The 44,779-nt window shown below is 42.0% G+C and carries 44 protein-coding genes and 1 pseudogene; 26 read left to right on the top strand and 19 right to left on the bottom strand.

Annotated elements, in window-relative coordinates; all coding sequences use genetic code 11:
• Window positions 1–139 precede the first annotated feature (139 nt).
• Window positions 140–1,033: a Rossmann-like and DUF2520 domain-containing protein gene (locus H3U82_RS10380; RefSeq protein WP_198210428.1), complete on the bottom strand. Its 894-nt coding sequence runs from the start codon at window positions 1,031–1,033 to the stop codon at window positions 140–142.
• A gap of 133 nt (window positions 1,034–1,166) precedes the next feature.
• Here H3U82_RS10380 and minC point away from each other — a divergent pair, with 133 nt between their 5' ends.
• The 5 genes from minC (at window position 1,167) to dtd (ending at window position 4,580) form a co-directional block, all read left to right on the top strand.
• A complete protein-coding gene (gene minC, locus H3U82_RS10375) occupies window positions 1,167–1,898 on the top strand; it encodes a septum site-determining protein MinC (protein ID WP_078474460.1) in 732 nt (243 codons plus the stop codon).
• Window positions 1,899–1,959: 61 nt separating this feature from the next.
• On the top strand, window positions 1,960–2,775 hold the full coding sequence (minD, locus tag H3U82_RS10370; protein ID WP_025329960.1) for a septum site-determining protein MinD: 816 nt from the start codon (window positions 1,960–1,962) through the stop codon (window positions 2,773–2,775).
• 3 nt (window positions 2,776–2,778) lie between these two features.
• Complete coding sequence (gene minE, locus H3U82_RS10365; RefSeq protein ID WP_025329959.1) at window positions 2,779–3,045, top strand: cell division topological specificity factor MinE; 267 nt, start codon at window positions 2,779–2,781, stop codon at window positions 3,043–3,045.
• Window positions 3,045–3,971 (top strand): hydrogen peroxide-inducible genes activator, encoded by a 927-nt coding sequence (locus tag H3U82_RS10360; RefSeq protein WP_084547468.1) that lies wholly within the window; start codon window positions 3,045–3,047, stop codon window positions 3,969–3,971. The genes minE and H3U82_RS10360 overlap by 1 nt, the downstream gene beginning before the upstream one ends.
• Window positions 3,972–4,145: 174 nt before the next feature.
• Window positions 4,146–4,580: a D-aminoacyl-tRNA deacylase gene (gene dtd, locus H3U82_RS10355; protein ID WP_096766315.1), complete on the top strand. Its 435-nt coding sequence runs from the start codon at window positions 4,146–4,148 to the stop codon at window positions 4,578–4,580.
• A 37-nt stretch (window positions 4,581–4,617) separates the two neighbouring features.
• Here the strand turns inward: dtd and H3U82_RS10350 are convergent, their stop codons facing one another.
• Window positions 4,618–5,262 carry a hypothetical protein gene (locus H3U82_RS10350; RefSeq protein ID WP_198210426.1) on the bottom strand — a complete coding sequence of 215 codons (645 nt, stop codon included), beginning with the start codon at window positions 5,260–5,262 and terminating at the stop codon, window positions 4,618–4,620.
• Window positions 5,263–5,694: 432 nt separating this feature from the next.
• On the opposite strand from H3U82_RS10350, the gene H3U82_RS10345 reads away from it, so the two are divergent.
• Together H3U82_RS10345 and H3U82_RS10340 are read left to right on the top strand one after the other, a co-directional pair.
• A complete protein-coding gene (locus H3U82_RS10345) occupies window positions 5,695–6,177 on the top strand; it encodes a CHAP domain-containing protein (protein ID WP_198210442.1) in 483 nt (160 codons plus the stop codon).
• 125 nt (window positions 6,178–6,302) lie between these two features.
• A complete protein-coding gene (locus H3U82_RS10340) occupies window positions 6,303–6,650 on the top strand; it encodes a hypothetical protein (protein ID WP_198208077.1) in 348 nt (115 codons plus the stop codon).
• A 49-nt stretch (window positions 6,651–6,699) separates the two neighbouring features.
• On the opposite strand, the gene H3U82_RS10335 is transcribed toward H3U82_RS10340, so the two are convergent.
• The 3 genes from H3U82_RS10335 to H3U82_RS10325 form a co-directional block, all read right to left on the bottom strand.
• Window positions 6,700–7,263, bottom strand: coding sequence for a DNA-3-methyladenine glycosylase I (locus H3U82_RS10335; protein WP_084562171.1), 564 nt, complete (start codon window positions 7,261–7,263; stop codon window positions 6,700–6,702).
• 52 nt (window positions 7,264–7,315) lie between these two features.
• Window positions 7,316–7,882, bottom strand: coding sequence for a TMEM165/GDT1 family protein (locus tag H3U82_RS10330; protein ID WP_198210433.1), 567 nt, complete (start codon window positions 7,880–7,882; stop codon window positions 7,316–7,318).
• A gap of 320 nt (window positions 7,883–8,202) precedes the next feature.
• Window positions 8,203–9,657, bottom strand: a complete 1,455-nt coding sequence (locus tag H3U82_RS10325; protein ID WP_084564367.1) for an anion permease — start codon at window positions 9,655–9,657, stop codon at window positions 8,203–8,205.
• Between the two features lie 398 nt (window positions 9,658–10,055).
• Here H3U82_RS10325 and dnaK point away from each other — a divergent pair, with 398 nt between their 5' ends.
• The 4 genes from dnaK to H3U82_RS10305 all read left to right on the top strand — a co-directional run bounded on the left by dnaK (window position 10,056) and on the right by H3U82_RS10305 (window position 16,237).
• Complete coding sequence (dnaK, locus tag H3U82_RS10320; protein ID WP_025329951.1) at window positions 10,056–11,990, top strand: molecular chaperone DnaK; 1,935 nt, start codon at window positions 10,056–10,058, stop codon at window positions 11,988–11,990.
• A 280-nt stretch (window positions 11,991–12,270) separates the two neighbouring features.
• A complete protein-coding gene (locus H3U82_RS10315) occupies window positions 12,271–12,438 on the top strand; it encodes a hypothetical protein (RefSeq protein WP_172349970.1) in 168 nt (55 codons plus the stop codon).
• A gap of 171 nt (window positions 12,439–12,609) precedes the next feature.
• Entirely contained in the window at window positions 12,610–13,779 is a 1,170-nt protein-coding gene (locus H3U82_RS10310; protein WP_037393198.1) for an alpha-hydroxy acid oxidase, read from the top strand.
• Between the two features lie 178 nt (window positions 13,780–13,957).
• On the top strand, window positions 13,958–16,237 hold the full coding sequence (locus H3U82_RS10305; protein ID WP_198210424.1) for a Tex family protein: 2,280 nt from the start codon (window positions 13,958–13,960) through the stop codon (window positions 16,235–16,237).
• A gap of 66 nt (window positions 16,238–16,303) precedes the next feature.
• On the opposite strand, the gene H3U82_RS10300 is transcribed toward H3U82_RS10305, so the two are convergent.
• Together H3U82_RS10300 and tet(B) are read right to left on the bottom strand one after the other, a co-directional pair.
• Complete coding sequence (locus H3U82_RS10300) at window positions 16,304–16,741, bottom strand: hypothetical protein (protein WP_198210422.1); 438 nt, start codon at window positions 16,739–16,741, stop codon at window positions 16,304–16,306.
• A 121-nt stretch (window positions 16,742–16,862) separates the two neighbouring features.
• Window positions 16,863–18,071, bottom strand: a complete 1,209-nt coding sequence (gene tet(B), locus H3U82_RS10295) for a tetracycline efflux MFS transporter Tet(B) (protein WP_198210419.1) — start codon at window positions 18,069–18,071, stop codon at window positions 16,863–16,865.
• A gap of 81 nt (window positions 18,072–18,152) precedes the next feature.
• Between tet(B) and tetR(B) the strand changes: the two genes are divergently transcribed.
• Window positions 18,153–18,776 carry a tetracycline resistance transcriptional repressor TetR(B) gene (gene tetR(B) / locus H3U82_RS10290; protein WP_000088605.1) on the top strand — a complete coding sequence of 208 codons (624 nt, stop codon included), beginning with the start codon at window positions 18,153–18,155 and terminating at the stop codon, window positions 18,774–18,776.
• Here the strand turns inward: tetR(B) and H3U82_RS10285 are convergent.
• Window positions 18,754–18,840, bottom strand: a pseudogene (locus H3U82_RS10285) (transcriptional regulator); the annotation flags it as partial. The gene tetR(B) and the pseudogene H3U82_RS10285 overlap by 23 nt on opposite strands.
• The gene (gene budA / locus H3U82_RS10280) at window positions 18,809–19,516 is read right to left on the bottom strand and encodes an acetolactate decarboxylase (protein WP_198210417.1); all 708 of its coding nucleotides are present in this window, start codon (window positions 19,514–19,516) and stop codon (window positions 18,809–18,811) included. The gene budA and the pseudogene H3U82_RS10285, both read right to left, overlap by 32 nt.
• A 358-nt stretch (window positions 19,517–19,874) precedes the next feature.
• Here budA and H3U82_RS10275 point away from each other — a divergent pair, with 358 nt between their 5' ends.
• The 5 genes from H3U82_RS10275 (at window position 19,875) to H3U82_RS10255 (ending at window position 22,972) form a co-directional block, all read left to right on the top strand.
• On the top strand, window positions 19,875–20,198 hold the full coding sequence (locus H3U82_RS10275; protein WP_025329946.1) for a YnfA family protein: 324 nt from the start codon (window positions 19,875–19,877) through the stop codon (window positions 20,196–20,198).
• A gap of 111 nt (window positions 20,199–20,309) precedes the next feature.
• Window positions 20,310–21,470 (top strand): MFS transporter, encoded by a 1,161-nt coding sequence (locus tag H3U82_RS10270; protein WP_198210415.1) that lies wholly within the window; start codon window positions 20,310–20,312, stop codon window positions 21,468–21,470.
• Between the two features lie 17 nt (window positions 21,471–21,487).
• Window positions 21,488–21,694, top strand: coding sequence for a hypothetical protein (locus tag H3U82_RS10265; protein WP_025329944.1), 207 nt, complete (start codon window positions 21,488–21,490; stop codon window positions 21,692–21,694).
• A 27-nt stretch (window positions 21,695–21,721) separates the two neighbouring features.
• Complete coding sequence (locus H3U82_RS10260) at window positions 21,722–22,315, top strand: uracil-DNA glycosylase family protein (RefSeq protein ID WP_084562176.1); 594 nt, start codon at window positions 21,722–21,724, stop codon at window positions 22,313–22,315.
• Window positions 22,316–22,342: 27 nt separating this feature from the next.
• Window positions 22,343–22,972: an NAD(P)-dependent oxidoreductase gene (locus tag H3U82_RS10255; RefSeq protein WP_198210413.1), complete on the top strand. Its 630-nt coding sequence runs from the start codon at window positions 22,343–22,345 to the stop codon at window positions 22,970–22,972.
• 60 nt (window positions 22,973–23,032) lie between these two features.
• On the opposite strand, the gene H3U82_RS10250 is transcribed toward H3U82_RS10255, so the two are convergent.
• The 6 genes from H3U82_RS10250 to metK all read right to left on the bottom strand — a co-directional run bounded on the left by H3U82_RS10250 (window position 23,033) and on the right by metK (window position 31,010).
• Window positions 23,033–23,917 (bottom strand): lipid A biosynthesis lauroyl acyltransferase, encoded by an 885-nt coding sequence (locus tag H3U82_RS10250; protein WP_084564347.1) that lies wholly within the window; start codon window positions 23,915–23,917, stop codon window positions 23,033–23,035.
• A gap of 207 nt (window positions 23,918–24,124) precedes the next feature.
• Window positions 24,125–25,654, bottom strand: coding sequence for a DHA2 family efflux MFS transporter permease subunit (locus H3U82_RS10245; protein WP_025329940.1), 1,530 nt, complete (start codon window positions 25,652–25,654; stop codon window positions 24,125–24,127).
• A 208-nt stretch (window positions 25,655–25,862) separates the two neighbouring features.
• Window positions 25,863–27,059, bottom strand: a complete 1,197-nt coding sequence (locus tag H3U82_RS10240; RefSeq protein WP_025329939.1) for an efflux RND transporter periplasmic adaptor subunit — start codon at window positions 27,057–27,059, stop codon at window positions 25,863–25,865.
• Between the two features lie 38 nt (window positions 27,060–27,097).
• Window positions 27,098–28,543, bottom strand: a complete 1,446-nt coding sequence (locus H3U82_RS10235) for an efflux transporter outer membrane subunit (protein ID WP_100126186.1) — start codon at window positions 28,541–28,543, stop codon at window positions 27,098–27,100.
• 18 nt (window positions 28,544–28,561) lie between these two features.
• Window positions 28,562–29,056: a MarR family transcriptional regulator gene (locus H3U82_RS10230; RefSeq protein WP_078474474.1), complete on the bottom strand. Its 495-nt coding sequence runs from the start codon at window positions 29,054–29,056 to the stop codon at window positions 28,562–28,564.
• A 784-nt stretch (window positions 29,057–29,840) separates the two neighbouring features.
• Window positions 29,841–31,010: a methionine adenosyltransferase gene (metK, locus tag H3U82_RS10225; RefSeq protein WP_198210430.1), complete on the bottom strand. Its 1,170-nt coding sequence runs from the start codon at window positions 31,008–31,010 to the stop codon at window positions 29,841–29,843.
• 109 nt (window positions 31,011–31,119) lie between these two features.
• Between metK and H3U82_RS10220 the strand changes: the two genes are divergently transcribed.
• Window positions 31,120–31,998, top strand: coding sequence for a lysophospholipid acyltransferase family protein (locus tag H3U82_RS10220; protein ID WP_198210411.1), 879 nt, complete (start codon window positions 31,120–31,122; stop codon window positions 31,996–31,998).
• An 805-nt stretch (window positions 31,999–32,803) separates the two neighbouring features.
• Here the strand turns inward: H3U82_RS10220 and H3U82_RS10215 are convergent.
• From H3U82_RS10215 to dinG, 4 genes are all read right to left on the bottom strand, one after another.
• A complete protein-coding gene (locus tag H3U82_RS10215) occupies window positions 32,804–33,361 on the bottom strand; it encodes a hypothetical protein (RefSeq protein WP_198210410.1) in 558 nt (185 codons plus the stop codon).
• Between the two features lie 730 nt (window positions 33,362–34,091).
• Window positions 34,092–34,484, bottom strand: coding sequence for a 30S ribosomal protein S9 (gene rpsI / locus H3U82_RS10210; protein ID WP_025329932.1), 393 nt, complete (start codon window positions 34,482–34,484; stop codon window positions 34,092–34,094).
• A 9-nt stretch (window positions 34,485–34,493) separates the two neighbouring features.
• Window positions 34,494–34,922 carry a 50S ribosomal protein L13 gene (gene rplM / locus H3U82_RS10205; protein ID WP_025329931.1) on the bottom strand — a complete coding sequence of 143 codons (429 nt, stop codon included), beginning with the start codon at window positions 34,920–34,922 and terminating at the stop codon, window positions 34,494–34,496.
• A 143-nt stretch (window positions 34,923–35,065) separates the two neighbouring features.
• On the bottom strand, window positions 35,066–37,198 hold the full coding sequence (dinG, locus tag H3U82_RS10200) for an ATP-dependent DNA helicase DinG (protein WP_198210409.1): 2,133 nt from the start codon (window positions 37,196–37,198) through the stop codon (window positions 35,066–35,068).
• A 133-nt stretch (window positions 37,199–37,331) separates the two neighbouring features.
• On the opposite strand from dinG, the gene H3U82_RS10195 reads away from it, so the two are divergent.
• The 8 genes from H3U82_RS10195 to trmL all read left to right on the top strand — a co-directional run bounded on the left by H3U82_RS10195 (window position 37,332) and on the right by trmL (window position 44,704).
• Window positions 37,332–38,162: a MetQ/NlpA family ABC transporter substrate-binding protein gene (locus H3U82_RS10195; protein ID WP_198210408.1), complete on the top strand. Its 831-nt coding sequence runs from the start codon at window positions 37,332–37,334 to the stop codon at window positions 38,160–38,162.
• Between the two features lie 283 nt (window positions 38,163–38,445).
• On the top strand, window positions 38,446–39,045 hold the full coding sequence (locus tag H3U82_RS10190; protein ID WP_078474481.1) for a CDP-alcohol phosphatidyltransferase family protein: 600 nt from the start codon (window positions 38,446–38,448) through the stop codon (window positions 39,043–39,045).
• Window position 39,046: 1 nt separating this feature from the next.
• The gene (locus H3U82_RS10185; RefSeq protein WP_078474483.1) at window positions 39,047–39,961 is read left to right on the top strand and encodes a phosphatidate cytidylyltransferase; all 915 of its coding nucleotides are present in this window, start codon (window positions 39,047–39,049) and stop codon (window positions 39,959–39,961) included.
• Between the two features lie 3 nt (window positions 39,962–39,964).
• Window positions 39,965–40,609 carry a 1-acyl-sn-glycerol-3-phosphate acyltransferase gene (locus H3U82_RS10180; RefSeq protein WP_037393225.1) on the top strand — a complete coding sequence of 215 codons (645 nt, stop codon included), beginning with the start codon at window positions 39,965–39,967 and terminating at the stop codon, window positions 40,607–40,609.
• On the top strand, window positions 40,602–42,362 hold the full coding sequence (locus H3U82_RS10175) for a bifunctional alpha/beta hydrolase/class I SAM-dependent methyltransferase (protein ID WP_110413834.1): 1,761 nt from the start codon (window positions 40,602–40,604) through the stop codon (window positions 42,360–42,362). Before H3U82_RS10180 ends, H3U82_RS10175 begins: the two co-directional genes overlap by 8 nt.
• On the top strand, window positions 42,359–43,681 hold the full coding sequence (locus H3U82_RS10170) for a phosphatase PAP2/dual specificity phosphatase family protein (RefSeq protein WP_198210407.1): 1,323 nt from the start codon (window positions 42,359–42,361) through the stop codon (window positions 43,679–43,681). The genes H3U82_RS10175 and H3U82_RS10170 overlap by 4 nt, the downstream gene beginning before the upstream one ends.
• Window positions 43,627–44,034 (top strand): hypothetical protein, encoded by a 408-nt coding sequence (locus H3U82_RS10165; protein ID WP_084550377.1) that lies wholly within the window; start codon window positions 43,627–43,629, stop codon window positions 44,032–44,034. Before H3U82_RS10170 ends, H3U82_RS10165 begins: the two co-directional genes overlap by 55 nt.
• A gap of 193 nt (window positions 44,035–44,227) precedes the next feature.
• The gene (gene trmL / locus H3U82_RS10160; protein ID WP_198210406.1) at window positions 44,228–44,704 is read left to right on the top strand and encodes a tRNA (uridine(34)/cytosine(34)/5-carboxymethylaminomethyluridine(34)-2'-O)-methyltransferase TrmL; all 477 of its coding nucleotides are present in this window, start codon (window positions 44,228–44,230) and stop codon (window positions 44,702–44,704) included.
• The last annotated feature ends 75 nt before the right edge of the window (window positions 44,705–44,779 follow it).

The raw sequence follows: 44,779 nt of genomic DNA, 5'->3' as shown, positions 1-44,779 counted from the left end.
GCCTCCACAAATCCCCTGTCAACTCCTGCCTGCATTTATTTTTGACTTTCTCTTCACTCAACTGTTTTTCCTGTGTTTATTTTTGATCCATTATTTTTGATTACATCAAATTTGTATTCTTTAGCTGTGTATGTACTTTCTAATTTTCTTGCGAATTGATTATTTGCAAAATCTGTTGCTGTTTTTCTGCACTCAATGTGGTTAAGTGTAAGGTTTGCTCTGCCAATGTTTTATATAATGTTTGTTCTGATTGTTTTAATGATTGCCAGTGGCGGGCAATGGTATTGCTGTCGCCACGTTTAATGGGGCCGGTTAAGGCTTTGCCTGGAGACATCATCTGTAATTGATTGAGATTTTGCTGCATTAGTTGATTTACTAGAGTTTCTGCTAATTCTTGCGACAAAGACAGTGAAGCCAATATATTTCTTGCGAAAGCATTTAATGTTACTAAAAAATTTGCACTGATGGAGAGAGCTGCGTGATAACGGCTTTTCTGAGCAGAATCAATATTAAAGTAGGATAAGTTTGCTGCCTGTGCCAATTTATATAATAAAGGTAATGCTTCTGCATCGCCTTCTATTGCACATAGATGCCCCGGTAAAGTATTGATGGCCGTTTCTATCGAAGCAAAGGCAAATACCGGATGTAATGAACCTACTAATAATTTTTGTTGATTGTGAGGTATTAATATATTGCTATTTAATGCACCACTAAAATGAAGTATCAATGTGTCAGCCTTTAGCCAGTCAATTTGATGTATTTTCCTACTAATTTCTTCAATGAACTGATCGCTAACACCTATGACTATAATATCCGCTAGTGGTAATGTTTCTAGCTGTTTGTGTACTTGGATGTGCGGTATGTGATTTTTAAGATACTCTGCAGCTGAAAAATTACGATTCCAGACTGCTTGAATATTAATCAGTTTACTTTGATGCCAGATTATGGCTAATGTTGAGGCAACCTTACCTGCACCAACAATGTTTACGCTTGGCCTGTGTGCTTTTTTCAGGCAAATGGAGCTAGTTGTCATTATTAATTTTTCTAACTAAAAGACGATTATTTTACCTGAGGCTTCGTGTTGCAATTGAAGCCTTTTAACCAAAACGGTACACTTCAATACTTACTCTATATTCTAACCATAATTTACTTGGGCAAACACGTTAATGAATGCTGCTTTTAATGTGAAATCTGCGCGTCTGGACACGCTGTCAGTACAATTACTGACAGATGATCTGACTTTGATTAACCAGGAACTAAAGCAACGGGCAGAACGTTTTGGTAATTTACGCAATATGCCTTTTACTCTGGATCTGCAAAATCTTTCCAATCAGGCAAATGTGAATTTAGCGAAGCTGATTGCGCTGTTTGCACGATATAATTTGCGCATTATTGCTATCCGCCATACCGATTTATCCTGGTCCAATCTGGCTAAACAGCATAATATTGCTTTCAGCATTCTTCCAGAGGAACAGGCCAGTGCACGCGTCAAAGCTGTAACTGAGGCGCAAATACCACAAATTACTGAAAAAGAAAAATTTACTTCATCTGTTGCTGCCTTACCGACGCTGGTAATAGATCGCACTATTCGAACCGGTCAGCAGGTTTATGCAGAAAAATCTGATTTAATTGTTCTGGGACTGGTAAGTGAAGGGGCGGAAATTATTGCGGATGGCAATATTCATATCTATGGCCCTTTACGCGGCCGAGCTTTGGCTGGTGCTGCCGGAAATAAGGATACTCGCATTTTTGCACAGTCTATGCAGGCCGAACTGGTGTCGGTAGCAGGAATTTATCGCATTTTTGATCAACAATTACCAGCACATCTGTATCGTCACCCTGTACAGATTTTCCTGCAGAATGACCGGCTGGTGCTTAGTGCGATTCAGGCACATTAATTTTATGACTGATTTTTGAGTGTATTGACAGATTCATTTATATAACAAAAGGATTTTGATTGTGGCAAAGATTATTGTGGTGACGTCAGGTAAAGGTGGTGTTGGTAAGACCACAACCAGTGCCAGTATTTCAACAGGTCTGGCTTTAGCAGGCCATAAAACTGCGGTAATTGATTTTGATGTGGGCTTACGTAATCTGGATTTGATTATGGGTTGCGAACGCCGTGTAGTTTATGATCTGATTAATGTTATTCAGGATGAAGCTACCCTGAATCAGGCATTAATTAAAGATAAACATTGTGAAAATCTTTATGTATTACCTGCCTCTCAGACCCGGGATAAAGATGCACTTACCCGCGATGGTGTAGAAAAGGTTTTAAAAGATCTGACTGAGAAGATGGGCTTTGAATATGTAGTCTGCGATTCACCTGCTGGTATTGAACAAGGTGCATTAATGGCCTTATATTTTGCCGATGAAGCCATCGTCACTACTAATCCGGAAATTTCCAGTGTACGTGACTCTGACCGTATTCTGGGTATTTTATCCAGCAAATCTCGCCGTGCCGAAACTAATGGGATACCGGTAAAAGAGCATTTACTGATTACCCGTTATTCACCCGAGCGTGTAGAAAAAGGTGAAATGCTGTCTGTACAGGATATTCAGGATATTTTGCGCATTCCATTAATTGGTGTTATTCCTGAATCACAAAATGTATTACAGGCATCTAATTCTGGTACGCCGGTTATTTTGCAGGAAAATTCAGTTGTTGCTGAAGCTTATAAAGATGTTGTCGCTCGTTTGCTGGGTGAGGATCGTCCAATCCGTTTTCTGGATACTGAGAAAAAAGGTTTTCTCAAGCGACTGTTTGGAGGATAAGACATGTCTATAATAGATTTTCTTTTTGGTAAGAAGCAACAATCCGCAAAAACGGCTCGCGATCGTTTACAAATTATTATTGCGCAGGAACGAGCTACTCATACACCGGACTATTTACCTACACTACAAAAAGAGTTACTGGAAGTGTTATCAAAATATGTTCATGTTTCTTTAAATGATATTCATATTTCTCAGGAAAAGAAAAACGGTATGGATGTATTGGCATTGAATATTACTTTACCTGAAACAGGAAAGAAAAAGGCCAGTTAATGACGCTGACTGAATTGCGCTATATTGTGGCTGTAGCTCAGGAAAAACATTTTGGACGTGCTGCCCAGCGATGTTTTGTAAGTCAGCCTACTTTATCCATTGCAATTAAGAAGCTGGAAGAGGAGCTTGGGCTGGCATTATTTGATCGCAGCAGTAATGAGGTAATGACAACTGATGCTGGCCAGCGAATTGTGGTACAGGCTCGCCGTGTTCTTGAAGAAGCTGATCGTATTAAGCTAATGGCAAATCAAGAACAGAGTGAGCTGGAAGGAATATTTAAACTTGGTCTGATTTTTACCATTGCACCATATCTGCTGCCAAAGCTGATTTTATCTTTGCGAGAGATGGCTCCTGAAATGCCATTACAGCTGGATGAAAACTATACAGATGTATTAAAAGAATCACTTAAGCGTGGTGATCTGGATGCTATTGTAGTAGCAGAACCATTTGTTGAAACCGGGCTGGAAACTATTCCGCTTTATGATGAGCCTTTTTTTGTTATTGTTCCAAAAGGCCATGCTTTCGAGCAATTGGACGAGGTTACACCAAAACAACTGGGTGAAGAACGGGTATTATTGCTCACCGAAGGCAACTGTATGCGTGATAATGTACTGGCTAGCTGTCAGGAATTGGCTTCACGTCAGAAAATTCAGGGACTGTCTAATAGTATTCAGGGAAGTTCTATCAATACGATCAGACATATGGTGGCCAGTGGTCTGGGTATTAGTGTCATGCCAGCTACAGCTTTAACAGAGAATGATCATCTGTTGTTCAGTATTATTCCTTTTACTAGTCCGACACCAGAACGGCGCGTGGTTTTGGCCTCCAGACGCAATTTTGTCCGCCCTAAAGCCTTGCGCATGATTAAATCTGCTATTTTGGCTTCGCAGTTAACTGGGGTAAAATTTATTCATGATGCTGATTAAGTTTTAGAGCAATCAAAAAACGCCTGTACTCTATAACAGGCGTTTTTTGATGCACAAAATTTTCTGATTTAAGTTATATATGATTACAGATTATTTAATCATATGAAAATTGATTAAATAATCTGTAATCTATAAATGAATTTAAATTCAAACAGATTCGAAACAGGATTTTCTATGATTGCATTAATACAACGTGTGAAAGAAGCCAGCGTCTGTGTAAACTCTGAAATAGTCGGACAAATAGATCAGGGATTACTGGTGTTATTAGGTGTGGAAGAAGGAGATGATTTACAAAAAGCTGAACGTCTCTGTGACAAAGTACTTGGTTATCGGATTTTTAGTGATCAAGATAATAAAATGAATTTGAACGTTAAGCAGGCTAATGGTCAGTTACTGGTTGTTTCGCAATTTACGCTTGCTGCCGACACTAAAAAAGGGATGCGCCCTAGTTTTACCAAAGGTGCAGCACCAGAAAAAGCCAATAATTTGTATAATTATTTTGTTGAATTATGCCAGAAACAAATTGTGACTAAAACCGGTATCTTTGCCGCAAATATGCAGGTTTCCCTGATTAATGACGGACCGGTAACATTCTGGCTGCAAGTTTGAGTACTTATATTTTATTCAATAGCAAACAAATTGATTTTTAGTATCGGCTTAGTTCTTGCTTTAATACGCGGATATTGGCTTGCCGGTCTGTTATATTTTGTTGCCAGCGCTGAATTTGTGCTGTTGCTCCTTGCTTTTGTGCCTGACGCAACTTTTGCTGGGCTATTGTCAATGCATTCTGTTCACTGGCAATATCACGTTGAACCAGTTGTTTTGGTGTCAGTTTGGGTATAGTGATTATTTTAGCCGGTACTGTAACCATATTATTTTTGTTTCTAATCATAGTCACAGTTTCAGGTTTCGGGGGCTGTTGTCGCAGTGAAATACCTATTTTGGGAGAAGCCGGTGTTTTCATTAAGTCACTGTCTTGTCCAAATTCAGCGCTGTACCAAAGACGCTGCAATTGCTCCAAACCCGGAGCATTCTGATTTTCCAGAGAATATTTTTTTAGATTATCATCATCTGCGGGTGGATACTTTGCAATCTGACACTGAACATCTAAAGGTTTGGTTGTATAGCTGACATGATTATTTGCCAGCGGACAAGCATACCAGACCACAGATTTAGGCTCACTGGCTGTGGATACAGCTGCTGTTGTGTCTTCAGCCCAAACCACATCCATATCACTGAAAAACAATAAACAGATAATGAAATAAAAGCTAAATCTGAACTTGTTTTGCATAACAATTACTCGTTACGTCCACATTTAAATACATACACAATGTAGTTTTATAGCACAATTTGCTGATTTGGATAATTAACCAGTGACTGAAATCTTTACAAAATATAATTGTAAGGCAAATTATCTGGTGTACGGGTATTTTTATATTATTGTAATATATATACAGAGTTTACGTTATTTAATTTATTCTCCTGATGTTTTTGATAATTCCAAAGATTGTACTTAACTACATAAATAAAAATCATAAAATTAATTCATCCTTCTTAAATTTACTTTTAATTATTAATTAACATAATGATAAAATATTAAATAATAGGAAAACAAAATGTTACTTAAATCTAAAAAAGTTTTCTTCCCAATAATTATTGTATTAATATTATTAGGATTCAGTTTTTATTATGTATATGAAGATCTCTTTGTCGATGAGAGAAAATAGGTACGGTTGTCGATGAATATAATGGTGTTAAGGTTTACTACAATGGAAAAATCAGCCATGTAAGTGAAAGAAATATAGCACCAGATGGCTATAATTTAGGATTAAAGTATCAATGTGTCGAATTTATTAAGCGCTACTATTATGAACGCTTTAATCATAAAATGCCTGACAGTTACGGGCATGCCAAACAATTTTTTGATGATTCGATACCAGATGGAAATCTTAATCCTAAACGTAATTTACTTCAGTTCCATAACGGCTCCCCTACAAAACCTCAAGTTGACGATATTATTGTCTTAGGCTGGTCTAAATATGGCCACGTAGCCATTATCAGTAAAGTTACTGACAATGATATTGAGATCGTTCAGCAAAATCCTGGTCCTACTGCCAGTAGTCGTGCCACTTTTCCGTTAATTTATAAAGATGGATTATGGAAAATAGATTCTTTTCGTGTTTTAGGTTATTTACGTAAACGTTAAAAGCAAATTACATGATGAATCACAGAAATAGTTGTTAATTCTCATACGGTTTTAATGGATTAACTTCTTGCTTTATGGTAGTTTATATTATTGATTAATTGAGAATAGTTCGGAGTTTAATAATTATGAGTACCAATTCCATTTTGAATGGTTTCGCTTTGGGCAATATGATTGCTAATAGCGAGAGTTTTGGATTCAGCAATGGTTATAAAAAAGCACAAATGGAGTTTAGACATCAATCATCCCAAATATATCAAAATGGTTATACTCAGGGTTATACTCAAGGTTGTCTTGAATTAAAGAGACAACTACTGCCAGTTATTGAACAACAACAGTCAACTATTGCGAAACTACAATCAACTATTGCGAAACTACAGTCAATTATTGCACAACAAAAAAACATAATTGAGTGTCAAAAAAAATATTCAGAGTTATTGGAATTTAAATACTGCGAACAGAAAAAACAAAAATAACATTTTTTATTTTTATAGCTTAAAAAAAATGGATCTTTTAATAGTTATTTTAATGCTGGGCACAAAAACAGTTTGTTAAATGATCATTTACCAGTCCCATTGATTGCATAAACGCATAGCACGTAGTCGGACCTACAAAGCTAAAACCACGCTTTTTTAAAGCTTTGGACATAGCGCGACTAATTTCTGTCTGTGTTGGCACCTCTGATAAATGTTTATAGTGATTTATAATCGGTTGATCATTAACAAATGACCAGATAAAACTGGCAAAATCTTCCCCATGTTGCTGCATAGATAGATATGCATGGGCATTATTAATAATTGCTTTGAGTTTGGCCGGATGGCGAATAAGCCCGGAATTCTGTAATAGTGGTTCAATATCGGTAATTGTAATAATTTGATGCGGATTAAAATCATAGAAACAACGCCGGTATTCATCGCGTTTTTTTAATACGGTAATCCATGATAAGCCCGCCTGCTGACCTTCCAGACAAATCTTTTCAAACAGTTTTTGCCCGTCTCTCTGTATTTTTCCCCATTCAAAATCATGATAATGTTCATACAATGGGTCGGCGTTGACCCATTCACACCGTTGTTTCAACTGTTTTTGCATAATATTTGAATCCGCTTAATGTTATAATTTTTGCATAGTTATCTGATAACTTTTAATATAACCATGTCTGAATCAGGGTGATAATACCTAAAAGACAGAACAGAATGCAGGCTCCTATACGGATACGGTTTAAGGGTAAACGCTGCATCAGCCAGTTTCCGAAAAATATTACCGGAACATTAGCTAATAACAAACCTACTGTACTACCCAGAACTACTGAAAACAAATCACGGTATTGAGCTGCCAGCAAAATAGTAGCAATTTGGGTTTTATCACCCACTTCTGCCAGAAAAAATAATACTGCGGTGGCCACGAACGGACCATAACGCATAAAGCGAGTATCTACACCATCATCTTTATCCGGCTTTAACAGCCATAAACCCACTATCAGAAAACTGAAGCCTACAACCCAGCCCATTAACTGCGGTGTAAAAAAACGTGCTACTTCTACGCCAAACCATGCAGAAACAATATGATTAAGTAAGGTGGCACAAAGTATACCGGCAATGATGGAATATTTGCGCGAAAACCGGGTTGCTAGAAATAAAGTCAGTAATTGAGTTTTGTCACCAATTTCAGCAAGCGCAACTGGAATGACAGAAGAAAGAAAAGCATGAATCATTTTCAGAATACCGTTGGCGGGCAAAAGACAAAAGACACAATAAAACCCCCGCCGTAATGGTTTTATGTGTCTCAAGTCTCGTTAGTCCGCCAACAGGCAAGGACGTTACGACCATACAGTAAAAACTGTAAATATGTTGACCGTAACCACAGGCTTGAAGAAACCACCTGTGCAACTACTCCCTTAAGGCAGGGCATCTTAACCCATTCTATACAAACGCAACAAGTGAAATTCTTTAAAAATTCATTGAATTTGATTTCAGACAACAAAACAGGCTGCCATGCTTTATGGCAGCCTGCAATAATAGATTAATCAGATTAATAAAAACCCAGAACTTTCCACCAAACACCACCGATAAACACAAATATAATCAGTTCGACTACACTCATGATGAAACCGACTTTCCACCATTCGCCTAAAGTAACATAGCCTGAACCGAATATCACAGGTGAAGTACCAGTAGCATAATGCGTTAATGTCATCATGATGCTGGAAGCTGCAGCCATCATCAGTGCAAACAGCATCGGAGGTGCGCCAAGCGCCAGACCGGCAGAATAGAAGGCAGCAAACATGGCTGTAATGTGAGCAGTAGTACTTGCAAACATATAGTGTGCATACATATAAGCCAGTAATAATAAGGCACAAGCACCCATCCAGCCCATACCCAGTCCGCCTATGCTGCTTTCCAGCACCCCAGAGAACCATTTAATCAATCCGAGTTTATTCAGGAAAGTAGCCATCATGACTAATGCAGCAAACCAGGTAATGGTATCCCATGCACTTTTTTCTTTCAGAATATCATCCCAGCTTAATACACCGGTTAACAATAACAATGACAAACCAATGAATGCAGTAGTGGTCGCGTCTATAATGTATGCATCACCAAACAGCATGGCCGGCACACCTGCCCATAAAATCAGCAATACTGCAAAAATACCCAGCATGATTTTTTCATCACGTGTCATCGGCCCCTGCTCTTTCAGACGCTCTTGAGCAAAAGCAACGGCATTGGGTGTTTGCTTGATTTCAGGCGGATACAACCAGTAAATAATCAGCGGCATCAGGAACATTGCTATCAGACCCGGTATTAACATTGCCAAAGCCCATGTACCCCATGTCAGATTAATATTTTTATTGGTTACATCGGCAATTAGCCTCACAATTAACGGGTTAGGAGCGGTAGCAGTAATAAACATGATTGAGCTGATGGGATTGGCATGATAATTTACCAGAGCCAGAAATTTACCCATACGTTTTTCTGTGCCCTTTTCAGGATCAGAATCATAGCTGGATGCAATAGACTTCATGATTGGGTGAATAATGCCACCGCCACGAGCAGTATTACTCGGTGTAACCGGAGCCAGTATTAATTCCACTACGGCCAGACTATAGGCAACACCTAGCGTACGTTTACCCCATAACCTAATGAACAGATAGCCCACACGTGCACCAAGACCGGTTTTTAATAAACCGCGCGAAATCATAATTGCCACACCAATCAACCAGATCAGCGGATTACCAAAACTGCTTAAGGCATCACCCATAGCCTTACTGGGATCATTATTGGTTACACCGGTTAAGGCAACCAGCATAATGGCAATAATAGATAGTGCACCAATTGGCATTGCTTTGCCGATAATGGCAGCAATAACTCCGACAAACATGGCCAGTAAATGCCATGCCTGAGGTGAAACCCCCTCTGGAACCGGTATGAACCAGATAATCAGAGCGATTATCAGCGCAATAGCCGCGGGAATGGGTTTAAACCCAATTTTTACAGGCATACAACATACTCCTAAATCATAAAGATACAGACTACAGCCAGACAGAAATCACTAACCTGAATGTGATTGTATACTTTTATAGCAAAATACCGTCTGATATAAAGCAAAAAAGTATCAGACGGTATTAACGAAAGTCAGATGATTATACTGTTTAAGCCTGAATGAATATAACATACAGCTGTGTAAGTAAACGCTATTGATGTTAAAGCAGATTTTCCGGATGCGATTAAATAGATAAATTTTGCAAAACTATGCTTGAAATCGTGCCGGGCATACCCATTTACGATTCATTAGCAATAGTATGGCGGTGGTAATTAACCACCCTGTTTGCAGCCGTAATATAGCGGCGCAAAGTACGAAATTAAATAATTAGGAGATTATTAATTATGGCAAAAGTAATCGGTATTGACTTAGGTACCACCAACTCCTGTGTTGCCATTTCCGAAGGTGGCCAGACTAAAGTAATTGAAAATGCAGAAGGTGCACGTACTACGCCTTCAATTGTTGCTTATCTGGACGATAACGAAATTCTGGTAGGTGCACCAGCTAAACGTCAGGCTGTTACTAATCCGAAAAATACTATTTATGCTGTAAAACGTCTGATCGGCCGCAAATTTGATGATGCTGAAGTACAGCGCGATATTAAATCTATGCCTTTTCAGATTGTTAAAGCAAATAATAACGACGCATGGGTAGAAGCACATGGTGAAAAATTATCACCTCCGCAAGTATCTGCCGAAGTATTGCGTAAAATGAAAAAAGCAGCTGAAGATTATCTGGGTGAAAAAGTAACTGAAGCTGTTATTACTGTGCCGGCTTATTTTAATGACAGTCAGCGTCAGGCTACTAAAGACGCCGGTCGTATTGCCGGTCTGGATGTAAAACGTATTATCAATGAACCAACTGCCGCAGCTCTGGCTTTCGGTATGGATAAAGGCGAAAAAGGCGACCGCAAGATTGCCGTATACGACCTTGGCGGTGGTACATTTGATATTTCTATTATTGAAATCGCTGAAGTTGATGGTGACAAACAGTTTGAAGTACTGGCTACCAATGGTGATACATTCCTGGGCGGTGAAGACTTCGACCAGCGTTTGATTAACTACATCATTGATGAATTCAAAAAAGATCAGGGTATCGATCTGAAAAATGATGTAATGGCTCTGCAACGTCTGAAAGAAGCTGCTGAAAAAGCGAAAATCGAACTTTCCAGTGGTCAGCAGACAGAAATCAATCTGCCTTACATCACCATGGACGCTTCCGGCCCGAAACATCTGGCGATGAAAATTACCCGTGCCAAATTTGAAAGTCTGGTAGAAGATCTGATCACCCGCTCTATCGAACCTTGCCGCACTGCAATTAAAGATGCCGGTCTGAGCGTAAATGATATTAATGATGTTATTTTGGTAGGCGGTCAAAGCCGTATGCCAAAAGTACAGGAAGCTGTTAAAGATTTCTTCGGTAAAGAACCGCGCCGTGATGTTAATCCTGACGAAGCTGTTGCTGTAGGTGCTGCTATTCAGGGTGCTGTACTGGCCGGTGACCGTAACGACGTGCTGTTACTCGATGTAACACCTTTGTCTCTGGGTATTGAAACCATGGGCGGTGTGATGACTAAACTAATCAACAAAAACACCACCATTCCGACTAAAGCAACTCAGACATTCTCTACAGCTGAAGATAATCAAAGTGCGGTAACCATCCATGTATTACAGGGTGAACGTGAACGTGCTTCTGCTAATAAGAGTCTGGGACAATTTAATCTGGGTGATATTCCTCCTGCACCCCGTGGTGTGCCTCAGGTAGAAGTTACTTTTGATATCGACGCCAATGGTATTTTGCATGTATCTGCAAAAGACAAAGGTACTGGCAAAGAAGCCAACATCACCATTCAGGCTTCTTCCGGTCTGAGCGAAGAAGAAATCGAACGCATGGTAAAAGATGCTGAAGCTAATGCTGAGGAAGATCGCAAATTATCCGAACTGGTAAGCAGTCGCAATCAGGCTGAAGCTTTGATTCATTCAGTACAGAAATCTTTGACTGAATATGGCGACAAACTGGATGCTGCTGAAAAAGAAAAAATTGAAGCAGCCATCAAGGAAGCTGAAGAAGCTGTTAAAGGTGAAGATAAAGCTGCAATTGATGCTAAAGCCGAGGCTTTAGGTACAGCCAGCCAGAAACTGGGCGAAATGATGTATGCTCAGGCACAGGCCGAAGGTCAGCAAGCTGGTGCCCAGACTGAACAGTCGCAAAGCAAAGGCAGCGATGACGTTGTAGACGCTGAATTTGAAGAAGTAAAAGATAAAGAGAAAAAAGACTAATTTTTTCCTGATACTATTTAACCCCGCTTCCAAGCGGGGTTTTATTTTATCTGGCCATTGCCCTACAGACTAAAAAAGCCATTTATATCTGTTATTTCTGCTGCAAAATTTCTGATTTTATTATTATTGCCAGTTTATAATCATTCAGACAGATGAAAATATCAATAAGCAGAAATTGTGAATATTTAATCTCCTGTAAAAAAACAGACATATTTGCAAACTGACCGTTACAATAATCGTAGCGATTATTTACAATAAAGAAATACAACTGGAGCAAAAGATGGATTTTTATATTTTACTGATTTTACTTGGTGTCTGTTGTGCCATACTAACTGCCGGATTTTGCGGACGCTCACAACGCTGGGGACCATGGACAATGCTGATTGGCATTAGCTGCCTGCTGATTCTGATTATGGTGATGATATATAAACTATCACGCGTTGTCTGAATTCTGATTCCTGTCTGTCAGCTTCATTCTGATTCTGGCAGATGAATAACTATTTAAGAATCGGTTGGAAATCAATGATGATGATTACAACCGAATAAAATTGATGTATAACATTATCTTCTTTAGCTAAGACTGTTTTCTTCAAAGAAAATTTGAAAAATAGGTATCCACATGCAAAACAAATTAAGCAAAATAACCTGTATCGAAGATTTGCGTAAAGTTGCCAAACGCAAAGTACCTAAGATGTTTTATGATTATGCTGATACTGGTTCGTGGACTGAATCTACCTATCATGCCAATAGTAATGATTTTCAGGAAATTAAATTACGCCAGCGTGTATTGACGGATATGACCGGCCGTACACTGGAAACAACAATGGTTGGTCAGACAGTAAAAATGCCGGTAGCACTGGCACCTACCGGATTAACCGGTATGCAGCATGCCGACGGAGAAATTCTGGCTGCACGTGCGGCCGAAAAATTCGGTGTGCCGTTTACGCTGTCTACTATGTCTATATGTTCTATTGAAGACGTGGCCGAAAATACCAGCGCTCCGTTCTGGTTTCAATTATATGTTATGCGTGACCGCGAATTCATGCGCGATCTGATTCGCCGTGCTCAGGAAGCCAAATGCTCAGCATTGGTGGTTACTGCTGATTTACAGGTTCTGGGACAAAGACATAAAGATATTAAAAACGGGCTGTCTACTCCGCCTAAACCCACACTGCGCAACTGGATGAATCTGGCTACTAAGCCGGAGTGGTGTCTGGCTATGCTGAATACACAGCGTCGCACTTTCCGTAATATTGTCGGACATACCAAAGGCGTAGCCGACATGACATCACTGTCTTCATGGACATCTGAACAGTTTGATCCGCGCCTCAGCTGGAAAGACATTGAAGAAATCAAGAATTTATGGGGCGGAAAATTGATTATTAAAGGCATTCTTGATGCCGAAGATGCAGAAATGGCTGTGAAATCCGGCGCAGATGCAATTATAGTGTCTAACCATGGTGGTCGCCAGCTGGACGGCGCTCCTTCGACCATCCATGCATTACCCAATATTATTTCTGCTGTAGGCAATAATATTGAAGTCTGGCTGGATAGTGGTATCCGCAGCGGACAGGATGTTCTCAAGGCTATTGCTATGGGAGCCAAGGGTACACTAATTGGCCGCGCATTCCTGTATGGTCTGGGTGCATATGGTGAGGATGGTGTAACACGTGCACTGGAAATTATTTATAACGAAATGGATATCAGCATGGCCTTTACCGGTCATACTGATATCAAAACCGTTAATAAAGATATTCTGATACCGGGCACTTATCCGGTAGCCGGTTAAATCTGCCTGATTCTAAGGATATTTAAAAGCTATTTGTCTCAGACAAATAGCTTTTTTATCAATACCGCTCATCTTATTCAGCATTTGGTATAACTAACTGGCTTTTTAACTGACATGAACAGGTGACAAAGCCACTTCAGCCGGCTATGCTTGCCTTTTTATTGCTTATTAGACTGTTATGAACATCACTGAGAAAATTGCTTCGGAGCTGAATGTTGCTTCCGCACGAATTCAGGCAGCGATTGACCTGCTGGATGATGGCGCTACGGTACCGTTTGTAGCACGCTACCGTAAAGAAGCTACAGGCGGGCTGGATGATACTCAGCTGCGGACGCTGGCTGAACGATTACAGTATCTGCGTGAATTACAGGAACGCAAACAAACTGTATTATCCAGCATCGAAGAACAGGGCAAACTGACTGATGAGCTGCGCCAGAGCATAGAAGACGCTGATAATAAAACTGCACTCGAAGATATTTATCTTCCTTATAAACCCAAACGCCGTACCAAGGCACAAATTGCACGCGAGTACGGGCTGGCACCATTAGCTGAATCACTGCTTACTCAGCCAGATCTGGATCCGGAAACTGCCGCACAAAATTATTTAAACGACAATGTCGCTGACAGTAAAGCCGCTCTGGACGGAGCGCGCGCAATTCTGATGGAACAATTTGCCGAAGAAGCCGCTCTGATAGGACGTTTGCGCGAGAAATTGTGGCGTGAAGGCGAAATCCATGCCACAGTAATCGAAGGTCAGGAAAGTGCCGGTGAGAAATTCAAAGATTACTTTAATCACCGTGAACCGATTCACAGCATGCCCAGCCATCGTGCTCTGGCCATACTGCGCGGCCGTAATGAAGGAATATTGTCGCTCAATCTGAAATACCAGCCTGATGATACACCTGCCGGCGAACAGAGTATTTATGAGCAGCTGATTGCACAACAGTTTGGTATCGCAGATATCGGACGTGCTGCTGACCGCTGGTTACGTGACACTGTGCGCTTAAGCTGGCGTGCCAAAATTTTTCTTTCATTAGAACTTGAAGCCCTCAACAGGCTTAAAGAAAATGCTGATCAGGCTGCCATCAGTGTATTTGCCCAAAATCTGAAAGATTTGCTGCTTGCAGCTCCGGCCGGCCGTCTTACCACTATCGGGCTGGATCCCGGTATCCGTACCGGAGTAAAAGTAGCGGTAGTGGATGATACCGGTAAGCTACTGGAAACAGCTACTATCTATCCGCACCAGCCGCGTAACGACTGGAAAGGTGCTCTGACTGCACTGATGCATCTGGTAAAACAATATAAAGTCCGGCTGATTGCCATTGGTAACGGTACGGCCAGTCGCGAAACCGACAAGCTGGCCGGTGAACTGATTCGTACCCTGCCTGATTATCATTTGCAAAAAATCGTTGTTTCCGAAGCCGGTGCCTCTGTTTACTCCGCTTCTGCTTTAGCAGCCAAAGAATTTCCTGAGCTGGATGTCAGTCTGCGCGGTGCTGTGTCTATCGCCCGCCGCTTGCAAGACCCGCTGGCAGAACTGGTGAAAATCGACCCTAAATCAATTGGTGTTGGTCAATATCAGCATGATGTTAACCAGAGCCAGCTAGCCAAAAGTCTGGATGCAGTTGTAGAAGATTGTGTAAACGCTGTCGGAGTGGATGTGAATACCGCATCAGTCGCCCTTTTGGCGCGTATTTCCGGTCTTAATAGTACACTGGCACAGAATATTGTCAGTTATCGTGACCAGAATGGTGCTTTTGCCAATCGCAAAACTCTGCTTAAAGTACCGCGTCTGGGCAGTAAAACTTTTGAACAGGCAGCCGGCTTTCTGCGTATTCAGGGCGGTGATGAACCTCTGGATGCCAGTGCAGTCCATCCGGAAAGCTATCCTATCGTTGCCAGAATGCTCAAAACGGCTCAGCTGCGGGCTGACCAGCTGATTGGCAACCGCAGTGTGCTCAAAACACTTAAACCCGCAGATTACATCGATGCTAATGTCGGTTTACCTACGATTAACGACATTCTGGCTGAATTGGAAAAGCCCGGTCGTGACCCGCGCGGTGAATTCCAGACCGCAACATTTGCTGATGGTATCGAAGACATCAGCGACCTTAAACCCGGCATGGTTCTCGAAGGTGTAGTCAGTAATGTGGCCGCATTTGGCGCTTTTGTCGATATTGGTGTGCATCAGGACGGACTGGTACATGTTTCTGCCTTAGCTGACCGCTATATTGCTGACCCGCGTGATATTGTTAAAACCGGCGATGTGGTTAAAGTGAAGGTTATCGATGTTGATATAGCGCGTAAACGTATTGCTCTGTCCATGCGTCTGAACGAAGATGCTCAGCCTGCATCCCGCCAACACGAACGACCACGCCGGCAAAATGGTAAAACACAAAATGTATCCGGCACAGATAATGCTATGGCGGCAGCATTTGCGCGGTTAAAACAGCAATAGACAAAAAACCGCTATAAAGGGGCATCTCTGCCCCTTTTTTTCATTAAACAGCCTGCATATAATATCTTAGCGACAATCTTTGCCAGACAACGGCACACTTACCTGTGAATGATCCTGAAAAGTATAAACATACACAAAATTAAATCCCCCCAGTAACATACGCCGCGTCAGAGGCTGACGGCACGCCTGCTCTAAATCCTTTTTTACTGATGCCGGAATGAAATTAGCCTGATTTCGCTTACTGTCCAGCATGGTATACGAATAATAAATAGTCTGATTGTGCCGTACAGCTGCTGTAAACAGAATCTGTTTGTGTTGCTGTGGCAGTTTCTTCTGTAATGCCAGCAATTGCTGATCTACAGACGTAGTCAATACAGGATCAATGGCCAGAGGCATATGCCGAGGTTTACTGACGGCTTCTGCAGAAGCTGCACCAGATTCATCCGGCTGCCGGTTACAGGCTGCCAGTAAGCACAAACAAAATAGCGCAATTATTTTTTTCATGGCTGACACTTTCAGAGCAGATACAGACAGGATTTATCCGGTAATACCGGAAAACTTTTGTCCTCTCCCCTTAATTTACTCCAGATAATTAATAATAGTGTAACACGCGCTGATTAATTTTCTACTTGCTTAATAACTTTTGTTTACTCCCCTGAGCTTGAGGGGTTAACATGAAGGTCATCGATAGCAGGATAATAATACAGTAAAACGCTAAACCAATAATCCAAATCCAGCCATCCCAAATTGGTAGTGAATGATTATAAATAACAGCAAACAGTAATGGGCCAATAACACCGGTTGCATTGGTAAGGCTCACCAATAATCCCTGTAAAGCACCTTGCTGATGACTCTTTGTTTGGATAGACATCACTCCCTGTAATGCAGGTAAAGCGATCCCACCACCAGCCAATAAAATTAAAACAGGGAAAACTAACCAACCTTCAGATATAAACGCTAAAAAGGCAAATGCACTACTATCTGCAATAAATCCGAGCAGTACTGCCGTTTTTTCGCCCCATTTAGTGGCTATTCTTCCTGCCACAAAGGCTTGGAATACTGAGTGTAAAAGACCAAGACCCGCTAATGAAAAGCCAACCATCATGCTATTCCATCCAAAACGATTTTCGGTAAATAGCACCCACACCGTTGCGGGAATTTGGCCTATCAATTGCGCTGAAAAATAAATAATCAACAAAATGGGCATCGTTTTAAATAAAGTGATGTATACCGAATTCGATTGCGTCTCAACCCCTACTTCGGTATCTGTATTATCACGTGTATTTTTGGTTTCACGGAACCAAAACATAACCACAAGGAAAGCGACAATATTTAGCAACGCAGCGATAAAAAAGGGACTATGCGGTGAAATCTCTCCTGCAAAACCACCAATAATAGGCCCCGCTATTAAACCAAGCCCAAAACTTGCCCCTAACCAACCGAACCACTTCACGCGTTGAGAAGCTGAGGTGGTATCGGCAATGACCGATGCCGCGACAGCCCCAGTAGCTCCTGTGATCCCTGAAAGCAAACGGCCTAAATACAGCATCCAAAGCGCACTTGAAAAAGCCAGCAATAAGTAATCCAGCGATGCGCCTATTAATGACAACAACAGCACTGGGCGCCGACCAAATCGGTCAGACATTTTTCCAAGCCAAGGAGCAAAGATAACCTGCATTAACGCATAAAGTGCAAGCAATACGCCAAAGTGGTTAGCGATATCTTCCGAAGCAATAAATTCACGTAATAACGTTGGCAAGACTGGCATGATAAGGCCAATCCCCATGGCATCGAGTAACGTAATTACCAATGCGATCTTTGTCGAACTATTCATTTCACTTTTCTCTATCACTGATAGGGAGTGGTAAAATAACTCTATCAATGATAGAGTGTCAACAAAAATTAGGAATTAATGATGTCTAGATTAGATAAAAGTAAAGTGATTAACAGCGCATTAGAGCTGCTTAATGAGGTCGGAATCGAAGGTTTAACAACCCGTAAACTCGCCCAGAAGCTAGGTGTAGAGCAGCCTACATTGTATTGGCATGTAAAAAATAAGCGGGCTTTGCTCGACGCCTTAGCCATTGAGATGTTAGATAGGCACCATACTCACTTTTGCCCTTTAGAAGGGGAAAGCTGGCAAGATTTTTTACGTAATAACGCTAAAAGTTTTAGATGTGCTTTACTAAGTCATCGCGATGGAGCAAAAGTACATTTAGGTACACGGCCTACAGAAAAACAGTATGAAACTCTCGAAAATCAATTAGCCTTTTTATGCCAACAAGGTTTTTCACTAGAGAATGCATTATATGCACTCAGCGCTGTGGGGCATTTTACTTTAGGTTGCGTATTGGAAGATCAAGAGCATCAAGTCGCTAAAGAAGAAAGGGAAACACCTACTACTGATAGTATGCCGCCATTATTACGACAAGCTATCGAATTATTTGATCACCAAGGTGCAGAGCCAGCCTTCTTATTCGGCCTTGAATTGATCATATGCGGATTAGAAAAACAACTTAAATGTGAAAGTGGGTCTTAAAAGCAGCATAACCTTTTTCCGTGATGGTAACTTCACGGTAACCAAGATGTCGAGTTAACCACCCTATTTAAATCATCCATTTTCAGATTTTTGTGTAAATATTCTTCACTTTCAGGTAAAGCAATTTGAACCGATTGTTTGCACTCATACGCCAGCTCAGCATTACTTGCAGAAAAATCAATAACATGACCACCAAGTTTACGTGTAGTATCAATAAAATGCAGATGAAAACCAGCTACAGATAATTCTTTGAAAAACTCTGGCGTCCAGAAACCGATTAATGTGCCGGTGACCTTCTCTACCGTATCCACTACTTGCTGTTCAAAAACTTTAACAACAGACGGATAAGGTTTATGCTGAGCAAACGGACGACGAATCTTCAGCTCATCAAACTGTCCGCTGATTCTTACTGCCACAAATACATTATCCAGAGGCAGATAGTGCGCCAGATGCGCATACAGATTGCTTTTACAGACATCAGTAATATCCACGACTTTATCAGGCTGAAATGTTGTAACCTGTACGAACGGCAACAGCTCATTATCTCCCATCACCTTAACCGCCTTATCACCGTCGGCCTCCAGAAAATCATGGTCAACAATTACCTCACCGGCCAGCGCATGAGAACAGCCTAAACCAAAATCACCATATTTTTTTGCTTCTCCAACACTAAATACTCCATCAAACAACCCTGCCATCAATGCATTAATGGTTGAAAACTGGACAATTGCTTTTTTCATTTTCTGCTCCGAGAATAGACAATAAATTTTATTTACATATTAATATACTCTAAAATAAAAATTTATTGAATAAACAATGTTTATATGGTTATTGCTGGTCAATTTAATACCAATAAATAACCGGACATCAGCAGAATCAATTAATTATTTTGATAATGTATTTAAATTCAGAACTGCAAGGTTTGAATCAGGTTTTGTATTGCAGTTACACTGGTAACAGCACTCACCTTTGGCAGATATCCTGCTGAAATCAGATTGTCCGGTGCAGGTAAGACTACTATGGTATAAGCGGTTCTCTTTATTTCTGCATCTGCAAGGCAGGTGGTCACAATCAATCAAACTGATTCGAAAACTCACCATGAAATCTTTTGTTTATTATTTTCTGGCTGCTGTTGCTGAAATCAGCGGCTGTTTTTCTTTCTGGGTCTGGCAACGCATGGGAAAATCAGTACTCTGGCTACTACCCGGCACACTGTCACTGTTGTTGTTTGCATGGTTGCTGACGCTGGTGGAAAGCAATATTGCCGGACGGGCATATGCCGTTTACGGCGGTATTTATATCTGCTGTTCGTTGCTGTGGTCTTGGCTGGTAGAAGGATCTGTACCGGATAAATGGGATATCAGTGGTGCACTGGTATGCCTGCTTGGTGCAGCAATCATTTTGCTTGCTCCGCGTGGCTAAACAAAATTTGTTTATATGATTATGGTATTTACCAGTGCCAAAAGTGACAAGCCGGCAGGCTGAGTCTAAACTTATCGTTTATTGCTGAACAAACTATAGCTGTAGATTATTATGCTACTGAAGAGTTTACTTTCATTATCGTTAGGCACATTTGCACTGGGTATGGCAGAATTCAGCATGATGGGTATTCTGCCGGATGTGGCGGTTTCACTGAATATCAGTATCGCTCAGGCTGGACATTTTATTGCTGTTTATGCAATCGGTGTCTGCTGCGGTGCATGGCTGCTGGTGTTAAGTTACCGTCTGCCGCCCAAAACCATTTTATTGTCATTATCGGCATTGATTGCCATTGGTAATATACTGGCTGCATTATCTCCGGGCTATATGACCTTACTGGTAGCACGTTTTATTTCCGGTCTGCCGCATGGCGCATACTTCGGTATCGGCTCCATTGTTGCTACCAAACTTGCACCACCGGGACGCTCTGCGCAGGCTGTAGCACTGATGATTGCCGGAATGACAGTAGCCAATCTGATTGGTGTACCAGTAGGTACATGGCTGAGTTTGCATTTAAGCTGGCGTCTGGTATTTACTCTGGTGGCTGTAGTGGCCATCATATTGGTATTCACTTTACGGCGTTTTATTCCGCAAATGGATCGTTTACCCGATACTGGTATTCTGGGACAATTCCGTTTTCTGAAATCTGCTGCACCATGGCTGATACTGGCTGCCACCATGTTTGGTAACGGCGGGATTTTCTGCTGGTTCAGCTATATTAGTCCCTTACTCACACAGGTATCCGGTTTCAGTGGTAATCAGGTCAGCTTACTGATGGTACTGGCCGGCGCCGGTATGGTCGCCGGTAACTGGTGCGGTGGCCGTCTGGCCGACCGTTATACACCGGGTCAGGTCGCAGCCGGCTTACAGGGACTGGCAGCCGCAGCACTATTACTGATTTTCCTGTTTGCATCGAATAGCTGGTTATCAGCCATACTGATGTGTGTATGTACATTCTGTCTGTTTGCCGTATCCGCACCACAGCAATTGTTATTACTGCGTCACTCTCCGGGTGGTGCATTGCTTGGAGCCGCCAGTGTACAGATGGCATTTAATCTGGGTAATGCCATTGGTTCTTATAATGGCGGGCTGGCCATCAGCCATCACTGGGGGTATCAATATCCGGCATTACTCGGGGTGCCACTGACATTAATTGGTTGTGCCTGCCTGTTGTGGTTTCACCGTCGTTATGAAAATCAGGGACAGGATATCTGAACTATAAGGAAATAATAATGGATGAATCTATACCACCGGAAATCAGGCAACGTCTGCAACTTGCCAAAAAAAATGGTAATAAAACCGAACAACTGCGTTTATGGCAGGAATACAGTAGTCAGCAAGGCTTTTCCAGTGAATGGGTAATGGCCGCACGGCTGGGAGAAGCGGGTTATACAGATGAACAGGCTCATATGGTAGCCTGTCTGTTTGGTCGCTGCTAGTAAGTACGGGTTATATTATAGATACTTATGGCTGAAATTATTGTTGAAACACACCCGCTGAAACCTTTTTTACCTGCAAATGCGCGGCTGCTGATGCTCGGGTCATTCCCTCCGCCTGCCGGACGATGGAAAATGAATTTTTATTACCCGAATCTGCAAAATGATATGTGGCGTATTTTCGGGCTGGTATTTTTTCAGGACAAACATTACTTTTTTACTGATAACAATAAAGCATTCAACGAGAAACTCATCCGTACTTTTTTATCAGAACGCGGTATAGCCATTAATGACGCTGCCTATCAGATCAGACGTTTACAAAATAATGCAGCCGATAAATTCCTCGAAGTTGTTACACCGGTAAACTTATCGGCAGTACTAACTCAAATTCCGCACTGTCAGCATATTATGACTACCGGAGACAAAGCTACCAGCACATTATTACAACTATTACCAGCAGATACGCCAGTACCGACTATCGGCCATCCCAGTCACACTATACTGGACGGCCGGCATTTAACTTTATCCAGACTGCCTTCTTCATCGCGTGCTTATCCGCTTGCACTGGAACGCAAGGCAGCAATTTATCGTGATTATTTTGCTAACATTGGGTTATTGAATTAATTTTAACTATTCAGCGGGGGAATTTTTATGCATATTCTGATTTTTGGTGCCAGTGGCGGCGTTGGCAGGGCATTGGTTGAGCAGGCATTAGACAGCGGAGATGAAGTAACTGCTGCGCTTCGTTCACCAGAAAAATTTGATTTACAGCATCCTAAATTACATATTCGCCACTGTGATGCATTTAACGCTGCTGATGTAGCGGCACTATTTAGCGGTAACAGCCAGTATGATGCTGTCGCTTCTGCTCTGAATACCAATCAGGGAGTTAAACCGGGTGATGATTTGCAGCGCATGCTTGACAACATCGTTACACAATTACAGAAACATGGCATTAAACGTATTGTGTATTGTGCCTCTGCCGGCGTGGATAATGAACTTGAAGGAGAGCGCGGTCAGGCTGCAATGGAATTTTTACGTTATCCGCTGGCAGACCATCGGGCGGCAATCGGAATCATTCAGGCAGTCGGTCTGTCTGCAACCATTGTGCGCCCGCTTGGCTTAACTAATGATGCGCTTTCGACTCATTATCTTGAAGCAGCACAGGGTGTACCAGCAGGAAGTGGTCGTATTGCCCGCGCAGATGTGGCACATTTTATGCTGAAAGCATTGCACAATGATGCTTATATCGGACAATCTGTCGCATTATCCGGCGTCTGAATAAATAATTGCTATAAGATATATCTGACCGTCTGTCTGCTGTAGCAGGCAGACGATTTATTATTTACGGATTTTTCGATAAAACGACGCTTCACCCTCCGGACGGGTTTTAAAGCGTTTATGCAGCCAGTAATATTGTGCCGGCTGTTCACGTATTCTTGCTTCAATAAAATCGTTCATGCGCTGAGTATCGGCAACCACATCATCACTGGGGAAATGTTCCCACTGCGGATAAAAGCGCAGAGTTACTGTACCATCAGCCTCGCGGGTTGGAATAGCAGGAATCACTTTTGCCTTAGTCAGACCAGCAATCCGGCTCAGACCGGCGATTGTAGCAGTTGGAATACCGAAAAAATTCACAAAAATTGATTCACGCCGGCCAAAATCCTGATCGGGCAGATAAAGAAACGGAGCAGTACTGGTTTTGATTTTCTTGATAATTGCACGCAACCCTTCCGTACGCCCAATCAGAAAAACATTATGATAACGATGACGTCCCTTAAGTATCTGCTCATCCATCTGTTTATTTTTCTGATGTGAGTAAACACTAATCAGAGGTACATCCTGATTAAGAGCATAGACAGCTGCTTCAAAAGCCGTAAAATGCGGATAAAGTAAAATTACCTTTTCACCCGCGGCGAGAGCCTCATCAAGATAATGTTTATCCTGATAACGCACCAGCTTTTTCAGCCGGCCTGCATCTCCATACCAGTACAAACCATATTCCAGTAATAACATGGCCATATGGTAGAAATGTTCACGCAGTATTTTGCGCCGCTGCTGTTCTGTCCATTCAGGAAAACAGTGACGCAAATTAATCAGACCAATACGTCGTCTTGGTGCTACCGCATAATAACTTACCCAGCCTACACAGCGTGCCAGCGCATGAATCATACATAATGGCAGTAATTGCAGCACATACAAAAAAGCAAACGCCAATTTCATCATCATTACTATTGTTACCTAACTGATTATCGCCAGCTCTATCATTAACTGCACTCTATTGTACACAAGCTGCGGTCACTTTACATTCACTGTTGTATATAACTTATTGCAATAACAGCAGAGCAAGTAGTGACAGGCAAAATACTCCGGATAAAAATAAATACGGCCTGCTAAGACACAGACCGTATGAACCAGATTACAGACAAACTAATGTGCCCCGCCGCCACCGCCACTGCCAAACGGCGGTCTGGCAAACCACACCAGTACAATCAGAATCAGGAATGTCATCCCATACAGCCAGAACAGATCATTGGCACCCATAATATGAGCCTGCTGCCCTATGGTCTGCTCAATCGAGCCCAGCGGCTGAGTACCACTTAAACCGAGCTGATTCATCCCTTGAATTGATTCATTCATCGTACTGTTATAAGGATGAATGTTTTCTACCAGTTGTGTATGATGCAAAGCCTCACGTTTATCCCATAACACATTGACCATTGAAGTACCAATACCACCGGCCAGAATACGCACAAAATTGGAAATACTTGAAGCACTGGCAATCTGTGAACCGGACATATTAGACAAAGTAATCTGGGTTAGCGGCATAAAGAACATTGCCATACCAATCCCCTGCACAAACTGCGGCCAGAATACATCCATAAAACTCATACCGGCATTAAAATTGGTACGCCAGAAGAAACAGATGGCATATACAGTAAAGCTGATGGTTACCAGCACCCGCATATCCAGCCTGTTACCAAACTTACCAATCAATGGCGACAACAATACCGGGAAAATACCGATAGGTGCCGTTGCCAGCCCTGCCCAGGTAGCGGTATAACCCAACTGCATCTGTAACAGCATCGGCAATAATACAATTGCGCCCATATAGGTCATATAGGCGGTACTGAGCGTAATCACACCTACCGTAAAATTACGGTCTTTAAACAGGCGTAAATCCACAATCGGATATTTTGCATACCATTCCCAGATAACAAAATAGCTCAGACATACCGTGGCAATAACCGCTAAAATAATGATTTCATTGGATGAGAACCAATCCAGTTCATGACCACGGTCAAGCATCATCTGTAAGGCACCCACACCTACAACCATCAGGGACAGCCCCATCCGGTCGATTGGCTGGTTTTCGGTTTCAGTTTCGCGTTTTTTCAGCATCTGCCATGAGATACCCGCGGCCAGCAACCCGATTGGCACATTAATAAAGAAAATCCAGCCCCAATGCCAGTTGTCACTGATAATCCCGCCAAGAATCGGGCCGAAAATCGGTGCCACAATAATCACCATTGACCACATAGCCAGCGCCATCGGGCGCTTTTCCGGCGGATAAGCTGCCATCAGCAGACTTTGTGACAGCGGAATCATCGGACCGGCTACAGCCCCCTGCAATACACGGAAAAACACCAGCAATGCCAGACTGGGGGCAATACCACATAAAAACGAGGCCAGCACAAAGGACAGCGTAGCCACGACAAATACTTTTACTTCACCAAAACGGCGTGCCAGCCAGCCAGTAAGCGGTACAGAAATAGCATTTGCCACAGCAAACGCCGTAATTACCCACGTACCCTGACTGTTGGCTGCACCCAGATTACCGGTAATAGTCGGTAATGCCACATTGGCAATAGTTGAATCCAGCACCTGCATAAAAACAGCCAGTGACAGAGCCACCGTAACCAGAGCAAGTGCCGGACCTTTTAAAGGAGAATGCGTCATTCAAGCAGCCTTATCGCAGAAATATTTTTCATCTGCAGCATATCCGGATAGCTGTACTCACAAGTACAGTCAATACTATTCACAAAGACGATACTTCCGGAATAACAAAAAAATCAGGCAAAATCATTACCATGAATAATGGCTGCTGGCGGCAGAATATGCCCTTCTGCTTTAGCAGCCGTCGGATTATGGTTCAGCATTAACTCAATCAGGGTGCATATTGAGCAAAAATTTCCTCAATCATATTATTGATTGGAGTCCAGTCAATTGCAGCCATATTTCCATTAGTGGGAATCGCATTAGCCGCAGTTAAATCCTGACCATTCTGGTTGCGCGTATTCACTTCAACATCCATTGACAAACCTACCCGCAGCGGATGCGCAGCCAGCTCTTTCGGATCCAGAGCAATCCGCACCGGCACACGCTGTACCACCTTAATCCAGTTACCGGTTGCATTTTGTGCCGGCAACAGTGAGAACGCAGCTCCCGTACCTGCTGACAGACCGGCTACCTTACCGTGATAAGTCACCTTACTGCCATATACATCGGCACTGATTTCCACCGGCTGACCAATACGGATTTTAGCCAGCTGACTTTCCTTAAAGTTTGCATCCACCCACACATTATTCAATGGTACAACCGCCATCAGTGCAGCACCGGTGGCTACCTTCTGCCCTACCTGTACATTACGCTTGGCAACCTGTCCGTCAACCGGAGCCTTAATCTGAGTACGTTGCAAATCCAGCCATGCACTCTTCAGATGACTGACAGCAGTCATCACTGCCGGCTGCTGACGCAGCGGAACATTGTGACCCAATACTGCTTTGGCCGCACTTTCCTGTCCCTGCATAGCTTTCAGATTAGCCTGTGCTTCCTGTACTGCATCACGCGCATGACTCAGCTCCTCAGCAGAGATGGCATCTGTACCGGCCAGACTCTGGCGGCGCTGTAAGTCAGCCTGCAAACGTTTTAACTGTGCCTGTTGCGCTGCAACCTGTGCACTGGCCTGACGTGATTGAGCAGTCTGCTGCTGATTCTGACGAATCGCATTAATCAGCTCATCATGTGCCCGTTCAAACGCTAGCTGCATATCACTGTTATCCAGCTCTACCAGCACCTGACCGGCTTTCACAGTTTGCGTATCATCCACATTTACCTTTTGTACCGTACCGGTAATTTGCGGAGTTATCTGTACCAGATGACCATTCACATATGCATCATCGGTAGATTCTTTATGCTGCCAAACCAGCAGATACATCAGCAGACAACCCAGTGCAATCAGCAGAAAAATCACGGTCAGTAACACGAGTTTACGTTTGCGGCCGGCCGGTACCCGTTCTGACTGCGGCTGAACCGCCGGTTGTGAGGTGGTTACCGCCTCGTTAGTTTGCTTTTGTTCACTCATACGAAAATAGCTCAATAAAATTTAAAAATAACAGTAAATTAACGAGTAGCCTCAGCATCTGACATCTGGAAACCGCCGCCCAGAGAAGCATGCAGACTATTCCAGCTTTGCTGCTGCCAGGCAATGGTTTTAACCAAATCAGCCCGTGCACTCAGAGCAGCGTCTTCACGCTGTAGTCTGGTAATAGCATTGTCCAGACCGGCTGCCTGACGCTTGCTGCTGGCAGCCGCATTTTTCTGTGCCACCTGCCATGCCTGCTGCTGTAATGGCAGTGCCACAGTACTGTGCTGATAATCACTAATTGCATCAGCTGCCTGCTGCAAGGCAGTCAATACGGTTTTATCATATTGAGCTACCTGTTCATTATAAGCAGAGCGTTTACCGGATAATGCCGCCTGTAAACTGCCTGAAGTAAATAACGGCAGAGTAATGGCCGGAACAACACCCAGCATCCGTGAAGAAGAGTGCACCAGATCAAACGCATCAACATGCGCAAGACCTGCCAGACCCTTAATTTCAATATTAGGATAAAAAGCAGCCTCAGCCGCCTTTACACCAAAGTAATTTGACTGTAACAACGCCCGCTGTGCAGCAATATCAGGCCGCTGCCCTAAAATATCCGCCCGCAAACCATCAATCGCAACTGTCGGCACCTTACCCAATGGCTGCGGTACTGCTTCCGGCAACTGGGTCGGTGATAATCCGACCAGTGCCGCAATACCATGACGGGTACGTTCAATATCCGCCTGTGTCTGACGTAAAGCGCTTTGCAAATTCAGCACAGTCTGCGTAACAGCATACTCATCACTTGCTGGTTGCAAACCTGCGCGAATCCGGTTTGCAACCAGCTTCTGCAACTGCTGATTCACTGCAATACGCTGTTTCAGAATATCCGACTGTTCCTGTAACTGCTGCCATTGCGTATATTGCGACACAATACTCTGGCTCAGTACCAGCCGGGCCTGTTCCTGCTGATAAGAAGCTGCAAGACGGGAACCCAGCGCAGCCTTAATCAGATTACGCTGTCTGCCCCAGAAATCAAAAGTATAATTAACTGCTACCGCAGCCATTTCATTACTGAAAACATGATTTGGGTTATCCCCGTCCCGGTTTGAGTCAGGCTTCGGATTCAGATAGGCGGCCACGCCATTAGCCTGAACCCCGACCTGAACACCAGCCTCGCCTCTGGCACCACGCCATTGAGCCTCAGCTTCTGCAATACGCGCAGCCGCAATACGTAAATCCGGCGCATTGGACAAGCCGGTTTCCACTAATCTGTTTAACAATGGCTGATTCAGCCCAAGCCACCAGTTTTGTTTTACTGCTACAGTCTGCCCTGCCGGCAATTGCAGCTGACCGGCATCCTGTGGATTTTCCAACTCAGGCTGTTTGCCAAAATTGGCACAAGCAGATAACAGCAGCAAAGCAACAGGGCTAACAAGAGCCAGCTGACGTAATCGGGGCGCAGATACAGTTAATTTCATGCAAATCTCAGCAAAAAGTTAAGCAGCGGTTAATAATTTAGTTAACAGCTGCTGTAATTGTTCATATTCCGGTTCACTCAGGGCTGACCATACCCGCCGGTGTACCTCATTGGTTTCCGGACTAACCGTTTGAATCAGATTCTCACCGGCTTTAGTTAGTTTCAGCGTAATTTTGCGCCGGTCATAAGGATGAGTAGAGCGCGTAGCCCAGCCATTAAGCACCAGATCATCCGATAAACGCGTTGCACTGGTACGAGTCAGATTCAGGATACTGCTCAGTTCTGATGGTAAAATCTCATGATTCGGTCGTGAATACACTGCCAGCAATGCATGCCACAGACTTTCTGATAAATGGTGCTTGTGTAAACGTTCATTCAGCTCACCGTGAATCGACGTATGTACCAGACGGATTAACCGGCTGAGCATCACCAACTGAACATTCATGCTTGGCATTTTCACTGCCAGCACCCCTAAAGTAGCTTCCAGTTCGGTAGCAGGAAGAGAAAAACCCATCTTAGAACACCTCAAAATCCAAAAAATAAACCATTTTAATAACCATACCACTTATTATAAATGAAGCTTATTATTTAGCTGAAAATATTCCATTCCTAAAATAGTCACTACCTTAGCAAATTTTTTGAAAAGCCCTCTTATCTATCTGTATATCTGCATATTGCCGGTAACAGTAAATACCCTATACCGTTATCGTTTTTTCCAGCCCTCATCTATCACCTGTCAAATACAATTACCGGAAACAGACTCTACAGACCAGAACAGCAAATTGCTTTAGCGCATCATCCGTCGTTGCAGAAATGAAACAACCCGGACAGCATTCAGCAATACCGGTTAACCGGTTTTCAACTCAGATAAACCATCACTTAAACTTGTTAATAATTGGCTGCAAAGACCATAAACATAATTATTTTTCTATACAAACCATAAAGTAACAACTCAAAACCATACTTATGTGTTAAGAGCATAATTATATTTAATAACAGATTAAATATAGAGACATTTTGAATTTTTTTACGCCTTATTAACCAGATACCTGTTTTACCGGCTTCTCCACAACAACCTTTCACACCAGCCTTAAACAAAATTGCATCTTTCACCCTGTACAAAACTGCAATTTTCTTAGCAAATACATTACCAATAACGACATAAGCAGCATATTCAGCTTATTCCACAGACAATCTACCGATACAACACCATCACAATATATACATATCCTGACTAACTACCGCATCAGCAAAAAAACAGGCTGCGTCAAAAGCAGCCTGTTTCTACATAACCAGAATTAAATACCTGCGGCTTCACGCAGCAGTTGCGCTTTATCCGTACGTTCCCAGGTAAATTCAGGCTCTTCACGCCCGAAATGACCATATGCCGCCGTTTTCGCATAAATCGGTCGCTGCAAATCCAGCATTTTAATAATACCCTTCGGACGCAGATCAAAATGTTCCTGCACAATTTCAATCAGCTTGTTTTCATCGATTTTGCCGGTACCGAAAGTGTCAATCGCAATCGAAGTAGGCTGTGCAATACCGATAGCATAGGAAATCTGAATCTGACACTGACTGGCCAGACCAGCGGCAACAATATTCTTCGCCACATAACGGCAGGCATAAGCAGCAGAGCGGTCAACCTTGGTAGGATCTTTACCGGAAAAAGCACCCCCGCCATGAGGAGCTGCCCCGCCATAAGTATCCACAATAATTTTGCGACCAGTAAGACCACAGTCGCCTTGCGGACCACCAATGACAAAACGCCCGGTCGGATTAATCAGATATTGCGTCTCTTCAGTCAGCATATCAGCAGGTAATACCGGCTTAATAATATATTCTTTGACCGCTGCAACCAGCTCATCACGCTCGATATCCGGCTCATGTTGCGTAGACAGCACCACTGTATCAATGCGTTTTACCTTTCCGGTTTCACTGTCATACACACAGGTAAGCTGTGCCTTGGCATCAGGACGCAGCCATGGCAGTTCACCACTTTTACGCACTTCACTCTGACGCTGCATCAGACGGTGTGCATAATAAATCGCAAACGGCATCAGTGTAGGAGTTTCATCACAGGCATAACCGAACATCAGCCCCTGATCACCTGCACCCATGTCCAGGTCCAGTCCTTCTCCTTCATTAACCCCCTGAGCAATATCAGGAGACTGCTCGTCATAACACACCATCACCGCACAACCACTGGCATCAAACCCCAGCTCTGATGAATTATAACCGATACTCTTAATCGTATCGCGTGCAACCTGTATATAATTAATATGCGCATGTGTAGAAACTTCGCCGGCCAGAACACACAAGCCGGTATTTACCAGAGTTTCAGCAGCGACACGTGCTGTTGGATCCTGAGTCAGGATAGCGTCTAAAATAGAATCGGAAATCTGGTCGGCAACCTTATCCGGATGACCTTCGGATACCGACTCAGAAGTAAACAGAAATTCACTCATAATTGGCGGATACTTTCTGATGCTAATCATGCATTATCATTATGATGGGCAATTATAAATGCTTTTGTTACAATGTTGCCCAAATTTTCGAGTTTGAGATACAGAACAGATGCAAAAGCTGGTTTATTTCATATTTTTCCTGTTGGCATTAATTCCCTTACCCATTTTGCAAGGCTTAGGTTCCGTACTGGGGCGTCTTGGTTTTTACTTCGCCACCAGTGAACGTCAACGCACAACTAAAAATCTGCATTTTAGCAAACTTGCTGCCAACGACCAAGAATCAGAAAAACTGGTTAAATCTATTTTTGCAGAAACAGCCAAAAGCGGGCTTGAGTTATCCATAGCCTGGACCCGCTCAAGCAAGCATATCGTCTCATTATTTAAAGAAGTACACGGCTGGGAGTACATAGAAGCCGCTATTGAACGCAACGAAGGTTTGCTTTTAATTACACCACATCTGGGCAATTATGATCTTGCTGGCCGTTTTCTGAGCGAAAAACTGCCTTTCCCGCTTACTGCCATGTACCGCCCGCCTAAAATAAGCTGGCTGGAAAACGTTATGAATAGCGGACGTGTGCGTGATAACGGCTATACCGCTCCTGCCAATATGCTGGGGGTAAAACAGATTGTACGGGCATTAAAAAATAAACAGGCTACCATTGTGCTGCCCGATCAGGTACCCGGCGAAGGTGAAGGTGTATGGGCAACTTTTTTTGGTCAGCCTGCCTACACCATGACCCTAGCCTCCCGTCTGGCCATCATGCCTGAAGTAACCCCTCTGTTCTTTTGCGGCGAACGCCTGCCGCACGGCCGAGGCTTTGCCCTTCATATCGCACCACTTGAAGGCACACTCAACGGCAACCGCGAACATGATGCACAGATTATTAATAATAATATTGAAAAATGGGTAACACGTTTCCCAAGCCAGTACCTGTTTGGCTACAACCGTTACAAACATCGCGGTAATAAACCACCGGAAAATATTTAATGAACTTATATCCCCAAACAGCAAGCAAGAATAAAGCCATATAAATTAAAAAATTTCATATATATATGAAATTAATTCATATTTAAGCATAATTCAAATTTTTAACTTATATATTAACAAACTAATATTTTTTATAATTTAAAATATTGTTTAATAATAATATTTTTGAATTATATATCATGATATGAACAATATAGTTAGTTTTGAATTTACAGTTTTATACTTGTATATCCTGCATTATAAAATTGTTATCATTAATTTCAATATTTCAGGCAATAAATAAGTTTCGATTTTAGCGGCTAAAATATTTAATTATATTTCAATTTTTCAATTGAAATTTTAGCGGCTAAAATTAGATGATTTTATATAAGGTATTACTCTTATAGAATGTAATTAAAATAATTAAATTTTTTTAATTAATTAGAAACCCCCTCTATACATATAAAGTATAGAGGGGGTTTCTAATTAATTATATTTCGAACGTGGTCGCCTCCTATAATGCGTACAAACATTTTCATAATGGCCACAGCGAAAACGTATATAACCTCGTACAAGAATTAAATCTTTTAAATTTAAAGGTTTACAAAAACTTTTAGTATATTTATATGGCATATAAATACTCCTGCACTCCATCAATTTCGATTGAGGTAGAATAGACAAGAGTAAATTATTAATGTACACTTACTAATGCATTGTATGTTAGTAAGAGTGCAAAATTACTTTGATCTTGCCTTTTACAGAAGATGGAGAATAATTCCGTCTACCTCTCGAACTCAGTGAAGTTGCAGCTTCACTGAGTTCTTTCTTAATTTATTTCTTCATTGTATAAATCTACTTCTCTACTTTCTTCCTTATTCGATTCATATTGAATATCCCGATTAGTCGTATATAATCCTTTACGTCCGGGTACAGAAAACAAAATATCTTTTTTTACCATTCTGTATAGCCTATTATTCAGAATACTTCTTGAATAAGCTATCCCTGTCGTGAGTTTTAAAGCTACGAGCAAATTATTTAAACTCATCCTCTTGTCTTTCGCCTTATTAATTAAATTAATTACCTCAATCTCAAATTTATCAGTATCAGTCAGACTAATTTCATCTTTCAGATCAGCTGGAATATAACTAATCGCAAAAGGTGTTAGACTTTCTGGATTGTTTAAAATATCATTCAACAAAGCTTCTTCAGTTATATTCTCTGTAGCAAACTCGGATTCACTCTTATTAATATATTCTTTAATATCTTCTAAAATATCAATCTGCTGTTGAATTTCCGATTGTGAAAAATAAGTTTTATTAGTAAATAAGCTTATATTTAGTGCATTTACCAGATCCTCTAAATGAGCTAATACTTGGTTAGACATTTTCATCCTTCGTTAACAAAAACAAAATCATTCATACCAATATCAATATATCTTTAATATGTTCGCATTATACATGGTCTTTTTATGCTGTCAAAGAGATTATCGAGAGCATATATGAGTTATTTAATGCATTAAATGAAGTTTTAATGCAAAATTTTAGCAATGCTAAATTAGAATAATTAAACATTTTGTTGTTATTTAAACTAAGAATTAAAATAATTTATTTAATAAACAAATAGATACAAATATAATACCCGATATAATCATTTTTTTACATTAATCTATATTCTTAATATTGTTAGATAATTTTATATGGCATAACTAATAGAATTATTAAGTAAATTTATGTAAAAATAAATTTATATTTTGAATCTAAAACTATTAAACATTTCAAATAATATTTTTAAACATTAAAACTGTATATAGTTTTAAATCTTTATCTGTTTTATTTAATTGTTTACCACATATCAGCAAACAAATTTAAAATCTATTATTAATTTATATCGCTCTATATCTTTTATATTTTTAGAGCTCTATTATCACTAACCAATATACTTTTAATAGCTCTTTTTAAATCTCTCTCAAAACTATCTATCTTCGATTTTGCTTAATCCAATTACTCTCGCCTTTCTCTTCAATAAATAGAATTTTTACTTTACAAATAAAACAAAAAAGAGCCCATAAAGGCTCTTTTTGGATATATAAACTGTTTTGGTAGTGGCAATACAGATTAACGTTTTGAGAACTGTTTTGCACGGCGTGCTTTGCGCAGACCGAATTTTTTACGTTCAACTTCACGTGCATCACGAGTAACCAGACCAGCAGCAGATAAAGTTGGTTTCAGAGCTGCATCGTAGTCAATCAGTGCACGGGTAATGCCATGACGAATCGCACCAGACTGACCGGTTTCACCGCCGCCTACTACATTTACTTTAATATCGAAAGCTTCGAGATTTTCAGTCAGTACCAGAGGCTGACGAACAATCATGCGGCCGGTTTCACGACCAAAAAATTCATCCAGCGGACGACCATTTACAATAATCTGACCGCTACCCTTTTGCAGGAAAACACGAGCCACTGAACTTTTGCGGCGACCCGTGCCGTAGTAATATTTACCGTTCATTGCGTGTCCTTAGATATCCAAAACTTTAGGTTGTTGAGCAGCATGGCCATGTTCTGCAGTAGCATATACTTTCAGTTTTTTAATCATGGCATAGCCCAACGGGCCTTTAGGTAACATACCTTTAACGGCTTTTTCCAGCGCACGGCCAGGAAACTGGTTTTGCATTTCAGCAAAAGTGCGCTCATAAATACCACCAGGAAAACCTGAGTGGCGATAGTATTTTTTGTCAGTCTGTTTCTGACCAGTCACACGCAGTTTGTCAGCGTTAATTACAATAATGTAATCACCAGTATCAACATGTGGCGTGTATTCTGGCTTATGTTTGCCACGCAGACGGCGGGCGATTTCAGCAGCCAGACGACCCAGAACTTTGTCTTGAGCATCAACCACATACCAATCGCGCTTCACCTCATGGGGCTTAGCTGAAAAGGTTTTCATAAAAGCTAATCCAGATAAATATACGAAAGCTTCTAATATTAAAGATTAATCAATTGATTGTCAATTGCTGTACAGGGTTTGTATGACAATTTCCCGTACTGAGCAGGATACAGTTGCATTGATGATTACATCTGTAGTCATATTCAGCCGATACGTCTGAAAGGCGGTAAACACGCCAGTAACTGTTTACCATATCGCGCAGTCAGAATACGATTATCCAGAATAGTAACCCGGCCGTAATCTGTTTCAGTCCGAATCAGCCGCCCTACGGCCTGAATCAGCTTGATACTGGCTTCCGGCACAGTAATTTCCATAAACGGGTTACCGCCGCGTGCCTCTATCCACTGATTGCGGGTTTTCTCAATCGGATTATCCGGCATGGCAAACGGCAACTTGGCAATAATGACCTGCACACACATCTCACCGGGTAAATCCAGACCTTCAGCGAAACTGTCCAGACCGAAAATAATACTTGGACGACCGGCAGCAATTGCCTCATGATGGCGCTCTAATAATATCTGTTTGGGTATTTCTCCCTGCACCAGCAATAAGGGCAAATGACTGTCCGGCAATTTCAGCGCAACCTCCTGCATTTGCCGCCGTGAAGAAAATAATACCAGTGTCCCAATAGGTTCGTTTTCACTAATCAGCTTCGGCAGCCATTTAACAATTTCGCTGGTATGCGCTGCCGCATCTTTCGGGCTGGCTGCCAGTGGCGGTATATACAGCTCACCCTGTTCTGCAAAATGAAACGGGCTGTCCAGTGCCAGCATAGTAGTATCAGGCAGCCAGCTCAGGCCTGTTTGCTTTAACAGTAAATCAAATGTACCCAGTGAGCGTAATGTGGCCGAGGTCAGCAATGCCCCCGCCGCCCGCCGCCACAAACCACTGGCCAGCTTACTGGCACTGGTAATGGGAGAGGCATGAAAGTTGTAGTCAACCTTATCTTTAGCTATCCGAGTAATCCATTTAGCCAGTGGTGCTTCGCCTTCAACTTTTTCCGTGGACATTAAATCCCATACATCCACGACCTGTTCAGTTCGCGCCAGCAGCATGCCCAAATCAGTACTGAGTTGATCAAGCAGGCTGCTATCCTTATTCTTATCTCGTCTAGAGGCAGATAATGCCTCATTCATACCATTTAAATGTTTCAGCAGCATTCGTGCGGCGATAGCGGTATTATTTACCAGCATATTCAAACTCGATGGTATTTCACCATCCGGCCACAGCCAGCTGCTTTCTTCGATACCGTCCTGTACTGCCAGACTGGGTTCATCAGCCAGACAAATCAGCCATTCCTGCAAACTTTCCTGCAAACCCGATGCAGCTTCAACAGCCAGCACTGCAAGTTCACTTTTATCCAGCACACCAGCTACTTTATCTACAATATTACCAATCCGGTCTAAAAACCATAATGTCTGATTCAAACTATGTTCAGCCGCAAATTGCTGTAAAGCTTTATGCGGTAAATGGTGCGCTTCATCGATACAATAAAAACTGTTGGCCGGTGCCGGCAAAATTACACCGCCGCCCATGCCAATATCAGCCAGCAGTAAATCATGATTGGCTACCACAACATTCACCGTTTCCAGCGTCTCCCGCGCCAGAAAAAAAGGACACTCGGCGCGGTTCGGGCACCCGGATTTCAAACAACCATGGCGATCATTAGTTACTTTCTGCCATAAACCGTCGTCAATTTGTTCCGGCCATGTATCCCGGTCTCCATTAAAAGTACGGGCAGCAAACTGATCTGCCATATTACGCAATACTGCCAATTCTTCTTTTTTAGGCTTCCGCTCCCAGAGTACCATTTGTGGTTCAAAACCCTGCAAACTGTCCTGTGCGTTTAATTGGGTTAATTGATACAGTTTATAGGGACATAAATAACGTCCGCGTCCTTTAGCCAGAGCAAAACTAAGACTCAGTCCGCTGTGTCTGACTACAAACGGTAAATCACGCCCGACCAGTTGTTCCTGCAAGGCGACAGTCGCACTGCTTACTACCAGTATTTTGCCGCGCGTCTGCGCCATAATACCGCCGGCAAGTAAATATGCCAGACTTTTACCCACTCCTGTCGGCCCCTCTACTACAACGATAGACTCACCATTGCGCTCCGGTGCATCCTCACCATCCTGCTGTTGCTGAGTGCGTGAAAATGCATTAGCAACGGCTGCAATCATTTCCCGCTGTGCCTGCCGGGGCCGGAAATTAGGCAAACTTCTGGCAATACTTTGGTAATGATCACGTATGGCGTTTTTTTCTAAATCAGTAAGCATAACAATTCAAACAATAGGCAAATAGCATAAATCTATATTCTTTTTAGTAGTAAAGTTATTTAAAATCAGTATATTTACAAACTAATTCCAATTATATACTTAAATTCCATATTAAATTTTTAGCAGGCACATTATGAACAAAATTATCTATTTCGTTTTATTCTGTCTCGTGACAACAGGTCTTATTGCCTGCTCTAAAACTCAGCAAGATTCCACAGCAGGCAGTACGACCAAAAAAGAGCTGGTTTTTGGTGCCTCTGCTATGCCTTACAGCACAGTATTTGAACAAGGCATTAAACCTATTCTGGAAAAACAGGGCTACACCATTAAAACCATGAATTTTTCCACGCTGGAAGTGAATAATCAATCTGTTAATAATGGTCAGGTTGATTTTAATCTGGATCAGCATACTGCCTATCTTAATGTCTTTAACCGTGAAAAAGGTACACATCTGTATCCTTTGGTACATATCCCTACCATACCGGCTGCCATTTACTCAGACAAATACACATCCTTTCAGCAGGCGCCTAATGGTGCTACTGTGCTGATTCCCAGTGATCCGGCCAATACTTCACGTGCATTGCGCATTCTGACCGATAATCATTTCATTCAGCTCAAATCCGGTACTAACCCGATACTGGCAACATCCAGAGACATTGTCAGCAATCCAAAACAATTGAAAATTAAAGAAATGGATTCAGTCATGATTCCGCGCACACTGGGTGAAGTAGATTTCGGTTTCGCCTCCGGTGGAATTGCTTACCAGTCTAAACTTGATCCGAAAAAAGCCGTACTTCGTGAAAAAGTAATTCCGGAAATGGAAATGGTGGTTACCATTAATGAAAAAAATAAAGATACCCACTGGGCAAAAGACTTAAAAGCAGCCTATCAATCACCAGAATTTAAACAATTTATGCAGAAATACAATCAAAATCAGATGTGGACACTACCACAAGGTGAATAAACCTATTTCATCCTGAAAATTGCCGGTAATACTATCACGCATTACCGGCAATTCATCTATAAATTCATCACGTAACAGTAAAAATTTAAAAACGTATAGCAGTTCACTACTTATTAATCACAACACTGAAAATAAACCCCGCATGGAATATTTATTAACGTATGTTTTGCAGTATGGCTAAACAAATCGGTACAGCAGCCTAACATGTTTAATAAAAATAACAAAACAAAAATTTTAAATACATTTTATAATATAGAAATTACATAACTTAATTTATAAAAGCATGACTCTTTACAGTATCAAACCTGCTTTTCAAAAATTATTACGCCCGCTCATGTTCTGGCTGTATCGAAAAGGCGTTACAGCAAACCACATTACCCTTTCTGCAATTGGTCTTTCTGTATTAATCGGTGTCATACTGGCTATTTTTCCGCATCCGGGATTATTCTGGCTGCTACCGATTACATTGTTTATCAGAATGGCGCTCAATGCACTGGATGGCATGCTCGCTCGTGAATGTAACCAGCAAAGCCGGCTTGGTGCTGTCTTAAATGAATTGGGTGATGTCTTATCTGATATTGCCTTATATGTGCCGTTCATTCTGTTACCGGGCAGTAATACAACTGTGGTACTGGTAATGCTCTTCTGTGCAGTACTTACGGAATTTTGCGGCATTCTTGCTCAAACAATTAATGGCATCCGCAGCTATGCGGGTCCCATGGGTAAAAGTGATCGTGCCCTGATTTTCGGTACATGGTCTTTATTACTGGCTATCTGGCCAGAATTAACATCATGGAACAATCTGCTGTGGTGTATATCAATTGTCTTACTGGTCTGGACTTGTGTTAACCGTTGTCGCAGTGCACTGACCGGAGAACACTGATATGCTGTTGCAAAAATCCTTACTGGTCATTTTCAGCCTTTTATTACTGGCTACAGTTATCAATGGCTTATTAGTGTACCTGAAACCGGATAAAGACTGGCATGAACTCACACTGCGTATTCGAACGTGGTGGATTATTATTATACTGTTTTCTCTGGCATTAATCAGTCCATCCTGGTTAGGGATATGTTTTTTTGCTCTGGTCAGCTTCATGGCGTTAAAAGAATATTTAACGCTGGTACCGGCACGCCATGCAGACCGTATGCCTATCCTGTGGATGTTTATCACTATTCCGATTAATTACTGGTTTATCGGCAGTAACTGGTACGGTTTTTTTATTATATTTATTCCGGTATATATGTTCCTGTTTTTACCGGCACGAATGGTTATTGCTGGTGATACCAAACATTTTCTGCGTACAGTGTCTCAATTGCAGTGGGGTTTGATGACAACTGTATTTGCTTTCAGCCATGTTGCCAGTTTGCTGGTACTGCCGAATGATCATCAGCAAACTGGTGCACTATTGGTACTGTTTCTTGTGGGTTTAACAGAATTCAATGATATTACTCAATACTTGTGGGGTAAATCTCTGGGTAAAATCAAAATAACACCTAAAGTCAGCCCGAACAAAACTCTGGCCGGACTACTTGGCGGCATAGCCAGCACGACAATTGCTGCCATGCTGCTGGGTCCTATACTGACACCACTGAGCTGGGAAATGTCTTTAATTGCAGGTCTGATCATCAGTATAAGCGGATTCTGTGGTGATATTGTCATGTCTGCAATCAAGCGGGATATTGGTATTAAAGACAGCGGCACGATATTACCCGGCCACGGAGGTATTCTTGATCGTCTGGACTCATTGATTTTTACTGCACCGGTATTTTTTCATTTCGTTCGCTATTTTTACTACTAAATCATGCTTAAATCATTACTCAAACCCATATTTGCATTATGTATAGAATGGCCGTTTATGCGTTTCTGGCTGGGTTTGCGTATTCATCAGCATCACAATCTGCCTAAACAGGGTCCGGCAATCATTGTTGCTAATCATAATAGCCACATGGATGTATTTGCACTGATGGGTCTATACTCACCTTTACAGCAAAATCAGATTCATCCGGTAGCTGCAGCAGATTACTTTCTGAGTAATAAATGGCTGGCCTGGTTTGCAATTAATATTCTCAACATTATTCCGGTTACCCGTCAGAATGGCGGTCAGAACAATCCGCTTCAGGGCTGTGAAGAAGCCTTACGTCAAAACAAAATCCTTATCCTATTTCCAGAAGGCTCTCGTGGCGAACCCGGAAAAATGCAACCGCTCAAATCAGGTATCTGGTATTTAAGCGCTGCTATGCCAACTGTACCCATCATTCCGGTATGGCTACAGGGAACTGAACAGATTATGGCTAAAGGTAATCGTATTCCGCTGCCCCTATTCATAGACATTAATATTGGTAGTGCCATGTATTACCAGCCGGATAAGGACCAGTTTAAAGCAGATTTATTAAATAATTTACTCGCATTGCGTCCGCAATATACGAAAAGAGATTCTGATGACTGAACAACGCCAAGCAAAAGAAAGTACATTTTATACCAGCGATAAACAAGAATTATTTTATCGACACTGGCCTGCAATTACCTCCGGCACAATACGTAAAGTTATTGTATTGTTTCACCGCGGACATGAACATTCTGGTCGTTTGCAGCACATTGTGGATGAGCTGAACATGCCGGATACGGATTTTTATGCGTGGGATGCCCGCGGGCATGGCCACTCTCCCGGCCCTCGCGGTTACAGCCCGTCTCTGGCTCGTTCTGTACAGGATGTGGATGAATTTATGCATTTTGTTGCCGCAGACAGCCAAACTCCCTTTTCGAATATCATAGTGATTGCCCAGAGTGTGGGAGCGGTACTGGCAGCAACATGGGCACATGATTATGCCCCGAAAATTCGCGGACTTGTATTAGCCTCTCCTGCATTTAAAGTAAAACTGTACGTGCCGTTTGCCCGGCCATTGCTTAGTTTCGGACAATATGTGAAAGGTCTGTTCTTTGTTAATTCCTATGTCAAAGGCAAGTATCTGACTCATGATCCTGAACGTGTTAACAGTTTTAATAACGATCCGCTGATTACCCGTGCAATTGCAGTAAATATTTTACTGGATTTATACCGTACAGCCGACCGCGTCATTGAAGATGCCGCTGCTATTACTTTACCTACACAACTGCTGATATCCGGTCAGGATTATGTAGTGCACAGGCAACCACAACTGGATTTCTATCAGCGTATTCGCAATCCGCTCAAAGAAATGCACATTCTGCCCGGTTTTTATCACGACACATTGGGCGAACTTAACCGAGAAGAAGCTTTTACAAAAATTCGCAGCTTTATCGATACCTTATATCAGCAGCCAGTAGCCGCTTTTAACTATCAGCATGAAGATCGCTGGAGCCCGAGTGCAGATAACTGGCGTGAATTAAGCGGCGGACCGGTTCCGCTTTCTTTCAGTGCCTTTAGTTATCGTGCCTTACATAAAGGTATGACAACCCTTGGTAAACTTTCTAATGGTATTAAACTGGGTTGTGAAACTGGCTTTGATTCCGGCAGTACACTGGATTATGTTTATCAGAATCAGCCTCAGGGTCAAAACTGGCTGGGAAAACAATTTGACAAAGCCTATCTCAATAGCATTGGCTGGCGAGGTATCCGGCAACGCAAAATTAATCTGGAATATATGATTAAACAAGCTGTATCAAAACTACAGGAAGAAAATCTTCCGGTTCGGGTTGTTGATATTGCTGCCGGTCATGGCAGGTATGTCATTGAAGCATTATCCAATATCAATGCAGTTGAAGAAATTTTATTACGCGACTACAGTGAACTTAATGTCAGCAAAGGTCAGCAGATGATTGCTGATTATGGTTTAAGCAATAAAGCGCGATTTGAAATTGGTGATGCCTTCAATCAGGAACAACTCGCAGCACTTACACCTCAGCCAACCCTGGGTATTGTTTCCGGACTGTATGAACTTTTTCCGGATAACTCTCTGTTACGCAATTCACTAAATGGTTTAGCAGCTGCTATCCCTGCCGGTGGTATCCTGATTTACACCAATCAACCTTGGCACCCACAATTGAAAACCATTGCATGGTCTTTAACCAGCCATCGTCAGGGTCAGCCGTGGATTATGCGTAATCGTTCTCAAGGTGAAATGGATGCTCTGGTAAGTGCAGCCGGTTTTGATAAATGTGCACAAATTATTGATGAATGGGGGATTTTCAGCGTATCCATGGCAATTCGCCGTGCATCATGAAGTTGCGTAGTCAATTAAACTGTCTGGCAGTAGGCTGGTTAATCATTCTGGCGCCGTTTTTCTTGGTAACGTATGAACTGGTTAATCAGTTTACTGCCACACGAGCTGATATTAATAGTGTGGTATATAGCTGGGAACAATACATCCCGTTTATTCCGCTCACCATTATTCCTTACTGTAGTCTGGCTTTGCTCTATAGCATATCTTTATTTTTGTGTCGCTCTGTATCTGAACAGACTCGTCAGGCCTGCCGGTTAGTATTAGCTTCTACAATAGCCTGTATCAGTTTTTTACTATTTCCTCTTCGTTTTAGCTTTATCCGTCCCAAAGTTGAAGGTTTTACCGGCTGGTGGTTTAATCAGCTGGAGCAGTTTAATTTATCTTATAATCAATCTTCAATACTCTATATCATCCTAAGCTGGCTGCTGTGGCAACACTTTTTACAACATACTCCTAAACGTTTGCGCTGGCTGATTCATTGCTGGTTTCTGTTAATTAGTATTTCTGTATTGACGACATGGCAACATCATTTTATTGATGTAATCATCGGCATCGCTATTGGTATGTTTATTGACTGGCTAATACCGGTTAAAAAAATACCAAAAACCCATATTCATATACCGTGTACACAGTCAAAAAAGCTGACTAAGTATTATGCAACAGCAGCGCTTGTGTGCTTATGTTTTGGAATTTATTCTACTCCGTGGTTATTATGGCTGGCATTATCTTTATTTATCGTCAGTTGTTCATATCATTTTGGTGTTAATACAATATGTAAATCACCCCATGGCAAATATTCAGCAGCTACTTATATTCTGTTATTTCCCTGGCGATGTCTGATGACTATTTCCAGATGGCTGTATACCCGTAAAATTCCTGCTATCAGCCCAATCAATAAGCACATTTTTATGGGTAGTTATCCTTGCAGCAGTATTAAACAAAAAGCCATTCTGGATTTAACATTCGAATTTCCACGCGCCCAATCTACATATAATTGCGTGTATAGATGTATACCGATGCTAGATCTGGTTTGCCCCAGTATGATGCAATTGCAACAAGCTGTCAGTGAATTAGAAAAATTACGTACACAGCACAATAGTGTTTTAATCCATTGCTCATTGGGACTATCACGTAGTGCCATTGTAGTAGTAGCATGGCTGCTGGCTTTTGATAATTTTAAAACTGTAGAACAGGCCTGTACATTTGTGCAGCAACAACGCCCGCAAATTGTACTAGGCTCCAAACATATGGAACTTCTTGAGCAATGGCATATCAGCATAACCCAGAATCCAATGAACATGAACTTAGTAAAGTGTTAGTCAGCCACACATTAGCAAGCTGGCGCTTTTTGTTATTGATGGCATTAATACCTTTATTATGGGCAATATTTTGCGCATCTGCCGGCTTAATACGTTCACTGATCACAGCTGGTGCCGGTATGGTTATTTATCAATGCTGGCGGCTATGGCTGGATAATCATTATATTTCTGAACTCACTCAGGAAAATAATCGGCAGGCTGGTATTATTCTTACTTCTATTTGGCAAAAACAAAAACTGCAAGATTTTACTTTGGAACAAAGATATCAGGGAGCACTGAAGCAACTCAAATATTCCTTAATAAGCTGTGCTCTGCTCTGGCTAATCTGGATTATTACTTTATTGTTTAAATGAAATATCTATAGATTTAATGATAAAAATAAGATTAATCTATGTTAAATTAAAATGGTATAGAAATTTTTATACATAAACAGTTAAGCGAATAAGTGATATATCTGTCACATTCTTCATTCGAAGCAATAGTCACTTAAATTTTCAATATAGATTATACTAATCATCTTTTTTGTATCAATAAAAAACTAATCAGATGAGTCTGCACATAGCTCTGTATCAACCCCAAATTCCTGCTAATACCGGCAATATCGCCCGTACTTGTGCCGGCACACATACCAGCCTGCATTTAATCCATCCTTTAGGTTTCTCTACCGATGACAAGATGCTTAAGCGTGCTGGTCTGGATTACTGGCCTCATGTAGATATTCATTATCATGATAGTCTGGAAGCATTCATCAGCATGACCGAAACTCAAACTAATGCACAGGTCTACCTGATAGAAACCTACGGCACTCGCAACTACACTCAGTTCGACTACAGTGACCCCAATCAGCAAATCTACTTCCTCTTCGGTCGCGAAACCACCGGACTGCCTCAAGCATTCGCACAGGCACGCGCAGAGCAGTGTCTGCGAATCCCGCAGTCAGAGCACATCCGCTCACTAAACCTGTCCAACGCCGCAGCTATCGTTCTCTACGAAGCACTGCGTCAGCAGTCCTTCCCTCTCTGACCTAGATACAGCAACAGCAGCCATCAGGCTGCTGCGGTATTGTTTTTCTTCTGTGGTATTTCTCAGTACTTAAAG

The organism is Snodgrassella sp. W8132 (genome assembly GCF_016100865.1).
In the GTDB taxonomy this organism is placed as follows: Bacteria; Pseudomonadota; Gammaproteobacteria; order Burkholderiales; family Neisseriaceae; genus Snodgrassella; species Snodgrassella alvi.
Note: the sequence above shows the minus strand (reverse complement) of the source record. Positions and strands in the feature narration are given on the sequence as shown.

What these genes read in the sequence shown, in the direction of transcription:
- trmL (WP_198210406.1), top strand. Translation starts at nt 44,228, where the DNA reads ATGAGTCTGCACATAGCTCTGTATCAACCCCAAATTCCTGCTAATACC.
- H3U82_RS10300 (WP_198210422.1), bottom strand. Translation starts at nt 16,741, where the DNA reads ATGAAAAAAATAATTGCGCTATTTTGTTTGTGCTTACTGGCAGCCTGT.
- H3U82_RS10380 (WP_198210428.1), bottom strand. Translation starts at nt 1,033, where the DNA reads ATGACAACTAGCTCCATTTGCCTGAAAAAAGCACACAGGCCAAGCGTA.
- rplM (WP_025329931.1), bottom strand. Translation starts at nt 34,922, where the DNA reads ATGAAAACCTTTTCAGCTAAGCCCCATGAGGTGAAGCGCGATTGGTAT.
- H3U82_RS10275 (WP_025329946.1), top strand. Translation starts at nt 19,875, where the DNA reads ATGAAATCTTTTGTTTATTATTTTCTGGCTGCTGTTGCTGAAATCAGC.
- H3U82_RS10310 (WP_037393198.1), top strand. Translation starts at nt 12,610, where the DNA reads ATGCAAAACAAATTAAGCAAAATAACCTGTATCGAAGATTTGCGTAAA.
- rpsI (WP_025329932.1), bottom strand. Translation starts at nt 34,484, where the DNA reads ATGAACGGTAAATATTACTACGGCACGGGTCGCCGCAAAAGTTCAGTG.
- H3U82_RS10180 (WP_037393225.1), top strand. Translation starts at nt 39,965, where the DNA reads ATGCTTAAATCATTACTCAAACCCATATTTGCATTATGTATAGAATGG.
- budA (WP_198210417.1), bottom strand. Translation starts at nt 19,516, where the DNA reads ATGAAAAAAGCAATTGTCCAGTTTTCAACCATTAATGCATTGATGGCA.
- dnaK (WP_025329951.1), top strand. Translation starts at nt 10,056, where the DNA reads ATGGCAAAAGTAATCGGTATTGACTTAGGTACCACCAACTCCTGTGTT.
- H3U82_RS10335 (WP_084562171.1), bottom strand. Translation starts at nt 7,263, where the DNA reads ATGCAAAAACAGTTGAAACAACGGTGTGAATGGGTCAACGCCGACCCA.
- minE (WP_025329959.1), top strand. Translation starts at nt 2,779, where the DNA reads ATGTCTATAATAGATTTTCTTTTTGGTAAGAAGCAACAATCCGCAAAA.
- H3U82_RS10245 (WP_025329940.1), bottom strand. Translation starts at nt 25,654, where the DNA reads ATGACGCATTCTCCTTTAAAAGGTCCGGCACTTGCTCTGGTTACGGTG.
- H3U82_RS10260 (WP_084562176.1), top strand. Translation starts at nt 21,722, where the DNA reads ATGGCTGAAATTATTGTTGAAACACACCCGCTGAAACCTTTTTTACCT.
- H3U82_RS10220 (WP_198210411.1), top strand. Translation starts at nt 31,120, where the DNA reads ATGCAAAAGCTGGTTTATTTCATATTTTTCCTGTTGGCATTAATTCCC.
- H3U82_RS10195 (WP_198210408.1), top strand. Translation starts at nt 37,332, where the DNA reads ATGAACAAAATTATCTATTTCGTTTTATTCTGTCTCGTGACAACAGGT.
- H3U82_RS10190 (WP_078474481.1), top strand. Translation starts at nt 38,446, where the DNA reads ATGACTCTTTACAGTATCAAACCTGCTTTTCAAAAATTATTACGCCCG.
- H3U82_RS10340 (WP_198208077.1), top strand. Translation starts at nt 6,303, where the DNA reads ATGAGTACCAATTCCATTTTGAATGGTTTCGCTTTGGGCAATATGATT.
- H3U82_RS10315 (WP_172349970.1), top strand. Translation starts at nt 12,271, where the DNA reads ATGGATTTTTATATTTTACTGATTTTACTTGGTGTCTGTTGTGCCATA.
- H3U82_RS10250 (WP_084564347.1), bottom strand. Translation starts at nt 23,917, where the DNA reads ATGAAATTGGCGTTTGCTTTTTTGTATGTGCTGCAATTACTGCCATTA.
- H3U82_RS10165 (WP_084550377.1), top strand. Translation starts at nt 43,627, where the DNA reads ATGGCATATCAGCATAACCCAGAATCCAATGAACATGAACTTAGTAAA.
- dinG (WP_198210409.1), bottom strand. Translation starts at nt 37,198, where the DNA reads ATGCTTACTGATTTAGAAAAAAACGCCATACGTGATCATTACCAAAGT.
- dtd (WP_096766315.1), top strand. Translation starts at nt 4,146, where the DNA reads ATGATTGCATTAATACAACGTGTGAAAGAAGCCAGCGTCTGTGTAAAC.
- H3U82_RS10305 (WP_198210424.1), top strand. Translation starts at nt 13,958, where the DNA reads ATGAACATCACTGAGAAAATTGCTTCGGAGCTGAATGTTGCTTCCGCA.
- H3U82_RS10255 (WP_198210413.1), top strand. Translation starts at nt 22,343, where the DNA reads ATGCATATTCTGATTTTTGGTGCCAGTGGCGGCGTTGGCAGGGCATTG.
- H3U82_RS10235 (WP_100126186.1), bottom strand. Translation starts at nt 28,543, where the DNA reads ATGAAATTAACTGTATCTGCGCCCCGATTACGTCAGCTGGCTCTTGTT.
- H3U82_RS10170 (WP_198210407.1), top strand. Translation starts at nt 42,359, where the DNA reads ATGAAGTTGCGTAGTCAATTAAACTGTCTGGCAGTAGGCTGGTTAATC.
- H3U82_RS10270 (WP_198210415.1), top strand. Translation starts at nt 20,310, where the DNA reads ATGCTACTGAAGAGTTTACTTTCATTATCGTTAGGCACATTTGCACTG.
- minC (WP_078474460.1), top strand. Translation starts at nt 1,167, where the DNA reads ATGAATGCTGCTTTTAATGTGAAATCTGCGCGTCTGGACACGCTGTCA.
- H3U82_RS10360 (WP_084547468.1), top strand. Translation starts at nt 3,045, where the DNA reads ATGACGCTGACTGAATTGCGCTATATTGTGGCTGTAGCTCAGGAAAAA.
- H3U82_RS10175 (WP_110413834.1), top strand. Translation starts at nt 40,602, where the DNA reads ATGACTGAACAACGCCAAGCAAAAGAAAGTACATTTTATACCAGCGAT.
- H3U82_RS10230 (WP_078474474.1), bottom strand. Translation starts at nt 29,056, where the DNA reads ATGGGTTTTTCTCTTCCTGCTACCGAACTGGAAGCTACTTTAGGGGTG.
- H3U82_RS10350 (WP_198210426.1), bottom strand. Translation starts at nt 5,262, where the DNA reads ATGCAAAACAAGTTCAGATTTAGCTTTTATTTCATTATCTGTTTATTG.
- metK (WP_198210430.1), bottom strand. Translation starts at nt 31,010, where the DNA reads ATGAGTGAATTTCTGTTTACTTCTGAGTCGGTATCCGAAGGTCATCCG.
- H3U82_RS10185 (WP_078474483.1), top strand. Translation starts at nt 39,047, where the DNA reads ATGCTGTTGCAAAAATCCTTACTGGTCATTTTCAGCCTTTTATTACTG.
- H3U82_RS10240 (WP_025329939.1), bottom strand. Translation starts at nt 27,059, where the DNA reads ATGAGTGAACAAAAGCAAACTAACGAGGCGGTAACCACCTCACAACCG.
- H3U82_RS10265 (WP_025329944.1), top strand. Translation starts at nt 21,488, where the DNA reads ATGGATGAATCTATACCACCGGAAATCAGGCAACGTCTGCAACTTGCC.
- H3U82_RS10215 (WP_198210410.1), bottom strand. Translation starts at nt 33,361, where the DNA reads ATGTCTAACCAAGTATTAGCTCATTTAGAGGATCTGGTAAATGCACTA.